Raw genomic sequence first — 57,671 nt, 5'->3', positions numbered from 1 at the left:
GGTTTTCTCGCTGCCGGACATGTCTGCACCATCATGGGAATTGAAGAATACCTGCCGATCGCAGCCAGGTACCACGTCCCAATCGTGGTGACCGGATTTGAGCCCGTAGATATTCTTCAGGGGATCTACATGACCGTCAAGCAACTTGAGGAAGGACGAGCGGAGGTTGAAAACCAGTATGCCCGGGCTGTGAGGCGGGAAGGGAATGTCCCCGCAAGAAAGCTCCTTTCGGAAGTGTTTTCCACGATTGACCGCAAGTGGAGAGGAATTGGCACGATCCCACAGAGTGGGTATGGGCTGAGCGATGCATTCGCTGACTTCGATGCGGAAAAAGTGTTTAGGGTTGAGGAAGTGACTGCGGCTGAATCGCCGCTTTGTATAGCTGGGCAAGTACTGCAAGGGTTGAAAAAACCACATGAGTGCAGCGCGTTCGGGAGGGAATGCACACCTGAACGACCTCTTGGGGCTCCGATGGTTTCTCCGGAGGGAGCGTGCGCTGCGTACTATCATTTCGGAAGGTCTTTGGTGCGGGAAGCCCAGCCCCGCAAGTCCTGATCATCGGGCAAATGCTTCATCAACCATCATAGGGAGGTGGATAATGAAGGCGTTACGTTGTTTCAGCTATGTTTCTGTCCTGCTCTTCTTCGCGAGCGGGCTCCTTCTGTCGCAAACCATCACGCTGCGTGGCTCGTCAGCGATCGAGTTGGACTTCGGTTTCTGGAATAATGTGAATGCTGGCCAGAAACTTAGCCTCACTGGTGTCAAGCAGGAAGCGAAGGCAAGCGGTTTTGTTGGCGGACTGACGTACTGCTACTGGATGCGGGAGAACTTGTCAATCACAGCCGCAGGATCACTTCTTTCCTCAGAGGCTTCCTCCGCGGTTTCCGCCAATCCGATCACGGTCAGTCAAAACACAAATGCCCTCTTCTCGTTCCTCGTCGGTATGAGATACTTCATCCCCGTACCTGAACCCGAGGACATGATCCGTCCGTATGTAGCGATCGGTGCTGGTTCCTTCATCGGGTTCGAGGCGAGCAACTCGCTCCTTGCGCAATCTGCCCGGTCAGAATCAGCATTTGGTGGGAGAGTCGGCGTCGGTTTGGACGCTCACCTTGGCAAGAGTGTCAAGCTGGGGGCCAATGCCGGGTATAACGCCATGTCCGATTTCCGCTCAGCGGTCGGGGCGCGAAACAATTTCAATGGATTTGACTTTTCAGTCGGAATAGCGCTTCTATTCGGAGGCGATCGCTAGTGCGACCAGTACTGAAGCTTATGAAGAATAGGTTCTCCCATCCAGCAGACTATGAGCACGCCACGTAAGAGGGTCCGGGAGGCGATGGATCTCGGGATCCCGGATCGCGTCCCGTTAATGTGCCAGTTGAGCATCGGGCATATGCTCTTGCAGCTTCAGACTTCTCCTGCGGAGTTCTGGCACGATGAGGATGTCTTCGTCAGCGGGCTTGTCAAGCTCCGTGAAGTCTATGACTTCGACGGGATACTTGTAAGTCTCCATGGACACGACAGAGGCTGGAAAGTGGAGATCCAAGCGCGCCGTCAACTCCCGGAGGGTGAAGAGATTGTGTGGAAGGATGGCCGCCGGGTTCTGTATCTCCCGTACGATTTGCCCCAGCCGATGCATGATGAGGAACCAAAACCGGGGCTGTCTGATTTCTCCATCGATGCTCTTCCTGCTATTCTTGACTATATCCCTGTTTCACAGGGATTGAAGTTCAAGATCGACACCGAACATCCATTTGATGTGTTTAGAAACGTGCGTGCGCAAGCAGGCCCGGAATACTCGATTCATGGCGAAATCACGTCTCCATTCGATTACTTTCTGGATTTGTTTGGTCATCAGGATGGATTGCTCGGGCTTTTGAATGAGCCAGAAAAGGCTAAGGAAATCCTCGCACACTTCACACGATTGATCAAGAAACTGGCCCTTGAAATGTGCCGGGAAGATATCGATGCCATCAAAGTTTCGTCTCCCTTCGCAGGCGCAGGATTCATTTCGCCGAACTTCTACAAGGAGTTCGTACTCCCATACGAAGGAGAAATTGCCCGTGCGGTCCGTGAGAAGGGCGTCCACATCTACACGCATACATGCGGTGCTGTTTCTGACCGTCTTGAACTGATTTTCGACGCCGGCGTCAGCGGCATCGAATGTCTCGATCCGCCGCCGCTGGGCAACGTGGAGTTGGAGGATGCAATAAAGAGAACGAAAGGGCGCGGGTTTATCAAAGGGAACGTCGATTCCGTCAACACGCTGCTCAACGGCTCTAGCGATGAGATATTGAACGATGCCAGAAAGCGAATTGCTGTGGGCAAAGAAAATGGCGGGTTCATTCTGAGCACAGCGTGCTCAGTGGCGCCGCGGGTGGAACGTGACAAGCTTCTGCTTCTTCGCGAGGCCGTAGAAAAGTGGGGATGAATGCTGACGAGCACGCCGTCGTGTCGAGTCAGAAGGCCGGATCCCCACTCGTGGCATGCATGATCGCCGACTGCTTGAACTGAGTCGAACCGGATCCTCCAATGTCCACAAAGCTCTGTCCGAAGATCATACTCGAGGGGACACGTCTGACGCTCAAAACGGAGATCGCGTTTGCGCTCAACGAACACCCGAGAATTGTCGGTCCCCGCAAATATCGCTACCACTCGCCGTTGATTTCGTCGGAGTGGTGCGCCTTCACAAATTTCCCGTGGGGGAGAGGACTCATCAATTTTGAGCCCCGGGAAGAGGAACTGGCGATGGAGGCATACCGGACATGGCTGCGTCTGTTCGAGCTCTTGCGGTACTATTCATGGATCGTCGACCGATTTCACCTTTCCACGCAAGTGTATCAGTTGGCAGCGAACGGTCGCAGGTACGATTTTCGATGGCTCGAGGAGAGACTGTTACCGCTTGGGTTCCGGCATGTGTTCTGCTTTCGTCAGCCAGAGTCTTTTGCCGCTGCGCGGGAGGAACGGATGGAGGTTTCCGGCAATCCATCCGAGTACGACAACCTTGATGTTTTCATCCGTGAGCAGGAGAGGATGAGGGACCTCGTCGAGCGATCAATGCTTCCGCACCTCGTTCTGGACGTGTCGGATAACGACGTGACGGGAGCGACTGCTCGAATAGCAGATTGGATGACGACGAGCGGTGGATTGTACATGACAGAATCGTAAACGGTTGAATGTGAGCATTGACAGACATGGATAGACACTCGTTTGTTGCTTTTGATATCGGGGCGGAATCAGGCAGGACGATTCTCGGCACACTGGAGGAGAACCGGCTCGCCATTCAGCAGATTACCAGATTTCCCAATGAGATGAAGCCGATCGGAGGGCATCTTCATTGGGACATTGATGGTCTGTTCGGCAACCTGAAGGAAGGATTACGCGCTTGTTCCGGCCTTGGGGCCAAACCAAAAAGTATCGGCGTCGACACATGGGGTGTTGATTATGGCCTGCTTGGACAAGATGGTGCGTTTCTCGAACTCCCGTATACCTATAGGGATCATCGGACGAACGGGATGATGGAGAAGTTCTTCGAACGGGTGCCCCGCCGACGAATCTATGAATTGACCGGCATTCAATTCATGCAACTCAACACGTTGTTCCAGCTGTTCGCCGCTGCGCAGCAGAGCCCTCATATTGTCGAGAAAGCAGCCAGACTTCTCTTCATGCCGGACATTCTCAACTATCTCCTCACAGGAGAGACAAGAACCGAATTCACCTTCGCCACGACTTCCCAATTGCTTAATCCCCGGACCGGGAACTGGGAGCCCGAACTCTTCTCTGCTTTGCAGGTCCCAATATCTATCATGCAGGAAATCCTACAACCAGGTACAAATCTCGGTCAGTTGCGTGCACCGGTCGCGGAGGACGTGTGGCTCGGGGAGATTCCGGTCACTGCTGTTGCTTCACATGACACCGGGTCCGCCATCGCAGCGATCCCGGCGGAGGGAACAGAATGGGCGTACATCAGTTCGGGGACCTGGTCGTTGATGGGGGTTGAGATTCCTCGCCCGGTTATCACAGACGAAGCTCACGCTTCGAATTTTACGAACGAAGGGGGTGTCGGCGGGACATTCCGGTTCCTGAAGAACATCATGGGACTCTGGCTTCTCCAGCAATGCCGGAAGGAATGGTCGTCAGAGGTGCAGTATGACTACGAAGAAATGGTGAAACTAGCAATGCAGGCGGCTCCCTTCCGATCCCTGGTGGATCCGGATTACCCGGAATTCTTCAACCCTGTGAGTATGCCCGGCGCAATCCGGCAGTTCTGCCAGAAGACCAGCCAGCCGCTCCCCGCCACGCATGCCGATTATGCGCGCAGTATTCTGGAGAGTCTCGCCTTGAAATATCGAGCCACGCTTGACCAGATTCAGAGACTGACAGGGCAGAGAATCAAGCGGATCCATATCATCGGCGGGGGAGCGAAGAACAGCCTTCTGTGTCAATACGCCGCGAATGCGACCGGTGCTACCATTATTGCAGGACCCGTCGAGGCCACAGCAATCGGGAATATCATGGTTCAGGCGCTCGCGGCTGGTTGCGTCGGATCCCTGAAAGAGATACGAAGCATCGTGCGGCATTCATTTGAACCGGTCGCATACGAGCCGAAAGAAACCGGGATTTGGCAACAGGCGTACGAGCGGTACAAGGATCTTTCATCCACGAGTCACTAAGACCATGTCGAGGGACAATAAGAATGTCGAACGAAAGTAGCATCCGCAAGTCATATGACCTGGCCCGGGAGCGTTATGCGGCGCTGGGCGTCGATACCGAAGAAGTCATGAAAACCCTTTCGAAGATCTCGCTGTCGCTCCATTGCTGGCAGGGGGATGATGTCGGCGGATTTGAAAAGCCCTCCGCTTCTCTCTCGGGAGGGGGAATCCAGGTCACGGGCAATTATCCTGGCAAGGCTCGCTCAGTCGAGGAATTGCGGGCTGACCTCAAGGAGGCGTACAGCCTTATACCTGGCAGGCATCGTCTGAACCTTCACGCGATCTACGGGGAGTTTCAGGGAAAGCTCGTCGACAGAGACCAGATCGCGCCAGCGCATTTTGCAGGATGGATTGACTGGGCAAAACAGCAGGGGATCAAGCTAGATTTCAACGCCACATGTTTTTCACACCCGAAGTCGGATGACGGTTTCACTTTGAGTCACCCGAATAAGGGAATCCGCGATTTCTGGATCGAACATGCGAAGCGGTGTCGTGAAATCAGCGCAGTGATGGGGCGTGCTCTCCAGAGCCCGTGCATCCATAATCTCTGGATTCCTGACGGGAGCAAGGACCATCCGGTTGATCGCTTTGCATACCGGGCGTTTCTCTTGGATTCGCTCGACAAAGTCTTCGCCACATCGTATCCATCAAGTGAAATGAAGGATGCGGTCGAAAGCAAGCTGTTTGGCATCGGGAGTGAAGCGTTTGTCGTCGGGTCACACGAGTTCTACATGGGATACGCACTAACGCGGAAGAAGATGGTGTGCATCGACATGGGGCATTTCCATCCGACGGAATCTGTCGCAGACAAGATCTCATCGATGCTTCAGTTCTTTGACGAGCTGCTTCTCCACGTGAGCCGAGGTGTTCGATGGGACAGCGACCACGTCGTTATTTTGAACGACGATGTCCGCAGTCTCGCCGAGGAGATCGTCCGGTCAAATGCCCTGAACAGGGTGAACATCGCGCTCGATTTCTTCGATGGCAGCCTGAACAGAATCGGAGCCTGGGTCATCGGAACCCGGTCGACTCTCAAAGCGATTCTCGCTGCTTTGCTGGAACCCCGGGAGAAACTCCGTGCATTTGAACAGAAGGGGGATAACTTTGGTCGATTAGCACTGCTCGAAGAGACGCGCGTCCTGCCTCTCGGAGCGGTGTGGGACTATTACTGTTTGAACGCGGGCGTTCTGACAGGGGAGGAGTGGATCGCTGAAGTCCACCGTTACGAGCACACCGTTCTCAGCAAACGGGCCTGAGGGAGCAACCATGACACCACGTGAACGATGGCTGGCGATCTTCGCCGGCGAGAAACCCGATCGTGTGCCGACCGACTACTGGGCAACCGACGAGGTGACGGAACGACTCAAGAGGGAACTGCGGTGCAGCGATCTCGAGGGAGTCTACAACAAATTGAATATCGACGGCGTGACGCGCGTCGAGCCGCCCCGCACTTCGTTGCATCATCCCGACGACCGGGAAGCGGATATCTGGGGGCTTCGCAGGCGAACGATGGACTACGGGGCGGGTTCATACGAAGAGTTCGATACTCATCCGCTCGCCGGTGTCACGACAGTGGAGGAGATCCACGCGTACAAGTGGCCACGCGCAGCTGACCACGATTTCGATATGTTCAGCCAGATGATCCGCAGCGTCCCACGGCATCGTTTTGTGCGGTGTGGCGAGTATGAGCCGTTTCTTCTCTATTGTGCCATGAGGGGGCTGGAGCAAGGGCTGATGGACTTCCTGGAATACCCGGAAGTTCTCGAAGCGGCGCTCGATCACATCTTCCAGTATTATTATGAGCTGAACCAGAGGGCGTTTGAGATCGGTAAAGGGATCATCGATATCGCTTACCTGGCCGAAGATCTCGGCGGGCAGCGTGGTCTTCTCATGAGTCTCGACGACATCCGGAAATACATTCTCCCGAACCAGAAGAAAATGGCCGACTTGGCCCGCAGCTATGGAATCCGTGTCTTCTACCATACCGACGGTGATGTGAAGTCCGTTATCCCCGATCTCATCAGCGTCACTGGCATCGAGCTCCTCAATCCGATCCAGTGGCGGTGCCCGACAATGGAAAGGGAAGGATTGGTCCGTGACTTCGGAGACAAGATAATATTCCATGGAGCGATGGATAACCAGCAGACGCTTCCGTTTGGCACTGTCGGGGAAGTTCGTGCAGAGGTACTGGAGAATCTCCGGATCTTTGCCGGGGCGCGGTGGATATGTGCCCCCTGCCACAACTTGCAGCCCATCACGCCGACTGAGAATATCGTTGCGATGTATGAGACCATTCACGAGCACGAACGGCTCTAGAATGAAGAGCTCGCGACGCTGCTCGAAGCGATGTCCAGATGTGCCCCGCAGAGTCATCGCCGTCTGTTCTCATTGGAACCTGTAGCGTGAGAATCCCGCCCCCGACAAATCTTCGCTGTGAGTATCTGCACAACCCGCTGGGCGTCGATGTTGAACGCCCGCGGTTGTCCTGGGTCCTCGAGCATCCTGAACGTTCTCAGGCCCCTGCGTTCTTCAGGATCATCGTCTCTTCGTCAGGCGAGTTGGCCGCACGATGTGCAGGCGATCTGTGGGATAGCGGAAAGACGCCTTCTCCCGGCCCACCCTCGACCGATTATCGTGGAATCACATTGCGGTCTTTTCAACCCGTTTGGTGGCGCGTCCAATGGTGGGACAAGCTGGGGAACGAAAGCGAGTGGAGCAGGCTGGCCAGTTTCGAGACAGGGATTCTGGGTGGGGCAGATTGGAAGGCGCGTTGGATCAGCCGGAAGGATTTCAGGGAATTTCGTTCAAAGGGGAGCGTGCTGCTTGGAGAACCGCTGGGCGATTACGTCAATGCGTTTACCCTGTACCTGCGTCGTGAGTTCAAGCTCGCCAAATCAATAGTCCGGGCCACAGCGTTTGTGTGCGGACTCGGATACTACGAACTGAGAGTCAATGGCCGCAAGGTGGGGGATCACGTCCTCGACCCTGCGCAAACGGACTACAACAAAGCATCGCTCTACGCAACCTATGACCTCATCGATCTTCTTGCTGGCTCAGGTGTAACCCGCGAGTCGGGAAGCTTCGCTGTCGGCATTATGCTTGGCAATGGACGGCATATCAAAAACTATGGATACGGCCATCCCAAAGCGTTGATGCAGGTTTCAATCGTCTGGGAAGATGGGTCGAGAGAGGATCTCTGCACCGATTCAGCATGGAAGACCTCCTACGGACCATTGCAGGAAAACGGACTGTACTACGGGGAACGATACGACGCGAGGCTGGAAATGAGGGGGTGGGATGAAGTCGGCTACGATGACTCTTCGTGGGAGACCGCGGTGGAGGTTGATGCCCCATACCCTTCGTCACAATTGCTTCCTCCAATCCGTGTCGTGGAGCGCCTCGAACCGAAGCGCCACTATGTAGTTTCCGAAGGCATTCACGTTTATGATTTCGGTCAGAACTTCGCGGGCTGGGTCCGATTGTCGGTGCAAGGAACGCAGGGGACCGAGATCACCCTTCATCACGCCGAACTCCTGAACGAAGACGGGAGACTCAACATGTCGCCGAACCAGAACGCCGAGGCGACAGATGTCTATGTGCTAAGTGGAACGGGTGTTGAAACCTATGAACCGCGCTTTACTTATCACGGGTTTCGATACGTCAGTGTGTCCGGTTTTCCCGCGATGCCTTTGATCCTGCAGATCGAAGGCTGTGTGGTCCATTCAGATGTGGAACCCGTCGGAGAGTTCGCCTGCTCGAACAACCTGGTGAACCGGATCCATGAGAATATTGTCCGGGGCCAGAGTGCGAACCTGATGAGCATACCGACAGACTGCACGCAACGCGATGAACGGCAGGGTTGGTTGGGAGATGCGCACCTGGTTGCAGAAGAATCGATGTTCAATTTCGATATGGCCGCATTCTATGCCAAGTTTCTGAAAGACATCGAATGTGCTCAAAGGCAGGATGGGAGTCTTCCGGATGTCGTGCCCCCCTACTATCTCGGCCGCCTCTATCCGGCAGATCCTGCATGGGGTTCGGCTTACATCACAATTGCATGGTTCATGTATCAGTTCTATGGTGACACAGGCGTGCTTGCACGACATTTCGATTCCATGAAAAGATACATCGAATTCCTGCGGGCGAACTGCGACAATCACATCATCAAGAAATTGGGGAAATATGGCGATTGGTGCCCGCCAGGAAGCATCGCTCCGAAGAGGACTCCTGTTGAGCTGACCGCAACATGGTATTATTATCACGACACCCTGATGCTTTCAAGGATGGCCGCGGTGCTGCGCCGTGAAAACGATCTTCGGGAATTGGAGGAATTGTCGCTTCAAATCAAGGATGCCTTCAATGATCATTTCCTGAAGGATGGAGAGTACGAGGTCAACAGATTTGCCCCTGTGGATCGGAGTCCGGGACAAACATCGAACACGCTTCCTCTTTACCTTGATATGGTTCCTCGGGAGGACCGATCCCGGGTTCTCGAGCGGCTCCTGCACAGTGTCGTTTCAGACCAGGATTATCATCTCGATACGGGGATCCTGGGGACGCGATATGTGCTCGACGTGCTGACGGACAACGGATATGGTGATGTCGCATACAAAGTCGCGACTCAGAGGACATATCCCGGATGGGGATATATGGTCGAAGAAGGGGCGACGACGTTGTGGGAACGATGGGAGATGATCACGGGCGGAGGCATGAACTCTCATAACCATATCATGTTCGGAAGCGTGGACGCCTGGTTCTACCGGGTCATCGCGGGCCTTTCATGCCTTGGGGCGGGATGGAATCGAATCCGTTTCATGCCCCGCGTTTTCGAAGGGTTGGATCACGCCCATGCTTCGGTAAGAACCGTCCTCGGAAATGCGGCAATCTCGTGGCAGAGGACTGAGTCGAGTTTCTTACTGGACGTCAAGGTCCCGGTTGGTTCGATCGGAGAACTTCATGTTCCCTTGATGTGGGAGATGCAGCAAATTGCGGAAGATTCGAAAGTCCTGTGGCAGGCAGGAAGGCCGACCCTGACACGCGATGACAATATTCGTTTCCTCGAAACGAGAGAGAAGCACATTGTGTTTGAGGTGGGAAGTGGAGAGTTCCACGTGCGAGTGGAGTGGGTATCATCACCTCAATGAGTAAGAACTGCCGCGGTTGTGCACCCCCCGCGCGGTATTGGCGTATCATTTCGAACTACGGAGTCATCCCGATGAGTATCAAAGCGAAGCTCTCGACATTTGACGCCACGATGATTGTTGTCAGCCTGGTGATCGGGATTGGGATTTTCCGTACGCCGGCGATGGTCGCTTCTTCCTCCGGCACGACCTTCATTTTCTTCACTGCCTGGATACTGGGCGGCTTCATTAGCTTGCTCGGTGCCCTGACGTTTGCCGAGATCGGCTCAAGGTTTCCAAAGCCGGGGGCTTTCTACAAGGTGGTCGCTGAGAGCTACCACCCGTCTGTTGCATTCATGCTCAATTGGTCGAACGTCACAATCGTCAATGGTGCAGGAGGGGCAGGCGTCGCTCTCATCGGAGCTGAATACCTCATTCCGATTATCTTTCCCGAGAGCTGGCGTACTCCTGTTGTGACGCAATGGACGGCGGCCGGACTGGTGCTTTTCCTGCTCCTCATCAACTACATCGGCATCAAGACGGGTGCATGGGCGCAGAACATACTGACCGTGGTCAAGATCGGCATGATTCTTATGCTCGGATTCGTCGCCTTCTCGTTCGCCGGAACGAAGCCCCCTGAGCCTGTCCAAACCCTGACGCACGAACCGTTTTGGATGGCACTGGGGATCGGATTGATTTCTGTCTTTTACACCTACGGTGGGTATCAGTGTACGTTGAACTTTGGCGGGGATATCAAGCAGCCCGAACGGAACATGCCGCGGGCCATTTTTTTCGGTATCGCGATCATCATCGGATTATACCTTCTGATCAATCTGGCGTATGTCAGTGTCCTTGGAATACAGGGAGTTGCGGGAGCGAAGCTTGTTGCCGCAGAGGTGGCCAGGGTCTGCTTCGGCCAGTCGGCGTATCTTCTGGTCTCCATTGCGATCTTCCTGTCGGCACTCGGGTTTGTCAATGTGACCTTGATGCAGATTCCACGATCCTACTACGCAATGGCGCAGGATGGCGCCCTTCCTCCGATTTTTATGAAGGTGAATCCGAGGACCCAGACCCAGGAATTTACGCTCCTGTTTTTCGGCGGGACGATTCTTGTCTCCATCGTGTTTCTGGGAACCTTCGAGCGGCTGGTGAACTACGTGATGATTTTCGATACGTTGAACAATGCCCTGGTCGCTTCAACGATCTTCGTGCTCCGGCGCCGCGGCATCACGTCTCCAAATGGCGCAGCATATAAGGTCCCATTCTATCCCTTCCTGCCGGGGTTCTTTGTCCTCTTCCTGCTTTTTATCACAGGTAACATCATCGCAACGCAGCCGGAATCGCTCCTGATTGGTGGATGCATTCTCCTCGCCGGCTATCCCGTCTTTCTTCTTCTGCGGAAGCTCTCACACAGGCCGGGAAAGACTGTTTCTGCTTCCTCGGTCGATGATAAGCGGGAGTAGCCTCAAACTCAGGCCGCAGGAGGAGCCTCAGCACAGTGCTTGCGGCTTCGCCGATGTCTCACTTGTGCCTCCGAATTTCATTATTAGTCAATAATGATTACTTTTGTGAGGCAATCATTCACAATCTCCAGTCCAAGGCCCAATGCCTGACAATGTTCGCATAACCCTGCTGCCGCTCGGTCACGAAATCACAGTCCAGAAAGGCACTCCGCTGCGAGATGTTCTGTTCCCGTATGGTGTCGAATTTCCATGCGGAGGCAATGCCATCTGTGAGGGGTGCAAGGTCAAAGTCGTTTCCGGTAACCTTCCTCTCACACAAGAGCAGGAGAACATGCTCTCCGTGAAGGAGGCGAAGGAAGGATGGCGCCTCGCCTGCAGATGCAAAGCCGATGAAGACATGACTCTCGAACTTGCCCAGTGGGAAGCGAGAATCCTGGCTGACGAAAGCCGTTTCGATTTCAAGCCGCGGGATGGTTTCGGCATTGCAGTTGACTTGGGAACGACAACACTGGCAGCTCAGCTGCTCGACCTGAAGAGCGGGAATGTCATCGGTGTCGAAACAGGGCTCAACGATCAGGGGCGGTATGGGGCGGATGTGATGACCAGAGTATTCTTCGCCGTGACCGAAAAAGGTCAGCCCGATCTTGAACTGGCTATCCGGAAGCAGCTTGGAGGAATGATCGAAAAGCTCGTCGCGTCTTCCAAGGTTGACCCGGGCCGGGTTCTGGACGTGGCGATCGTCGGGAACACAGTGATGCATCACCTCTTCAGCGGCCTCGACGTGGGACCTCTTTCCCAATACCCATTTGAATCCCCGACGATCGGATTTCAAGTTTTCGAATCGTCTCAGCTTGGCTGGAATGTCATCCCGAACGCGACCGTAAGATTTCTTCCCTGCCTTGGCAGCTTCGTGGGAAGTGACATCCTCGCGGGAATTCTGGCGACAAACCTGCACAAAAGCGATTCGCTCGTCGGACTGATCGATTTGGGCACGAACGGCGAAATCGTCATCGGAAACCGCGATAAGTTTCTCTTCTGTTCGACGGCCGCCGGTCCGGCGTTTGAAGGCTCGTGCATTTCAATGGGGATGCGCGCAACCACGGGGGCGATCGTGCAGGTGTTCGGGTCGGACGGGAAACCCCATTGTCGTGTACTCGGCAATGTGGAACCACGAGGGATTTGCGGGAGCGGCCTGGTGGATGCGGTCGCGGTCGGACTTTCGACGCAGCGCATACGTGAAGACGGTAAAGTGCTCGAAGAATCCGGGGTGTATTCTCTTTGTCCTCCTGTCAATCTCACTCAGGGGGACATCCGGGAGCTGCAGGTCGCAAAAGCGGCAATAGCGGCAGGGATTCAGATTCTCGCAAAAGATCTGGGGGCAACTGTAGCGGATATTTCGAAAGTCTATCTTGCGGGGGCTTTCGGCAATTACATTGATCGGTCGAACGCATACCGCATAGGCTTGCTTCCTGTCCAGCCTGAGAAAATCCAGCCGGCAGGAAATACGGCATTGCTTGGGGCGAAGCTGGCACTCTTCCATTCCGATCCCAATATCTATGCGACAATCAAGAATCTCGGGCAGCATGTCGCGTTGAATCTGGACGAACAGTTCCAGGATATTTTCATCAATGAGATGGGCTTTCCGGAGGTTCCGCCCGTATCGTCGGTTGTCCGCAATGATTGAGGATCACGAAGGATGAATCAAACCATCGCACCAGATGCCCCTCATCGTCGCTCCCCATTTCACTTCCTCTCCCGATTTCTTGAGCGTGCGGGAAGCCTGACAGTATTCTCCGCCCGGTTCTTTCCTGCCGTCGTCCTCCCTCCGTATGAACTGGGCGAAGTTGGTCGTCACCTCGATGAGCTAGGCTCGCGTTCGCTCCCGCTCGCCGGAATCACCGGATTCATCGTCGGTCTCATCATCGCCATGCAGACGCGTCCGACACTGTTCAGGTTTGGGGCAGATTCTTTCCTGCCTGCGATGGTCGCCATTTCGTTCGTGCGCGAGCTCGGGCCGGTCATCACGGCGCTGATAGTTGCCGGGCGGGTGAGCTCCGGAATCGGGGCTGAGCTTGGCTCTATGCGCGTTACCGAACAGATCGACGCGATGGAGGTTTCGGGAATTGACCCGTACAAGTATCTTGTGGTCACGCGCGTGCTCGCCTGCATCATCCTGCAACCCCTGTTGACGGCGATAGTGAATTCGGTCGGGCTCTTTGGCGCATACGTCGCTGTCGCCATCGAGTCCAGCATGTCGTGGCGTCTCTACTGGGACAGCGTCATACAGTCTCTTTCCTTCGCAGACGTGATTCCCGGATTGGCCAAGACCGCGATATTCGGGTTCATCATTGGAATCGTGGGTTGTCATCAGGGATATCATGCAGAGGGGGGGACGGTGGGCGTCGGGAAGGCAGCGACGACCGCGGTCGTGCTATCGTCGATGTTGATTATCTTCGTCGACATGATCCTCGTCAAACTCACGGTGATGCTGTGGCCCTGATTGAAATCCGTGATCTTTCGAAATCATTTGAAGAGAACCGGGTCCTCCGCGCCATGAACCTCGACGTCGAGAAAGGCTCGACAGTCGTGATACTCGGTAAGAGTGGTACGGGAAAGAGCGTCCTCTTGAAGATCCTAGTGGGACTGATTACTCCGGATTCTGGCAGCGTGCACATCGACGGTAGAGAAGTGGTTGGGATGAAACGCAAGGAACTGATCGGTTTGCGCAAATCCATGGGGTACCTGTTCCAGAGTGCAGCGTTGTATGATTCGATGAGCGTTCGGGACAATCTCGCATTTCCTCTGGTACGGCAGGAAGATCTCGATGGCGAGGAACTCGAGGCGAGGATCGTCAGTCAGCTTCGGCTGGTGGGCCTGGTCGACGCCATCCACAAGATGCCCGCGGAGCTTTCCGGAGGCATGAAGAAACGCATTGGTCTGGCCCGCGCCCTCATCACCAATCCGGTGATCATGTTGTATGACGAGCCAACGACGGGGCTGGATCCGATCACATCTCGGGAGATTAGTTACTTGATGAAGAGCCTCCAGGAACGTTACCAGCCGACGTCGATAGCTGTGACTCATGACATGCAATGCGCCAGAATTATTGCCGACGCAGCTGCCATTCTCCACGATGGGACACTGGACCAACGAGGGACCTTGGCCTCCCTCGAACGATCGGAGAACCCAACGGTAAAAAGCTTCTTTGCTACGGAATAGGGGGTGCGTATGAGTAAAAGGAGTTCGTTGATTCGAGTAGGGATATTTGTTCTGCTTGGCGGAGCCGCTGTCGTGGTGGCGATTTTCCTGGTAGGCAAAGAGGAGGGGCTGTTTCGCGAGAGCTTCCGTGTGAGCTCCTACTTCAACACGATTGAAGGCCTCCGTACCGGCGCTTCCGTCCGGTTGTCTGGTGTGGATATTGGAATCGTTGACAAGATCATCATTGCCCCTCAGAACAACAAGGTTCGGATCGATCTCAAGCTTCGCACAAACTCGAAGAGTTTCATCAAGAAGGACTCATACGCGACGATCGAACAGGAAGGGCTTGTGGGGAGCAAGTATGTCTCGCTCACTGTGGGAAGCTCGTCCTCTGAAGCGGTGAGCGACGGGGACATTCTGCTGAGCAAGGAACCGTTCCGTCTTTCGGTCATCATCGAAGACATGCAGGGAATGATCGCGAATACCCGTGCTGCCACGGCCGAGTTCACGAAGATCCTGGCCGCCGTCAATGCCGGGCATGGAACAATGGGCAAGCTCATTACAGATGAAGATGTCTATCAGGCGTTGAAGCGTGCAACCGCCCAGGCAGACACAAGCCTTCGGAAGACGGCAGAAGAATTCGCGAATATTCCGAAGTTCATCAGCGGGGTGAGTGAGAACTTGTATGGAGTGACGAAAAATGTGGAGAAGCTTCTCTTCGATGTTGACTCGACGGTGGTCAATGTGAGGGATATCGTCGGAAAGATCAACCGGGGTCAGGGAACGCTGGGAGCACTTGTCGTCGAGCGGGACATCTACGACAGTCTCATGGTCATCGTCCGGAAAGGAATTGCGATGGCGGAAGCGGCGAGGGATGGTGCGGACAGATTTGACGAGAACATGGAAGCGTTGCGCCATAACTGGTTCTTCAAGGGGTACTTTGAGGACAGAGGCTATTGGGACAAGGCAGAATACGAGAAGGAACTCGATGTGAAAATCGGAAATTTACGAAAGATCGAAGAACAACTCAGCAAACAATCGGAAGAATTGAAGGCTCGGGAAGAACGGCTCCGGAAACGAGAAGAGGCGCTCCCGAAGAAGCAATAGGGATCATCGTGAATCGTCTTAACAGAATCTTTTAGCGAGGAACAATGGCAGAGAGCGACAAGAGTGGTGTTGGTGTAGATATCATGGCGGGGCTTTCGTGTCCGATTCCGATATCGGATTACCCTCAGGTGTTGCTTGCCCACGGGGGTGGGGGCAAACTTAGCCAGCAGATCATACAGAAGATGATTTTGCCTCAGTTCAGGAATGAACTCCTTGAACCGCTTCATGATGGGGCAGTATTTTCGCTGAACGGAGCACGTGTCGCGTTTTCCACGGATTCATATGTCATCAATCCGATCTTCTTTCCCGGAGGAGATATCGGGGAACTTGCCGTGAACGGAACCGTCAACGACCTCGCTATGTGCGGTGCCCGGCCGATGTATTTGTCAGCGGCGTTCATCATCGAGGAGGGATTTCCGATGGATGACCTCTGGAAGATCATTCTCTCGATGCAGGCCGCTGCTGCCAGAGCAGGAGTTCAGCTCGTGACTGGTGATACCAAGGTTGTCGATCGGGGGAAGGGGGACAAGATTTTCATCAACACGTCGGGAGTGGGAATCGTCGATCCGGGCATTCAGGTCGGATCCAGGAATGCGAAAGTCGGAGATGTCATCATCGTCAGCGGTCCGATTGCTGTTCACGGCATCGCCATCATGTCGGTGCGAGAAGGCTTGGAGTTTGGAACGAACTTGCAGAGCGATACTGCTGCCTTGAATCACCTTGTCAAGGCGATGTTGGAATGCAGCAGAGAAATACATGTACTTCGGGATCCTACGCGGGGCGGCGTCGCAAGTTCGTTGAACGAGATTGCAGAGTCGTCCAATGTTGGCATCAAAATAGATGAAGAAAAGATCCCGATCTCGGAACAAGTTCGCGGAGCGTGCGAAATCCTCGGTCTGGATCCTCTCTATGTGGCCAATGAAGGAAAGCTTCTTGCGTTCGTTTCCCGGGAGGCTGCCGAATCGGTGCTCTCAGCAATGAGAAACCACCCGCTCGGGAAGGATTCAGCCATCATTGGTGAAGTGGTGAATGAACACAATGGAACCGTGATCATGAAAACGACCATCGGAGGCTCTCGTGTGGTCGACATGTTATCCGGAGAGCAACTTCCGAGGATTTGCTGACATCAAGAAGCGTTGAGTAGTTCAGCATGCAATGTTGAATAATTCATCCACACATTAGCACTTTGCCTGACAACAACTTAGCCAACTCCGCGCATTTGCGTGTGTCATTCTGTTGCAATAGTCATCATACCTGCCTGTTCAATCTTCACCACTCTCAGAATACCTTCCTAACGCATTGTCGTTCCATCGGTTGCGCTTGTCGCCTCTGGGAATCTTTGTCTGTCAGTGGCACGGAATTTCCATACTCATTCTGTTAAGTGTTCCCACGCGGCTCCTGACCATTCCCAATAACCTTTGCCGCCAAAGAACTTTCACGACGTTAACAGATCAAGAGAAAAGGGACCTTTCCTTGAAATCAGACGACAACAAGAGCTTGCACCCAAGGCGGACATTTCTAAAGACCGCTCTGCTCACCACGGCAGCAGCCGCCGCGCCGGAAATTGCTCACGGTGGCCCTTCCAGGATTCCCCCGGCAGACAGGATGGGAGTGCTGGTCGACCTTACAGCATGTGTGGGTTGCCGAAGCTGTGAGTCCGCCTGCAAAAAAGCGCATGGCCTCCTGAAGGAATCGGACAGCCTTGTTCCGTCCGGTATTCAGAGTTCAGAACGACGTCGGCCAAGTGCACAGGCGCTGACTGTCGTCAATGAATACAGGAGCTCAAAGGAATCTTCACCGACGACATTTGTAAAAGTCCAGTGTATGCACTGCGACTATCCTTCTTGCGAGTCGGCCTGCATCGTTGGCGCAATTACGAAGAAGGAGGGGGGAGAAGTGCTCTGGGATGGTGACAAGTGCATTGGTTGCCGCTATTGCATGGTGGCTTGCCCATTTCAGATCCCAGCCTTCCAGTTTGACGCTGCACTGAAACCTGATATCGTAAAGTGTGACTTCTGTTTCCAGCGCAGGAAAGAGGGAGGAGTACCGGCATGTGTCGAAATATGCCCGATGGAAGTACTCACGTATGGACGACGATCGACGCTGCTCGAAATTGCCAGGAAGAAAATAGAGAATTACCCAGAGCGATACATAAACCACATCTACGGTGAGCTTGAAGCCGGCGGCACCTCCTGGATGTACATCGCGAAAGCTGATTTCAAAGAGCTGCAATTCCCGGATCTTAACAAGGACCCGATGCCCGGGACAAGCGAATCCATTCAGCATGGTATCTTCGCGTATTTCGTGCCTCCAATTTCACTGTATGCACTTCTGGGAGGACTCATGTGGATTACGAAAAACCGCAGCACATCCGAAGAGGAAAAGGGCGAATGAATGCACATACTGCATCACAACCGTTAAAAAAGAATTTCCTTACACCCGGAGTTATGGTCCTGATCGTTCTGGCCCTGAATGGACTTGCATTCGTATTCGCGAGGCTTGTGTTTGGCCTTGGATCGGTGACGAACCTCAATGATCAGTATCCATGGGGCTTGTGGATTGGCGTGGATGTGGCCGCCGGTGTAGCGTTGGCTGCGGGAGGATTCACCTCGGCCGCGCTGGGGCATGTCATGCACAAGGAGGATTATCACTCCATCGTGCGCCCGGCGCTGTTGACCGCAATGCTCGGATATACGTTTGTGGCATTCGGCGTCGTGATTGACATCGGCCGCTGGTACTACATCTGGCATCCGATGATCATGTGGAACGGGAATTCACCGCTCTTCGAGGTTGGCATGTGCGTGATGATCTACGTGACGGTCCTCTACGTCGAGTTCCTTCCACTGGTCACCGAACGCTTTATGGGGCGCGTGCACCTCAAGGGAATTCTCTCGTTTCTGAATCGCCCGTTGGAGCGTATACTCAGCTTTTTGGATCGCGCACTTGGAAAGACCATGTTCCTGTTTATCATCGCTGGAATTGTGCTCTCCACGCTTCATCAATCTTCGCTCGGCACATTGATGATTATTGCCGGCCCGAAGATGCATCCGCTCTGGCAAACTCCCGTTCTGCCTCTCCTGTTCCTTCTCTCGGCGGTCGCTGTGGGCTTTCCAATGGTGATTTTTGAATCGCTGCTCGCATCGAGGTCATTTGGGCTGAAACCCGAGATGGATGTTCTGTCGAAGCTGGGCAGAATGATCGCCCCGTTACTTGGGATTTATTTGGCGTTCAAGATCGGCGACATGGTTATCCGTGAGACGTTTGTGTACTTGGTGAAACCGACGACCGCCAGCATCATGTTCCTTATCGAAGTTATCGTCGGTGTCGTCATCCCGCTCCGGATGTTTCTTTCCCGCACCGTGCTCAAGTCACCGTTGTGGCTCTTTGTTGCCTCATCCCTGGTGATTCTTGGTGTGGTCTTGAATCGGATCAATACCTTCATCGTAGCATATACGCCGCCGTATGCGGTCGGATCTTATTTCCCCTCGATTGGCGAGATTTCTGTGACAATCGGATTCGCGTCGTTGCTCGTTCTTGTCTATCGGGCGGCGGTTCTTATCTTCCCGGTTGTCAGCGTGCATAAAGAGGCTGCCACTCCTATCAGCAAATACTCTATCCGCGGGAGCGTGAAATGAAACGGGTTATTCAATGTGCGGCAAGTCTGGTTATCGTTCTCATCGTGATTCACCACTCGCTCAATGCGCAGTCGGCAGCTTCGCGCGGCACAGGCTGCAAGGAATGTCACGAGTGTGAGATCCCAACGAAGCTCAATCCTTGCCTCAAGGTATGTCCGCGCGGTCATATGATCACGGTGCACAATTCTGCTGATGCTGGACCGGTTGATATCACCCTGAATCGCGTTGAGGGGGGTCCCGATGTCTATGAGCCTGTCAAATTCGCTCACCGCGCCCACGCAAAAATGGCGGATATGTCGGGCGGATGCGCTCAGTGCCATCATTACAACCTAACGGGTGCCGTGCTTGCATGCAGGACGTGCCATGCGGTGGGCGCACAGTCGAAAAACGCAGATCTCTCAAAACCCGGGCTCAAGGGGGCCTATCACCGGCAGTGCGTCAATTGCCATCGCGAAAGCGGAGTGGACACGAAATGTGATGGATTGTGTCACCATGCGAAATCTTCCACCCGTCTCAATCGCCCCGCTATCACCGAAGCAAAAGAAAATGTCAAGGTGGTGAGACCCGACCGGCTCGTCTACGAAACCAGCAACGTCAATGCCAAAACCGTGACGTTCTTCCACAACGACCACGCGGACAGGTTTGGCCTGGCATGTTCGTCTTGCCATGCAAACGAACCATGCTCGAAGTGCCACAAACCCGGGGGAGCGGCGGCGAAACCAATTGAGCACCTTCGGGGGGGGCACGATCGATGTTCGGCATGTCATTCGGTGACCGAGAATTGCGGCACATGTCACGACAAACAGCCGATCGCGCGATTCGACCATGCCCGGAAGACCCGGTTCGACCTCGGTCGTTTTCACTCGGCCCTCGCGTGCACGCGTTGCCACAAAGAACAGGGCAAGTACAAGAATCTTTCCGTCACGTGCACGGCTTGTCACGCGGGATGGAAGCCCGGATCGTTCGACCACGCATTCACAGGAATTAAACTGAGTGAGGCTCACGCTTCGCTTGATTGTGAAACCTGCCATCTCGAGTCGAACTTTGCGCAGAAACCGGCATGCAACGCATGTCATGACGACAAGAGCTATCCGGCAGCACTTCCCGGGGTTCGTGCCCAACGTGTCAAAGCAGTCAAGAAATAGGAGAGACGCCGTAGAGGTTAATGCATATGCTCAGTCAGCTCGCACGAAAGATCGGCTTTAAGCTCATTGTGGTCGTCGGTGTGACGACGTTTGTCACGATGGGGATTTATGCGTACATCACGATCCGCACGCAACGGGCAGATCTCCTCGCGGAAGTGGAACGACACGCGATGCAGCTGAGCGAGACCGTCAGAAACAGCACGCGGTACGACATGCTTCTCAACCAGCGCGAACGTATCCACATCATCATCAATGACATAGGCACTGACCCGGCCATTAACGAAGTCCGCGTGCTTAACAAGGAAGGAAAAATCATCTATTCATCCAGGCAGGAGAGCATCGGCAGGATGGTTGACAAACAGGCAGAGAGCTGCTACGCGTGCCATGCCGCTGACCGACCGCTTGAACGGCTCTCCAGTTCGCAGCGGACCAGGGTGTTTCGGATTCACCCCGATTCAGCGAGGGCGCTCGGAATCATCAGCCCGATTTACACCGAACGATCGTGCTGGGACGCGGATTGTCACGCGCATTCAAAACAGCAGCAGGTGCTTGGGGTACTGGATGTGACTCTCTCATTGGCCGACGCTGACGACCGGATTCGGGCGAGCGCATTTCAGGTGGGGATGTTTGCCATCAGCGCAATTCTGGCCGCAAGCCTTATCATTGGATATTTCGTGAACAAGTGGGTCGGCCTGCCCGTGGGAGCGTTGCTGAATGCCACGAAACAGGTCGGCGGCGGGAATCTCAATTACACCGTGCCGGATCTCGGCAAAGATGACATCGGCATGCTGGCACAATCGTTCAACACAATGACGATGAAGCTCTCTGAAGCCAGGCTGCAGCTGTTCCAATCGGACAAGATGGCTTCACTTGGCCGTTTAGCGGCAGGTGTCGCGCATGAAATCAACAACCCGTTGACCGGCGTTCTCACATACGGGAGCTTCCTGTTGAAGAGGACTCAGAATCACCCGGAATTCCAGGAAGACCTCAAAGTCGTAGTGCGCGAAACCATCCGGTGCAGGGAGATTGTGAAGAGCCTCCTTGATTTCGCCCGGCAATCGATTCCGAAAAAGACTGCCAGCGACCTGAGTGAAATCATCGACCGCGCCATCGCGGTTGTCGAACATCAGGTCAGCACCAGGGGAGTGAAGATCATCAGATCTCTCGAGCCGCACCTGCCGAAAATGACGGTTGATCCGAATCAGATGCAGCAGGTGTTTGTGAATCTCATCGTGAATGCTGCCGATGCAATCGAGGGAGAGGGGGGGACTGTGACTGTTTCCACAAAACTGTTGCAGCTTGCTCCGCAGGGAGTTGCACAGATTAAGTCGGCGTGTTGCCCGAAAGGTCACAATCTGATCACGAATGAGTTCAAGATCGAAGGGTTGCCGGCCATTCGAGTAAAAGTGAGAAACAACGGAGATGAGGGTTTCATCATGCTCGATCCGGTCTATGGCCGGAATCGGAACCATTTCGATCTGGACGTAAAGGGATCGACTGCGGTGGAGATTGTCTGTCCCGACTGCGGGATCTCTCTTCTGGAAGAACAAGGCGCGTGCGAGTCATGCGGAAGCCGCTTATTGTCATTCGTCGTACCTTCGCATGGTATATTTGAGGCATGCGTTAGCAAGGACTGCGGCTGGCAGCGATGGACCGCGGTGGACCTGGGAGGGAAGCGGGAATATGTTGAGTTGATTGTCTCGGATACCGGAGTAGGCATCTCGAAGGAGAATATTGCGAAGATCTTCGAGCCATTCTTTACTACCAAAGGTCAGAAGGGGACCGGGCTCGGGCTTGCAGTGATCTGGGGTATTATCGACAACCACGACGGCACAATATCAGTCGAGAGCCAGCTTGGAAAAGGGACAACATTTACAATCAGGCTTCCGTTGCAACGCCAACCTGCTCAAGGATAGCGGACCAAAGATCATGAATTGTCAAAACAAAGGATTGATACCGTGAGCAAAGCAGTTGACATCCTGGTTATCGATGATGAACAGGTGGTGAGGGAGGGAGTGTGTCGCGTGTGCGAGGCTTCGGGACTGAGCGTTGATTCAGCGGGCGATGCCGCCTCGGGGTTGGAACGACTGCAAAAGAGTTTGTTTCGCCTGGTCTTGTGTGATATCATGCTGCCCGAACTCGACGGCTTTCATATCATGCGCGCGATGAAAAAGGCCGGTATCCAGACTCCGCTGATCATGATAACCGGATGCTCAACGCTTCAGAACGCTGTCACTGCACTCAAAGAAGGGGCCGTCGACTTCATATCAAAGCCCTTTACTGTGGATGAATTGGAAAGCGGAATTCAGCGCGGTTTGCGGTTTCAGAAATTGCTCTCCGCAACATCGCCCTCGGTCTCCTATGAAAAGAGAGGGTTTGCTCTTAGCCGTCCATGTCCCGCCGAGTTCCATCGCCTGGGCAATCTGAGTTGGGTGTATATCGAAAAGGACGGAACCGGGCGAATGGGTGTAACCGATATGTTCCTGAAGACCGTCTCAACGGTGAAGGCGCTGGCTCTTTTTGAGATGAATCACGAGTTGGCTCAGGCCGCGCCGTGCGCGACTCTCACATCCACGGATGGTCTATTGCACGACGTTCTATGTCCGTTGAGCGGAGGAATCGTCAGGCGAAACGAGCAGCTTCTCTCTCATCCCGAATTGCTTGAGCAGGATCCATATGTGTCCGGGTGGCTATATCAAATTGTCCCATCAAATCTCGCATTCGAATTGAATCATCTGATACCGTGTAGTCAAGACTATGTAATCTGAAATCAACCGTAGGAATAATTTCCCGGCCGGGCAATCCTAGCCCGATCGCAGTGATAGAAGGAGGACGTTCATGGCACTGTTCATTGTGGCTGTTATCGTTTTTGTGCTGGCAGATCTTGCCATCCGTGCAATAGTCAAGAAGCGAAACGAGACGAAGCTCAGGGAAGACAGGGAGGTGGCCCTCGCTGAGAGTCTGAGGCTCGATTTCAGCCGTGAAGCAAAAACGCTGAAGCGCGCTGAAGTCCAAAATCCGAAAGCCCGGATTCTCTGTGTGGACGACGAGCAGGTCATTCTCGACAGTTTTCGAAAGATCCTTGTTCTGGACGGTTATTCGGTGGACACCGTCGAAGAGGGCGTGGAAGCTCTCGGTCTCATTCAGCAGCATCACTACGACTTCCTGTTCACGGACCTGAAAATGCCATCGATGAGCGGCGAAGACGTTGCGAAGTCGGCCAAGCACTACCGGCCGGACATTGACGTCATCGTCATCACCGGGTATGCAACGGTCGAATCTGCCGTGGAGTGCATGAAACACGGGGTCATGGATTACATCCAGAAGCCGTTCACAGACACTGAACTAACCGAGATGGTCAGGAAATTCCTGTATCGGCGTCAGGAGAGGATTGAGAAGGAGCTCAAGCCCAGGGTGCACATCAGTCACTTCTCGGAACTCAGCCATTTCCCGGCTGCCGAGTTCGTGATCCCTGGCGGGGCGTTCATTTCCGAGGGTCACTGCTGGGTGACGTTGGAAGCTGAAGGGACTGTGAAGGTTGGCATGGACGATTTTGCGAAGAAATTACTCGGCAAGATCGACGACATCGAATATCCGAATCTTGGCATGAAGGTGAAAGCAGGCCAATCCCTGTTCTCCATACGGCTTGGGAAAAGGACCACGGCATTTGAATCGCCCGTCAGCGGGCAGGTCACGAAGATCAACAAGTACCTGGTGGAGAATCTGGGATCTCTGGACGCCACACCATACGGCCAGAATTGGATCTGCACCATTGATGCAGATGACTTCGACGGTGAGCTCAAGAATCTCAAGATCGGCAAGTCCGCAGTGAGCTTCTACCAAACGGAGATCGATCGTTTCCTGGTGTCCGTCAAGGAATTTCAGCCTGCAGGCGCGAATGCGGAAGAACCGGCTCGCGAATCGCTGCACGTGGGACAAATGGAGACTCTCGGAGACGGTGAATGGAACCAGGTAGCGAAGAAGTTTTTCAGACGCCAGATGTCCGCGTGATTGCGGCTGTGGCCCAATCGCGTAGCGTGCGACCCTAGGACCGGGGGCATCACCGGGATGCTCTGTGCCGCTGGTGTTCATCCGGCATCGAGGGCTGCCAAACAGGCGCGAACAATTTTGTTCTCCAATGAGCGTCAGTAGGAGGATTCAAGATGGAATCAGAAGAACAGAAATTGTTTCATGTAATTCCTCCAGAGGAATCAAAGTGCGTGTGGATGACTGCAGGGATTCTCTCGTATCAACTCTGCGACAGGAAGTTTGAGTGCGAAGAATGCCCGCTCGATATCGCTCTTCGCCAGCGGTTCACACAGCACCAGCCTGCGGTCAAACGGGAAAGGCCGGCGACACCTGCGCGAACGGCTGATGAGTCGCGCGTAGGCGTGCTCTTCGGTCGGAAGCATCTGTGGATGAAGCGAAAAGGGGACAACAGCATGCGCTTGGGGATAGAGCCAGGAATGGCTTCAGTGCTGGTTTCTCCGATGGCAATCGTGCTCCCTGCCCTCGGTGCACAGATTGCGCGCAACAAGGCCTGCTCGTGGATTGTGCTCGGAGGTGGCACGCTGCCGATGATGTCACCGATTACCGGACACGTAACCGCGACAAACAGCATGCTCGCAGAACACCCTCACGCTGTATGTGCGTCACCGCTTGACGAAGGCTGGTTGTTTGAACTCTCCGTAAATGCGGCTGATGTCGATGATGCTGATGTGCTTGCCACGGCCGACGTGGCACGCATCTACTCTGAGGATGAACGACCTCTCAAACACTATCTCTCGACCGACCCCGGGAAGGCGGAGTCGGGGAACTATCAGAGTCAGACAGAGCATGGTCGGGCGATCGAGCGCCTTTCAGAAAAGCTTGGACCGACTGAGTATCTCAAGCTCCTCCGAGATATTTACACGTAACATCCCCCGATGCCAGCGCTGCGGGGGCACAATGGCCTTGGAGTCATTTCTTATGCGTGGCAAGGTAACTCTCCTCTGCTTCCCAAGTTTGCATTCCTGAAATTGGCATTTGGGTAATTGTTGTGTTTTTAAGCACTCTTCTTTGGCATAGTTTCTGCCGTCTTTACAGTGGTGAAATGAAGCTATGCGCTGGTTTGACACACTCAAAGGCCGCCTACTGCTAGGATCCTTCCTCCTCCTGATTCTTTTTGGGATCTACTCCTATTTCTCTGTTCGTTTCTACACCGATCAAATGATGTCCCAGGTGCTCACGAGCGCAAACCGCATCAGCGATGCGATCAAAAGCTCCACGCACTTCAGCATGCTTCTGAACCGCAAGGGGGACGTGTACGAGATCATCAACGCTTTGGGGAAGCAACCCGGTATCAACGGGATCAGGATATACAACAAACGTGGAGCCATTACTTTCTCAACTCAAAAAGCGGAACAGGGAGAGGTCGTCGATCTCAAAGCGGAGGCTTGTTACGGTTGTCACGATGCCAAACGGCCCCTCGAGGCCGTCCCGGCCAGGAGCCGAACAAGAATCTATGTCGGTCAGGACGGAAAAAGAGTGCTGGGCCTCATTAATCCGATACACAATGAGGAACAATGCTCGAACGCCGGCTGTCACTCCCACCCAACTGAGCAGACCATCCTTGGAGTACTTGATGTCAGAATGTCGTTAGGATCGGTGGACGAAGCTATCGCCAGCTCACAGCTTCAAATCATCATTGTGGCAGTGTTCCTTCTTCTCGTGGTGGGGAGCGCGTCTGTGTATGTTGTATCAACGACGATTCTCAGTCCGGTCGCGAATCTGGTGGCTGCGACGAAGGAAGTATCATCAGGTAACCTCAACTATGAAATTGCGATACGCAGAAACGATGAGATTGCGGAACTTGCGCGGTCGTTCAATTCGATGACACGATCGCTTCAACGGTCTGAACATGAAAACCACGAGTGGTCCGCGACACTCGAACAGCGCGTCCGCGAAAAGACCGCGGAGTTGCAAAAGGTGCATCAGCAGATCCTGCAGATCGAAAAGATGACTTCCCTCGGTAAGCTCGCGGCAACCGTCGCTCACGAGTTGAACAATCCTCTGGAAGGCATACTCACGTATTCCAAATTGATCGGACGCCGCCTGAAGAAGGCCGGGAATCAGTCTCCCGAGGTTGAGCAGACAATTGAGGACATCGACCTGATCCAGCGCGAGACAGAGCGTTGCGGCAACATCGTGAAGAACCTGCTTGTCTTTTCGAAAAAACAGGTGACGGAGTATGCCCTGATACCGGTCGGGCAAATTGTTGAAAAGGCTGAACAAATTCTGCGTCATCATTTCGAGATATCGAAGGTCCGATTCGTGGCGAGCGTGCCGCCCGCCCAGCCGTCGCTATTCTGTAACGAGAACCAGATCCAACAAGCTCTTGTCGCCCTCTTTGTCAATGCAGTCGAGGCAATGCCGGGGGGCGGCACACTCACAGTGCAGGTCGTCCAGGATCCACGCAGCGGTGAGCTCAATATTCTCGTGAAGGACTCGGGTGTGGGGATTTCTCCGGAGGACCTTCCGCGCCTTTTTGAGCCTTTTTTCACGACGAAGAAAAATGGTCAGGGAGTGGGACTTGGTTTGTCGGTAGTCTACGGAATTGTGGAGCGGCATGGCGGAACCATCGCCGTCGAGTCCGTTGTCGGCAACGGGACAACGTTCCGCATGAAGTTTCCCAAGACCGGAACCGGAGGGGAGCGAAGTAATTTCTCTGCGGGACCAAGTAAGGCAGGGCAATCATCAGAAATTTGAACAAGACGGAATGAGGAATAGAATGAACGCAAATCCATCGATACTTATTATTGATGATGAGCAAGCCGTCCGAGACTCGTTATCGAAATGGTTCAGAGAAGACGGATTCACCGTGGGAACTGCCGGAGGGGCGCCGGAAGCCCTGAATCAACTGCAGGTACAAAAATGGGATGTTCTGCTTGTCGACATCAAGATGCCGGGAATGGATGGCATAGAACTGCAGCAACGGATCAAGGAGATCGACTCAGGTGCTACCATCATCTTCATCACCGCGCACGGCTCAGTGGAGACTGCCGTCAAAGCGCTCAAAGAAGGGGCCTTCGACTATGTGACGAAGCCGGTTGACCCGGACTACCTCTCGCACCTCGTGGCGAATGCTCTGAAGGCGCGCAGCCTTGCAAAAGAAAACCTCAAGCTCAAAGAACAAATCTCCGAGTTCAGCCGTGCCGATGACATCGTTGGTGATTCTGCACAGATTCAGAAAGTGTATGACCTCATCCAAACTGTCGCGAAGACTGACACGACAGTCATGGTTCGAGGTGAGAGCGGCACCGGAAAAGAGTTGATCGCAAGGGCGATCCACAGCAACAGCTCGCGACGGTATTTCCCGATTGTCGCCGTCAACTGCGGTGCCATGGCGGAAGGAGTCCTCGAAAGCGAACTGTTTGGCCACGAACGTGGCGCATTCACGGGCGCGCAATACCGGAGAAAAGGAAAACTCGAGCTCGCAGACGGCGGAACGCTGTTCCTGGATGAAGTGGGCAATATCGACATGAAGACCCAGATGGATCTGTTGAGAGTAATCGAGACGAAGCAGTTCACTCGGGTCGGTGGAAATGAGCTCATCAAGGTGGATTTCCGGGTGATCAGTGCGACGAACAAGGATCTCGAGAAGGCTGTCGCAGACGGGTCCTTTCGTGAAGATCTGTACTATCGGCTGAATGTCTTCGCCGTCTTTATCCCGCCGCTGCGTGAGCGAAAAGGAGACATCCCCACGCTCGTGAACTATTTTGTGCAGAAGTACGCCAGGGCCATGGGCAAGCCGATTGCCTCAATATCACCCGAAGCGATGGACACCATCGTGCGCTACAATTGGCCGGGCAACGTACGGGAGCTGGAAAATGCAATTGAGCGGGCCATGGTCGTTGGCAAGCCGCCTGCAATTCGCGCTGAAGACCTGCCGTATCAGTTAACAGAGCGTAATCATGTCCTTCCCGCAGGATCGATCGCAGCGGTTGAAAAGGCGCACATCGCTTCCGTTCTGGATCAGAACCGCTGGAACATATCTCGCTCAGCCGAAATCCTGCAAATCGACAGGGTCACACTCTACAACAAGATCGAGAAATACGGGCTCAAAAGACCCAGCGCGAACTGAGGCCTACAAGCAAGCGGCGATTCACTCATCCCATTTGTCAAGGCAGTTGCTTGGTCCTTACTTGGCTTGTATCGAGCGGCCTCTTTGGCTGCATTTGAACCAAAGGACGCAGAGTGTCGGCGATGACTGAAGATGTGCCCGGGGCGTTGAAATCCTCAGCAGATCTTAGCGGAATCGGGAAAGGGTCCTTGCGCCGTTCTCATTCCTGATAACCGTAGCTGTTGGGGATTAGGAGATTCATATCTGGCAGTGAGTTACAAACCACCAATAAATTGGCACATATCTTGTCAAGTATTGCACAAAGTCAGTGGCTTAATTGCCCGTATTCACAGGTTCCCGAACGCAGAGCATGAAAGGGGCAAGTCCCTATGATCCGAGGTAAGATTACAGTAGCCGAAGAGATCTGTAAAGGCTGCGAGTTGTGTGTTGCAGCCTGTCCCCAGGATAGTCTCGCTCTTTCAGACAAGCTCAATCTGAAAGGATATCGATTCGCAGTCCTGGTGCAGGACAACTGCACGGGTTGCGTCAATTGCGCACTCGTCTGTCCGGATGCAGCTATTACCGTCTATCGTCAGAAGAAACCAGCCAAAGGCGTCAGCTCAGAAGTTCGGGTTGCAGTCTGACCCCCGACGCAATTCAATCCCACACCAAGCCAAAAAAAGTGCTATGCCTACGCTCGAAGAGAAAACTGAAATTCGACTGATGAAAGGAAACGAGGCGCTTGCCGAAGCTGCTTTCCGGGCTGGAATGCAGGCGTATTTCGGATATCCCATAACACCGCAGTCGGAAGTGATCGAGTACCTGATGGCAGAACAGCCAAAACATGATTGTGTGGTCCTGCAAGCTGAGAGCGAAGTCGCTGCGATCAACATGGTGTTCGGTGCGTCTGGTGCAGGAGCCAGGGTGATGACCTCGTCGTCGGGGCCCGGGATCAGCCTGATGCAGGAAGGTATTTCGTATATGGCGTCTGCGCAACTGCCTTGCTTGCTTGTGAATGTACAGCGGGGCGGACCGGGTCTTGGAACTATTCAACCTTCACAGGGAGATTATTTCCAGGCAGTGAAGGGGGGCGGTCATGGTGACTATCGTTTGATCGTTCTTGCTCCTGCGTCAGTCCAGGAAATGGCAAATTTTGTGTTCGAAGGTTTTCGGCTCGCGGAGAAGTACAGAAATCCGGCGATGATCCTTACGGACGGTGCACTTGGTCAAATGATGGAGAAGCTCGAGATGCCGGTGAAAGGCTCCTTGCCGTATCCCGCCGCAACGTGGGCGACGAAAGGGAAGCAAAAGGACAAAGAGCGAAATATCATCACGTCTCTCCACATGCAGCCCGAGCAGATGGAGCAGGTGAATCTCCATCTCCAGGAAAAATACCGCCTGATAGAGGAGAACGAGGTCCGATACGAGGAGTTCGGGGTTGACGACGCCGACGTCCTGCTGGTGGCATTTGGACTTGTTGCACGGATCTGTCAGAAGGCGATGCAACTGGCGCGTGCGAAGGGCCTGAAGGTCGGTCTTCTTCGTCCCATCACGCTCTTTCCTTATCCCTCGAAGAGGCTGGCCGAACTCTCTTCAAAAATCGGGGCGGTGTTGACTGTCGAGATGAACGCTGGCCAGATGCTGGAGGATGTTCGCCTGGCGGTCGAAGGACGCTGTCCCGTACACTTCAAGGGGCGGATGGGCGGCATGATCCCGTCTCCGGAAGAAGTGCTCGAGGCCATCGAAACGATTACTGAGAAACACGACGTCGAACTGCAAAGGTGATTCCAATGGATCTACCTCCAATTACAAATGGATTTGAGCTTGTGTACAGGAAGCCTCAGACACTGACCGAAACGCCGATGCACTACTGCCCGGGATGCGGGCACGGGGTGGTCCACAGGGTGCTCATGGAAGTCATCGAGGAGATGGGCATTCAGGATAAGACAATTGGTGTTGTGCCGGTTGGCTGTTCGGTGCTGGCCTATGAGTACATGAATATCGATGTGCAGGAAGCGGCACACGGTAGAGCTTCCGCCGTGGCGACCGGTGTTAAGCGCGTGCTTCCAGACCATTTTGTGTTTTCATATCAGGGGGATGGTGATCTGGCCGCAATCGGAACAGCGGAAACGATTCACACGATCAACCGCGGTGAGAATATTCTGATGGTCTTTATCAACAATGCCATCTATGGGATGACCGGCGGCCAGATGGCGCCGACCTCGCTGCTGGGGATGAAAACTACGACGTCTCCACTTGGACGGGACTCCAGGTTTGCAGGGCACCCCTTGAAAATCACCAACATGATATCTCAGCTTCCAGGAGCATTCTACGTGACGCGGCATTCAGTCCATTCCCCGGCGGCTGTCCGCAAGCTGAAGAAGGCGGTGCAGTCATCATTCGACTATCAGAAGCTGAACAAAGGGACTTGCTTTATCGAGGTTCTTTCGAACTGCCCCTCTGGGTGGAAAATGACTCCGGCAGAGTCGAATAAATGGCTCGAAGAAAACATGTTCCCGGTTTATCCGCTGGGCGACCTGAAGACGCCCTCACAAAATATGAACTAGGCAGGCATACTCCTATGGTGAAGAATCAGGAAGTCATTTTCGCTGGATTTGGCGGCCAGGGTGTTCTTTCGATGGGCCAGCTGCTTGTGTACGCGGCAATGTTGGAGGGGAAGGAAGTCAGTTGGATGCCCTCGTACGGGCCCGAAATGCGGGGCGGCACAGCCAACTGCATCGTCATCGTTTCAGAAGAACGTATCAGTTCCCCGATCGTGTCAAGATTTGACTCGGCGATTGTCCTCAATCAACCATCGCTTGATAAATTTGAACATAAGGTTCAGCCAGGTGGACTTCTGATCTACGAGCGATCGACGATTATCAGCCCGCCGACGAGAACTGATATCGAAGTGCTCAACATCCCCGCTATTGATGAAGCGCACAGATTGACGAGTAAGCAGGTCGCCAATGTCGTCCTGCTTGGGGCATACCTAGAACGCCGGCCAATCGTGAAACCGGAGAATGTGATCCTCGCTCTCCGGAAGGTCCTGCCGAAGCATCGACAGCACCTGCTTCCGGTCAACGAACAAGCCCTGGCAAGGGGCAAAGAACTCGCCATCGAAGCGCTTGCCGAACCTGTTGTGCGGTAACGGAGTACATTGTTGGAGAAGGAAGGGACGACATGAACGAACTGAATGTCACATGTGCACACGCGTGCCGCGGCACGTGCGCGATGCTGACCGAAGCTCTCCGGGAAGAAAGCGCAATGGCCCGCTTCTACGAGAGGCTTGGTGCGGAGTGCAACTATCCTGACGTCCACGCCATGCTCCAGGAGCTGATCGAATCGCGCAGCAAGTCCGTTCTGATGATCAATCAGAAACTGAACGAACTTCGCGCCCGTTCCGAGGTCATCGACGGGGTTATTTCGAGCTTCGATTCCACAGGGGGGTAATTCTTCCTCAACGCAGGTTCTTCACACGCAGAAGGATTGGGTGTGTCGACAGGGACGACAAACTGGCCATCGACTCCTCCACTTGCGGCATCTCACGGCATCACTTCCCAGAAAATCACACCCTGCAATGAGTGTATTGTTCAGCCGGCAATGTGAGTACGCGCTTCAGGCTGTCACATATCTTGCGTTGAAGCCCGACGGCGAGAAAACGTCGATCAGGGAACTGACCAGGAACATCGGAACGCCATATCACTTTCTCGCCAAGATCCTCCAGAATCTGACCTACAAAAGATTGCTCGTGTCACAAAAGGGTCCCACGGGGGGCTTTGCGCTGGCTAAATCGGCAAACGACATCTCACTCTTTGACATTGTAGAGGCCATCGACGGTGTGAGTTTCACAACGAATTGTGTCATGGGCTTCCCTGAGTGTTCCGGCAAAAACCCATGTGCCGTTCATGTTGTCTGGGGAGAGCTTCGGGAAAACCTTCGCACGACACTGGGAGACAAGACTATCGCTCAAATGGCGAAAGACATGAAGAAACCGGAGTACAGATCCGTGCGCTGATGACCTCCGGGAAAGGCAAGAGGGAGGCTGTAACGCAAAACCCCCGCTGACATCCAGCAGGGGTTTTGTGTTTTAAACCGATAGGTATGTGTGAATCAGGACGCCTTTCCTTCCATCAGGCGCTTGCGCGTATACGCAATCAATCCGCCTGCGTCGATGATGGCTTGACGCGCTTTCGGAAGAGGCACTGTCGGGTATCGTTTCCCCGTTGTCGCATTCACCACTTCTGAGTCAGTTATTTGTATTTCGTCTCCTTCAGAGGCTTGAATGCCCGGGCAGACGATTGTCCGCAATCCCAGATTGATTCCGTTCTGGAGGAAGATCCTGGCAAACCCCGGAGCGATGATGACGAGGTCGTGACCTTTCAAAGTCGAGACGGCTTGCTCACGCGAAGAACCGCATCCGAAATTGTTGCCGCCGATGATGACGCTCCCCGGAGGGATCTGCTTCGATTTCAGCTTGGCATTGAACTCCGTCAGGTCGGCGAATGCAAACTGGGGAGTTTCGGTTGGAAGGACGGTTGCCATGAAGCGTCCCGGATAGATAACATCGGTCGAGATATCATCCTCAAGTTTAATGACGACGGTGGCCATTTCAGTTCGCTCCTTTCCGGGGGCTGGTGATGAACCCTTTCAGTGCAGATGCTGCCGCGACGGCAGGCGAACACAGAAAGACCTGGGAATTGGGATTTCCCATCCTTCCTTTGAAGTTTCGATTTGTTGTCGACAGCGCTGTTTCGCCGTCTCCGAGCGCTCCCTCGTGAATTCCGAGACACGGACCGCAGCCCGGGTTCATGACGACGGCGCCCGCTTTCATGAATATCCCGATATATCCTTTGGCAAGTGCTTGCGTGTAGATGCGTCCGGAGGCAGGGAAGACAAGCATCCTCGTGTTCTCCGCCACTTTCTTTCCTTTCATGATGGACGCAGCGATCGCCAGGTCGTCCAGCCGTCCGTTCGTGCATGATCCGATCACGACCTGATTGACCTTCGTCCCCTTCACCGCCGCAATCGGTTTCACGTTGTCTACAGTGTGCGGACACGCTATCTGTGATTCGAGCTTCGAGACATCGATGTCGATACTATGCTCGTACACTGCATCACGGTCAGGCAGGACAAGTTCGATCTTTCCTTTCACCCCCGCCTCTTCCCTGAGATAGCGAACCGTTTCCTTGTCTGGAGGGACGATTCCCGCTGTCGCTCCTGCCTCGACGGACATATTGCAGATTACTAATCGGCCCGAGGTGCTCATCGAGCGAATGGTCGGTCCGTGAAACTCGATTGCTTTGAAATTGGCCCCCTGAGCACTCATCGTCCCGATGAGGTGGAGGATGAGATCCTTCGGTCCGACAAACTTCTTAAACTTCCCGCGGACGTTTACCTTCACGGTGGCGGGTACTTCAACGTTGAGAGCGATGCCGAGCGCCCACACACTTGCCATTTCGGTTGCTCCGATGCCGAATGCGAAGGCACCGAGGGCTCCATGGCTGGTAGTATGCGAATCGGTGCCTACCACAATGGTCCCGGGCCTCACATATCCGTTTTCAGGAAGGATCTGGTGACAGATACCTCCAACATCTCCGCGGATATCATGAAACTTACCTATTCCCTGTGCTGCGACGAACTCGCGAACCTTCTTCTGATTTGAAGCTGTCTTTGACGATTCGGCAGGGACGCGATGATCGAAAATGACTGAAACCCTGGAAGGATCCCAGATCTTCGGTTGGAGTTTCGTCCCTTGGTACACTTCAAGAAATTGGTTGAGGACGAGGGCCGCATTCTCGTGCGACATCGCGAGGTCAACCTTTGGTTCCACGACATCTCCTGCCTTTACCGATGCCAGCCCTGATGCGCGGGCCAGAATCTTTTCGGCAACTGTCATTCCCATAGAAGCTTCTCCTTTGTTAGATGATCTTTGCAGCTTTGAACGCTGCAATCTCTTCGTCGGAGTATCCGATTGCTTTCAGAACGTCGCCGGTGTGCTGACCCAGTGTCGGTGGAGGTGCTTCGACTTGTCCGGGGGTCTTCGAGAACTTGGCGGTCAGGTTGAAGAGCTTCAAATCTCCTATATTCTCGACGTGAACCGATCCAAACGTATTGCGGTGTTCCACCTGCGGCTGTGAAAGTGCTGCCTGAAGGCTTAGGATAGTGCCGGAGGGAACATCGTTTTTGTTCAATGCTACCACCCAGTAGTCCGTATCCTGCTCAATCAGTTTGGCCTCCAACAACGGCGTGAGCTGCTTCCGGTTCTTCTTCCGTGTGTCGCGTTCCTGAAATCGTGGGTCGGTCTTGAGCTCGGGGAGACCTAGGACGTCGGCAACCGATTCCCACTGCTCCTGCTTGTTGGCGGCGATGTTCACGTAACCGTCTCTGGTTCTGAACGTGCCGGAAGGCGCGGCTGTGAAGTTGTCGTTTCCCATCATCACGGGCTGCTGGCCGCCGATCATGAGGTTGGCGGCGACCCACCCCATCAGGGGCATGATGGAATCCAGCAGAGAAACGTCGATGAATTGTCCTTCGCCGGTCCGTTCGCGGTAAAAGAGCGCACCCATGATCGCAAAAGCCGCGTTCAAACCGCCGACGGTATCACAAACGGGGAATCCTGCGCGCAGTGGATTGAGGCGTTCGTCACCGTTGATGGCCATCTCACCGCTAAGGCCTTGTATGATCTGGTCGTACGCCGGTTTCAAAGCGTCGGGTCCTGTCTGACCGAAGCCCGAAATAGCGCAATAGACCAGGCGCGGGTTATCTTTGCTCAAAGCCTCGTACGAGAGGCCGAGACGATTCATAACGTCGGGTCTGAAATTCTCGACCACTACGTCGGCTGTCTTGGCGAGCCGCCTGAATATCTCTTTTCCTTCCGGCGCTTTCAGGTTCAGCGTAAGCGACTTCTTGTTTGCGTTTTGAGCCAGGAAACTCGTCCCCATGAGCATTTGATTGAATTTCGGGACTGATCCGAGCTTCCGCGCCAGGTCGCCATCGGTCGGGTTTTCGACCTTGATGACTTCTGCCCCTGCCAGCGACAAATGAAGTGTGGCGAATGGACCTGAAAGGACATTTGTGAGATCGAGTACTCTTATTCCATCAAGCAGTTTCATGTTCTTCAGTGGTTTGTCTTTGTCGTTACGATTTCAATTACTCCGGATGTTGGACAGGATTGGCCCTGACTTGTAGACGTGGCCCGGCATCTCGCGTCCAAAGAACACAGCGACTTCCTTGGAGAGTGAAAGAAGACTGTCGATGCTGACGTCCATCCTCATCCCGGCGCGCTGGAGAAAATGGACAAAATCCTCTGTGCACACGTTGCCTGCTGCGACCTTTGTGAAGGGGCATCCTCCGAGTCCAGCGAAAGAGGATTCGAAATATCGGATCCCCAGTGTCATCGCAGCATACGTGTTGGCCATACCCATGCCATACGTATTGTGAAAATGACAGCTGCATTCGACGGATGGATCGAGAGCGAGGACCTGCTCAAAAAGCTCATGAACCTGGAACGGTTGCCCGTGTCCGGCTGTATCAGCAAGGCTGATGTTTTTGAGCCCGGCTTCGAGATAGCTCCGCACAATTGTCAGCACGCGCCGGGCAGGAATCGTTCCCTCGAAGCCGCAACCGAATGCAGACTGGACAGACACCTGCACTTTCTTGTGCTGCAGAAGGGCCTGTTTCCCCATCGCGATAATGCGTCCTGTGGCTTCCTCGGTCGACATGCCTGTGTTTTTCCTGCTATGAGTATCGCTTGCCGACACTCCCATACAGTACATGTCAACGCCGCATCGTTCCCCGCGCTCGAGCCCCTTTTCATTGAGGACAAGTCCTGAGAGGACAACATTCGATGATCTTTGTTGCCGAGTCTTGAAATACTCAAACAATGCGTCCGTGTCAGCCATCTGAGGTACTTTATCCGGATGGACGAATGATCCGAGTTGAATGACATCGACGCCGGACGCTATGAGCGCTTCCGCCCACCGGATTTTCTGCGCCAGTGGGACCACCAGTTTCTCCATCTGCAAGCCGTCGCGTAGACCAACCTCGTGAATGACGATTTCCTTCATTGCGTTTCCTCAGGGTTTTCGTTGCCCGATCAAACGGATGCCGCGCGTCAAAGCTTCGCAGCGATCGCTTCCGCCATCTGCGTGGTCGAGTTCGGCCCGTTCATATCGTATGTGCGGACCTTTCCTTCCTTGATGACTGCAGCGACGGCGTTTTCAATATCGCTCCCTTTGCTTGTCTCGCCGAGCCAATCCAGCATCATCTTGGCCGCGAGGATAGTCGCGATGGGATTGACCTTGTCCTGGCCGGCATATTTTGGCGCTGAGCCGTGCGTTGGTTCAAAGACCGCGAGCTTCGTGCCGATGTTTCCGGAGCAGCCAAACCCGAGCCCGCCGACCATCTGAGCGCATAAGTCGGAAATGATGTCTCCATAGAGATTGGGAGCGACGAGCACGTCGTAGTTGAAAGGGTTCTTCAGCAGCCACATCGTCATCGCATCAATGTTCGCGTCATCCATCTGTATTTCCGGATACTGCTTGGCGACTTCTTTCGCGGCATCGAGGAATAGTCCGTCCGTCGCCCGAACGACGTTTGCTTTGTGGACTACGGTGACTTTCTTCCGCTTGAACTTCCGAGCGAAGTCGAATGCTGCCCGCACGATCCTCTCAGAACCGGCCTTGGTGTTGATCTTGCACGAAATCGCGTATTGATCGGGGGGGAGTTTGCTGAACGCTGAAAACGGTTTGGACAGATTGTTCAGTGCTTCCGCAAGCTCGGGAGGTACCGGAGAGAATTCAACACCGGCATAAAGATCTTCAGTGTTTTCACGAAATACCACGAGATCGATCCCCTCCTTGAAGTTCAACGGATTCCCTGGATATCCTTTGCACGGACGGAGGCAAATGTAGAGGTCGAAGAGCTGGCGCATCCGGACGATGGGGGACCTGTATGTCAAACCCTTGCTCTGCAGGTCGGGTACGAGCTCGGTCTGTGCTGCTTTCACGGGTTTGGAGGTAATTGCCCCGAAGAGTGCTGCATCAACGTTCTTGAGCAGGTCAATCGTTCGTGCGGGGAAGGCATCACCTTCCTGGCACCAGAAGTCCCAGCCGATGTCACCGTGAATATACTCAGCGTCCAGTCCGACCTTGTCGAGGACGATTCTGGTCGCCTTCAGAACCTCTATGCCTATGCCGTCTCCAGGAAGCCACGCAATCTTGAATTTTGCCATATCTACTCCGGATGATTTGCTGGGTCTGAATTGGTTCGAATTTACTCAAATCACATTAGGAACTCTCAACGCTCGTGCCAGAATATTTCGAGGATCTCTCTGAGCGCCCGCCGAAATCACTTAGAGATTTCCTGCGATTCATCGATTTCACAAGGCGGGATGTTGCCGATATTCGCAATCCTGGCAATCCCAATCAAAAGGCTTATGTTTTTCTACCTTTGTAGAAGTCCCTTGTCACTAGTGAGAATCACTTTCTTCTTGACAAATGGGTTTCGAAGACTTAATTTAAGACTAAATAGTCCGAGATTTGACCTATGAGCCTTATCTTCAGCCGAGAATGTGAGTATGCAATCCAGGCGGTGACGTATCTGGCAAGACGTCCCGAAGAGTCCAGAACTTCGATCAGACAGCTCGCACGAATTCTCAAGATCCCTCATCACTTCTTAGCCAAGATTTTGCAGCGGCTCACACAAAAAGGGCTGCTTGTGTCCACGAAAGGGCCCAAGGGTGGATTCGCGCTCGCATTGCCTGCCAAAGGCATCACGCTTTTTCACATCGTCGACGCAGTGGACGGCGTAGGATTCGCGAACCAGTGCGTTCTTGGATTCCCGGAGTGCTCCGGAAAACACCCGTGCGCTGTCCACGAACAATGGGGAAGCATTCGCGAATCGATCTATCGTCTCCTGGTGAGCCAGGATCTCTCAGAGGTTGGCGCGGGAATGAAGAAGCCTGAGTACGAGGCAGCAAAACGTTAGCAGTTACGACTTCGCGAGTATTATCCGAACATAGCCATGCCACAAAACCTTATTGCTGGACATACACAGATTGTTGTCGGGACCGCTCCACAACGACCCGCCCTGAAGATCAGGAAGATTTCCCCCGAACTTCGGCGACGCATGCCCGTCGCCCCGCCAGGTCTGACCTGGTACCGGCGCACACTCTGGAACATGAAGAACGATTCGCAGTTTCTCCGCAGCACTGTTCAACTGGCCTTCGTTTTGCTCTGCGTTTGGATCGGAATCGAGTTTCATCTCTTCATGCGCTGGGGTCTGTCGGGAGGAACGACATCCTTCGTGGCCCGCCCCCCGGGGGCTGAGGGATTTCTTCCCATTGGTGCCCTGATGAGCTTCAAGTACTGGTTCGATTCGGGCATCGTGAATCAGATTCATCCTTCGGGACTGTACATTTTCGTAGCGATTGTGGTCATTAGTCTCATGTTGAAAAAGGCCTTCTGCAGCTGGCTTTGTCCTATTGGCACATTGAGTGAATCGCTCTGGATGCTTGGAGAGAAGGTTTTTGGTCGGAATGTCATCATCACGAAATGGCTCGACATTCCTTTGCGCTCGCTCAAGTACTTTCTGCTCCTGTTCTTTGTCGCTGCCATTTGGGGAATGGATGTCCCGTCCATGAAGGCGTTCATCGAGAGCCCCTACAACCGTATGGCTGACGTGAAAATGTATCTCTTCTTCGCTCGCATCACATCGACAGCGCTCTGGACAGTTCTCATTTTGATGATGCTGTCGGTCGTCGTAAAGAACTTCTGGTGCCGTTATCTCTGCCCCTACGGAGCTTTTCTCGGATTCCTCAGCCTCCTCAGCCCGGTCAAGATCACACGGCAGAAGTCGACCTGTGTCGATTGTGAATTGTGTACGAAGGCGTGTCCTTCGGACATCATCGTTCACCTGGCAGGCAGGGTCCGTAGCGACGAGTGCACCGCGTGCCTGAAATGCGTTGAGGTTTGTCCCGTGAAGAATACACTGAGTTTACGAACACCGAAGAGCAGCACGGATATTCCTGCCTGGGTTTTCGGCGGTCTGGTGGCAGGTGTATTCGCAGCGATCACAGGCCTGGCGATAATGACAGGCTCATGGCAGAACAATATCTCGAAGGAAGAGTATAGGGTGCAGTTTCAGCAGCTCGAATCGTCCGCGTATTCGCATCCTTTCGGCGGTTCGGGGAGCGACGTCCCGAATGGAGAATAGCGTGACCGATGAACCCAAAGGTATCGCGGATTTTTATGACCTCCTTGCTCCCGATTATGATGCTATGACCGGGTTCGAAAAACGCTTCGTCAAGGAACGTCCTTTTTTCAGACTTCTTGTCGAGCGTCACAAGATCAAGGCCGCTCTGGACGCAGGATGCGGGTCAGGATTTCATGCGTTGCTTCTCGCTGAGCTTGGAGTACGTGTGACCGCTGTTGACGCGTCGGAGCAAATGGTGCGCCTGACGAGAAATCATGCAAAACAGCGCGGAGCAGGAATCGAGACATTCGTGGGTACATTCGAAGGCCTGGGCGGTCTCGTCAACAAGCGGTTTGATGCGGTGTTTGTCATGGGAAATTCCCTGCCTCATCTTGTGAAAGTGGAGAATCTGAAGTTGGCACTTGCCAACTTTTTTGACCTCCTGCAGGCAGGGGGAGTCCTGTTCTGTCAGACTCTCAACTACGACAGAATTCTGGCGGGTCATGATCGGATACAGAACGAGAAAGAAGTCGGGGAGAAGACCTTTGTACGTTACTACGAGTACGATGAAGGCGGAATTCTTTTCAACATCCTCACCCGTTCGAAGTCCGGGGATGAGGTGAAAGAAAAGTCGCAGAGGGTCAGACTGAGACCAATACTCCATGTTGAGTTCTCCCAACAGTTGGAGGAGGCAGGTTTTGTGGATGTGAAGAAGTTCGGCGGGGTGTCCATGGACGTATTCAATGCGGAAATCTCGAAAGACCTTGTAGTGTTGGCAAGAAAACCGATGTAGTCCCATGTGAAGTGTCAGTCGACTCTTTGTCCCTCAATTTCCTTTCCGGACAGGAGAATCCGCAATACGCCCCCCACGTCTCGCAACAGTGCTTCCCTTGTAATTCAAGCTGGCGTCTCAAGAGGAACACTTCCCACATTGGACGGCTTCGTTCTCATTTATGAGAGCGCTCGTGCGAACGGAGCTGTTCGACGAAGGCGTTCGACCTATTCGTTTGAATTGACGAGAAACGCATCGATTTTCATTCAATTTCGCCACTGACCATCTAAATAGGAGTATATCATCCGAAAGGGGTGGCACGGAGATTGTCCGAATGGTCTTTAGTCTGAACGCAAGGAGAGGAAATCATGACGGAAACGGATCGACGGTCTGCACTCCCCACATGGCCCATGTACGGCTACAGCTTTCTCTCGGCAGGAACGCTTGTCGGCAGCGTCGTGTGTGTACAGCTGGTTTCGAGCGTTTGGTGGGTGATTGTTCCGGCCTTGATGCTGCTGGCAGTATGCGGCATCGCGCTCGTTCGTTACGGGCAACAAAACGCCAAGCAGCTCCCAAACCATGCAGCCGGAAAAGCGCAGAATTCAGAATCTTTTTTGGACACCTATGATTCGCTCACGGGGAGTTCGAACGATATCATCTTGCTCGTTGAAGAGGACGGGACTATCGTGAAGGCGAATGATAGGGCTGCAGCCGCGTATGGCTATGACCGAATTGAACTGGAGGGGCTGAATATCCGTGCGATTCGCTCTCCGAGGGCACTCCACGAGCTTGCGCACCATGTTGAAATGATCAAAGGCAAGGGAGGATTGATATTTGAAACCGAACATCGCCGAAAAGGGGGAGAGATTTTTCCCGTAGAGACGAGTTCCAGGGTTCTCGAGGTCGCAGGTAAGCGATACTTCCATTCCATCATACGTGATACCACAGAACGGAAGAAGGCAGAACACCGGCTGGCAAGACTCAACGATTGTTTCCTGGGGTTCGGGGTGGACCCTTTCCAAAACATCAATAGTCTCGTTGCTCTCTGCGGTGAATTGTTGGGGGCTGCGACGTCCCTCTACAACAGGCTTGAGGGGGAACTACTCTGTTCTATCGGCCAATGGAACACTCCCGCAGGATACGAGGCAACAGACAAGGCGGAAGGACATCTCTGCTATGATCTGATACGAAGCAGGAATGAGTCTCTCATGGTAGTCCGGGATTTGCCAGCGACAGGCTATTTCGCGAGTGATCCGAATGTCAGAAAGTACGGCCTCAAGACATACGTTGGGAAGGGAGTGCAGTTCAGTCGGGAAAACGTCGGCGCTCTGTGCGTCGTTTTCAAGCACGACTTCGTGCCACATCCTGACGACGAACGGCTCATGAATATCATTGCTGCTGCAATCGGTGTGGAGGAAAACCGAAGACACAAGGAGGATGCGCTGCGGGAAAGTGAAGAACGGTACAAGCGCCTGGTCGATCTTTCCCCGGATGCAATCGCTGTCCACGTGGGGGGGCGATTCGTGTTCGTCAATGAGTCCGGTATCCGTCTGATCGGGGCACGTGAAATGAGCGACCTCGTTGGGATGCCTATTCTTGACATCGTCCATCCGGACTACAAGGAATTGGTGAAAGCCCGTGCGCTCGCGCAGCAGGGCAAATCCATGAGGCAGCCCTTTGTCGAGGAGAAGTTTGTGCGATTCGATGGTTCCCCCGTCGATGTGGAGGTTGCCACGGTTCCAATCATGTTCAGCGGCAAACCGGCCACGCTCGTTGTCGCGCGTGACCTCGAAGACAGGAAACGCTCTGAGGAGGAATTGCTCAGGTTGCGAAAGGCTGTTCAGTCATCCGGCGAGATCATCTTCACAACGAATGCCGAAGGCATGATCACCTATGTCAATCCGGAGTTCACGCAGATATACGGGTTCACTGCAGAGGAGGTTGTTGGCAAGGCGACGCCGAGAATCCTCAAGAGCGGAACGCTGGACCCGTCAAGCTACGCGATGTTCTGGGGTGAACTCCTGCGTAAGCGGGTGTTCAAGGGGGAACTGACGAACAGAACAAAAGATGGCCGGATCATTACCGTTGAGGGATCTGCGAGTCCCATTCTTGGAGACAAAGGTACAATCCTTGGATACCTTGCCATCCAGAGGGATGTGACCGAACGAAAGAAGGTCGAAGAAGCGCTCAAGAAATCCGAGGCGAGCTACCGAGAGTTGTTCAACAGCGTCATTGACGCGATCTACATTCAGGACAACGAGGGCCGATTCCTTGACGTGAACCAGGGCGCGGTTGAGATGTACGGCTATCCCCGCGAGTACTTCATCGGTCGGACTCCGGGCGATCTTTCGGCGCCCGGCTTGAATGACCTTGAACAGACACTCGAAGCTGTCCGAAAGACGTTCGCAGGCGAGCCCCAGCAGTTTGAGTGGTGGGGGAAGAGGAAAAACGGGGAGGTGTTTCCGAAAGAGGTGCGCTTGAATCGTAGTACATATCTTGGTCAGCAGGTCGTCGTCGCTCTCGGTCAGGATATAACGAAGCGGAAGCGCGCAGAAGAAGCGGTAAGGCGATCGGAGACCCGGTTCCGGCGGGTCTGGGAAAGTTCAATGGATGGGATGCGCATTCTCGATGAACATGGTTCGGTGGTGATGGTCAACGAGGCATTTTGCCGCATGATGGGCAAGTCGGCGGCCGAGATGGTTGGTAAACCATTCAGGGTGGTCTACGAATCGATATCGCCCGAACAGGACCTGTCAAGCATGAAAATATATCGGGATCGCTTTATCAGTCGAACGTTCGAAAGACATCAGGAGGTGGATCTCCTTCTCGAGGGAGGCAGGACAATTCTCGTCGAAATGTCCAACTCTCTGCTGGAAATGCCAAGCGAGCCGCCGCTCCTTCTCAGCATCTTTCGCGACGTCACCGAACGGCGGGAATCCGTACGGAAACTCCGCGAGAGCGAGGAGAAATTCAGATCGGTTTCGGAACAATCTCCTAACATGATCTATATCAACAAAAAGGGAAAGGTGGTCTACGTCAATCAACGCTGTGTTGATATGATGGGATATACGAGGGAGGAATTCTACGCACCGGAATTCAGTTTCTTGAGTTTGATAGTTCCCGAGTATGCATCAGTGGTCATGGATAACTTCTCAAAGCACTCCTCCGGCGCCGAGATACCGACGTACGAATATGTACTTCTCACAAAAGATCGAAAGCGAATCGTTGGGCTTCATACGACTCGCCTTATGAACTACGAGGGGGAGCCGGCGATTCTCGGGATTGTCACAGATGTCACTGAACGCCGTCTCGTTGAAGAAGAACTACGAAAACTGCACCGTGCCGTCGAACAGAGTCCGACGTCGGTTGTCATCACCGATTGTCAGGGGACAATCGAATACGTCAATCCGAAATTCACGGAGGTGACAGGTTACGCATTCGATGAGGTGAAGGGAAAGACGCCGCGCGTCCTCAAGTCAGGGTATACCACCGCCCAGGAGTACGCGGCACTGTGGGACACGATCCTCTCCGGAAAAGAATGGCGGGGAGAATTCCTTAACAAGAAGAAAAACGGGGAACAATTCTGGGAGCTGGCTTCCATCTCTCCGGTCAAGGATCCGTCAGGAGTCGTCACGCACTTCCTGGCTGTCAAAGAGGACATTACGCAGCGCAAAATGTTGGAGCAGCAACTGTTCCAGGCCAGAAAGATGGAGAGCCTGGGCACACTGGCGAGCGGGATCGCACACGATTTCAACAACATCCTCGGGATCATTCTCGGATATGCAACGATGCTTCGGGAAAAATCCGTCGGGAGGGAGAGGTCCGTGGTATACCTCGAGGCGATCGTGAAAGCAGCGGATCGGGGCGCGGGGTTGGTCCGTCAGATCCTCACGTTTGCGCGCAAGAGCGAGTTCAAGCTGGAATTGGTTGATGTGAACTCGATTATCGGAGAAATCACCACGATGCTCGGGGAGACATTCCCGAAAACGATCTCACTGTCCCTGCAATTTGAGAAAGCGCTTCCCCCGTTGTCCGTCGACAGGACGCAGATTCATCAGGCGTTGTTGAACCTCTGTCTCAATGCCAGGGACGCGATGACCGATCATGGGGCGATCAGCATCGCAACCAGACTTGTTCATGGAAAATCGCTTTCGGCGCACTTCCCTTCGGCCCTTGATGAGAACTACGTTGAGATTAGTGTCTCGGATACCGGGAGCGGCATCGATGAAACCACGAAGTCGAGGATCTTTGAACCGTTTTTTACGACCAAAGAAATCGGCAAAGGAACAGGACTGGGGCTTTCAGTGGTGTTTGGCGTTGTCGAGGCGCACAAGGGCTTCGTCGAGGTCGATTCCGAAGTTGGGCGTGGATCGACATTCCATGTCTATCTGCCGCTTCCCCTGGGCTCCGTGGTAGCGGGTGAGGAGGGAGAGGCTGAGAGCGAGGAGCCGAATGGAGGTTCGGAGACCATCCTGGTTGTCGAGGACGAAGAGCTGATGCTCGGGTTTGTGTGCACCGTTCTCGAGGAGAAAGGCTACAATGTACTTGTCGCGCGCGATGGCGAAGAAGCGGTAAACCTGTATTCGAAGGAAAGGGATTCCATCCAATTGGTGCTCTCTGATTTCGGCCTGCCGAAACTCGACGGCTGGGAGGCGTGTCTCCGCATGAGGGAACTGAATCGAAGGGTCAGGATTGTACTTGCAAGCGGGTATCTTGACCCGAACCTGAAAGTGGAAATATCGAAAGCAGGCATTGGAGGGTTTATCGGCAAGCCGTACAGTGCCAAAGAGGTATTGAAGGCCATCAGGAGGGCCCTCGATTCCTGACCGTCGGATGCGTAAGCTTATGACATACAAGAGGTTACCGGTGAATATTTTTTTCTTTTTTGCGGAACAATATTCGGCACTCTTGTGTTAAGAAATACGAACCCGCTCTTCGTTCCTACCTTGGGCGGGTTCATAACAACCTCCCTGACCCCGACGCTCACGGTGCGCGTCGGGGTTTTTTATTTTTCTCGCCTCAACCCCAATACGTCAACGAACCCTGGTGACAGTTTCGTCCCGCAAGAGAATCATGGTCAAGTCCAATTGGCAAGCTGAATGTGTTTGGGGGAGAGTTGCTGAATCGGCTACGAAGTCGGAGATTGCCGCGCGAACGAGAGCAATGATGACACTTCTGTTGCGGTAAGGAGTCTGTGTTCGCCCGGTTGAAGTCCCGAGAGAGTCAATGGGCCGATCCTGGTTCTGACAAGCCGGAGAGTTGGGTGGCCAACCGCCGCGGTCATCTTGCGGACCTGGCGGTTACGCCCTTCGGTGAGCGAGATCGTGAGCCATGCAGTGGGAATGTTCTTTCTGTCTCGAATCGGCACTTCCCGCTCGGGCAGGCCGGGATCATCGGCAAGAAGTTCAACGACAGCCGGTTTCGTTATTCGCCCCTCAATGACAACTCCCGATCTCAAAGTTCTCAATGCGTCCTCAGACGGAAGGCGCTCCACTTGAACGAGATATGTCCGGCTATGTCCGAATCGTGGTTCGAGGAGAAGGTGTTTCGTGAGGCCGTCATTCGTGAGCAAGAGGAGACCTTCGCTGTCGGTATCCAATCGTCCCACCGGGTACATGTCTTTCGGAAAAGGGCCCAGATCGCTGAGAGTCCTGCGCCCGGATTCATCGGTGAACTGGCAAAGAACTCCATACGGCTTGTAGACGAGAAGGAAAACGCCGTGCCCATGTATACGTGTTTTTGACTTGATCATTCTCCCGACCTCAAAAAAAATCCCCCGGAAGACCGAGGGATTTCATGAGTTTGCATCGTCAGCATCGGTTAGGAGGCGTCTGCAACCTCTTCGTCCTGCTCCTTCAGCTCATCGCCCCCTTTGTCCTTGCTCGAATCCATGAACCTCAGCTCTTCACTCTTCTTGTTGAACCTGACCTTGATCGTACTGCCGTTGGCGAATGATCCTTTCAGGATCTCTTCAGCGAGCGGATCTTCCACATACTTCTGAATTGCCCTCCGCAGCGGACGAGCACCGAAAGCAGGATCGAATCCCTTATCAGAAAGAAACTCCTTCGCTTGTTTCGTCAGCTCAATGCCGATTCCCATGCCTGCCATGCGTTTGATGAGATCCTGCGAGGCGATATCGATGATTTTGAGAATATGCTGACGCTCGAGGCTGTGGAATACGATTGTGTCATCGACCCTGTTCAGGAACTCGGGGTTGAACACCCGCTTCAGTGCATCCTCGATGTGCCCCTTCATGGCGCTGTATTTGTCCGCCTCGGTTTTTGTCCCGAAGCCCATAGCGCCGGTCGATTTGATATCCCGCGTCCCGATGTTTGAAGTCATGATGAGAATGGTGTTCTTGAAATCGACCCTGCGACCCAGGCTGTCGGTGAGAATGCCATCGTCGAGAACCTGAAGCAGAATGTTGAAGACATCCGGATGTGCCTTCTCGATCTCATCCAGCAGCACCACGGAATAGGGTTTCCGGCGGACTTTTTCCGTCAACTGGCCGCCTTCTTCGTACCCGACATATCCCGGAGGCGCTCCGACCAGGCGAGACACGGAGAACTTTTCCATGTATTCGCTCATATCGATACGGATCAGCGACTCTTCTGAATCAAAGAGGTAGCGTGCGAGAGCCTTGGCCATCTCGGTTTTCCCGACGCCGGTTGGACCCAGGAAGATGAACGATCCGATGGGACGCTTTGGATCTTTGAGGCCGGCGCGCGTGCGGCGGATTGCCTTCGTCAATTTCGTGATCGCTTCGTCCTGGCCAACGATGACACCACGGAGCGCATCTTCCATCTTGAGCAGCTTTTCTGATTCGCTTTGCGCCACCCGGTTGACCGGGATGCTCGTCATCATCGATACGACTTCGGCGCAGGTTTCATCGCTCACATCGTACACAACATCCTGTGCCTTGAGTTCCCACTCCCGCTTCGCGATCTCAAGGTCGCTGAACAACTTCTTCTCCAGATCACGAAGGCGTGCAGCTTCTTCGAAGTTCTGATTCTTCACCACCTGGTTCTTTGCAAGCTTGATCTTTTCAATCTCTTCCTCGAGCTGCAGGATCTCTTTCGGGACCACGATATTGGCAAGGTGGACCCGTGATCCGGCTTCATCCATGACGTCGATCGCCTTATCCGGCAGGTAGCGGTCCGTAATATAACGGTCGCTCAGGCGAACTGCGGCGTCGATCGCTTGATCAGAATAGCGGACCCCGTGGTGCTGCTCATATTTCTGCTTGATATTCATCAGGATCTGTATGGTTTCATCGACACTTGTCGGGTCGACCATGATCTTCTGGAACCGGCGGTCAAGCGCACCGTCTTTTTCGATGTACTGCCGGTATTCATCCAGCGTCGTTGCTCCGATGCACTGGAGTTCGCCGCGTGCGAGGGCAGGTTTGAACATGTTGGAGGCATCCAGCGAGCCGCTGGCTCCCCCGGCACCGACAATCGTATGGAGTTCATCGATGAAGAGAATAACGTCCTTAGCTTTCTCCAACTCGTTCATCACTGCCTTCATCCGCTCCTCGAACTGTCCCCGATACTTGGTACCGGCAACGAGCGCAGCGAGGTCGAGCGTCACGACTCGCTTGTCGTGCAGGACTCTGGAGACCTTCTTCTGTGTAATGCGGAGGGCGAGCCCTTCGGCTATCGCCGACTTTCCCACACCTGGTTCCCCTATGAGAACCGGATTGTTCTTCTTGCGGCGGCTCAGGACCTGTGCCACCCGCTCAATTTCCTTTTCCCGCCCTACTATGGGATCCAGCTTGTCCTCAATCGCGAGCTTCGTCAGATCGCGGCCAAAATTGTCGAGAACAGGGGTCTTTGACTTATCCTGCTTCTTCTCAGCTGCATGCGGGGTAGGGGGTGATGAAGGCTTGCCCGAGATGATGTTGTCGAGCTCGTTTCGGACGACGTCGTAATGGACATTGAACTGGTGAAGGATCTGCGCCGCTATGTTATCATCGTCCCTCAGCAGAGAAAGCAAGAGGTGCTCTGTACCGATGACATCCGACTTATAGAGTTTCGCTTCCAGATACGTAATCTTCAGGACCTTTTCGGCCTGCTTTGTCAGTGGAATGTTGCCAATTGTCAACGTCCCGCCCGATGTCCGTACGGTATCTTCGATTGCCTTCTTCAGTTTATAGAGATCCACACCGAGATTTCGCAGTATCTTGACAGCGATCCCTTCGCCTTCCCTGATGATGCCGAGAAGCAAATGCTCCGTCCCGATGTAATCGTGACCTAAACGCAGCGCTTCCTCACGGCTCAGCCGGATTACATCCTGTACACGGTTGGAGAAATTACCTTCCATCGAAACTCTCACCTCAAATGGGTTGATCGGTTATGCCACTTCATACGTCTAACAACGCAAAAGACTCTCAATGAGTTTCCTTGGTAAATATAACCATTTTTGAAAGTGCAGTCAAGGCAGCCAATTTGAGCCAAACACTTCGATTCTTCTTTAAGTCATATCTGCAATTCTTTGGGAGATGGGGCAAACTTTTCTTTGACTTTACAAGCGAAAAAGCTTAAATTTTTCGTTACGTCATAATAAGGTTTGATAAAGAGGACTGGTTGGCGCTCGAAAAGGCAACAGGAAACGATAAAAAGCTGCAGGATCAGCTCCGCGGGTCCGGGGACATTCCCCGGCACATCGCAATCATAATGGACGGAAATGGTCGTTGGGCCAAGAAACAGGGCTTTCCGCGAATTGCCGGCCATCATGAAGGGGTGAATTCTGTCAGGGATATCGTGGAAGCGTGCGGTCAGCTTGGGGTTAGGTATCTTACCCTTTATGCTTTTTCAACGGAAAACTGGAAAAGGCCGAAAGAAGAGATTTCCTTCCTTATGCGGCTGCTCCTGAAAGCCCTGAAAGACGAAAAAGACCGCCTGCACAAGAACGAGGTGAAACTGAAGGCGATCGGAGACATCGCATCCCTGCCGCAGGATGTTCAGGATGAGCTGCTCGACGGCATCGAGAAAATGAAAGAGAACAAGGGGCTGACACTTATCCTGGCGCTCAGCTACAGCGGAAGGTGGGATATCACGAACGCTGTGCAGCGGATGGTCGATGATGTCCGGTCGGGCCACCTCAAGAAGGATCAGATCACCCAGGAACTTATTACAAGCTACCTTTCGACCAAAGACTTTCCCGACCCGGATCTGCTGGTTCGCACCAGCGGTGAGTACCGGATCAGTAACTTTCTGATATGGCAGATTGCCTATAGTGAGCTCTTTATTTCTCAGGAGTATTGGCCGGGGTTTCGGCGGAAGCAGTTGTATGAAGCAGTGGCTGATTATCAACGCCGTGAACGACGGTTTGGGATGGTGAGTGAGCAGCTTCAAAAAGACGAATCCAGCAGCGTAGCCACGCCGCGTGGGATGGAAAGGTTCCTGAAAAGTGCTTCGAAGCCTTAAACTAGTTCTATTCGCCTCCATGGCATTGCTATGGTGCGCGTCCTTGCATGCGCAGAAGCGTCCGGAAGTTCTGAAGGTGCTCGGCATTTCTGTCGAAGGCCAGCGTTCATCCGACCCTGCCGCGATCATCGCTAATACGGGTCTGAAAGTAGGAGATGAAATCACCCTTCCGGGTGAGCAAACCCGGACCGCGATCGAACGGCTGTACGGGCTCCGCCTTTTTGACGATGTTCAGATCCTGGTCGAGAATCGCACGCCTGAAGGCATCTATCTTCTTATCCGCGTAAAGGAAAATCCCCGGCTCGAGAAAACCGAAATCGTCGGCAATGATGAGCTCAACGAAGACGAAGTGATGAAGCGCGTGAACCTCGTCAAAGGGCAAATTGTCACGGCGCAGGATCTGTCTCTGATCGTGCGAATGCTGCGGTTGAAATACTCCGAAGATGGCTATCTGAATGCGGAGATCAAGCCTGCACTGATCAAAGATTCGACCGGCAACCGTGTCACACTTCGGCTCACTATCGTCGAAGGTCCAAAAGTCAAGATCGACCGGATCCGCTTTCATGGGAACAAGCGCTACGATGATGAGGACCTCAAAGGAGCCATGAAGGAAACGGCGGAGAGAGCCTGGTGGAAATTCTGGGCAAGCAACAAGTTCGACAAGAAGAAATACGTTGAGGACAAGCGCCTCATCCTGAATTTCTATCAGAAGAACGGCTACCGTGACGCCGAAATCCTGGCAGATTCCATCTCGTACGACACCAACAAGCAATACATGACGATCGACTTGTTCCTACATGAGGGTCCCCAGTACCGTGTCAGGAATATTATTTGGGACGGAAACACCGTCTATCCGGCTGAAGTTCTTACGCAGCGGTTGGGGTTCCTGAGGGGAGACATCTACGACAAGGAGAAGTTCGAGAAGAACCTGTACAGGAGCGAGGAAGAAACAGACGTGTCTTCGCTCTATATGGACAATGGGTATCTGATGTTCCAGGCCGAACCCGAGGAAACCCCGGTGTCGGGAGACAGCCTCGACGTGACGATCCATATGCGGGAACGGAATCAATTCCGGATCGGCAGGGTAAGCATCACGGGCAACACGAAAACGTATGAGAAGGTCGTCCGCCGGGAACTCTTCACGCTTCCCGGAGATTTCTTCAGCCGCCAGGGAGTGATCAGAAGCGCGCGGCAGCTCTCTCAGCTGAACTACTTCAATCCCGAGAAAATCAAGCCCGACACGCGCAACCTCGATACCGAGAAAGGGACTGTCGATCTCGAGTACGCCGTCGAGGAGAAGTCGAGCGACACGTTCAACATGTCGGTCGGCTACAGCGGTTACTTCGGGTTCAATGGCGCTCTTGGACTCACGTTCAACAATTTCTCCCTGAAGGAGCCGCTGCGCGGTGGCGCAGGGCAGCAACTGAGTTTCGATTGGCAGTTTGGTGAGGGGAGCCGGTACAGAACGTTTTCCATAGGGTTTACAGAGCCGTGGATGTTCGATACACCGACTCTGCTCGGTGTCAATCTTTTCGATCAACGGCAGGTTTTCTACTATGATCTGAGGTTGACCGGAGCGTCGGTTCGCGTGGGTCGCCGGTTCAAATGGCCCGACTATCTCTTCCGTGGTGACTGGACGCTGAAGTTCCAGAGAAACGATGTGATCTCCGGCGGCTCGTATTACCTGGAAGGAATCACCACGCAAGTTGGCATTTCGCAGGTAATTTCCCGCAACAGTACGGACAGTCCAATCTTCCCGACGCGGGGCTCAAGTTTCTCTCTGCTCACAGAACTTTCCGGCGGGTTTCTACCCGGCAATGTGAATTTCTCAAAGCACATCTTCAACGCGGACTGGTATATCCCGATCCTGGGGGGGAATCGCATCGCCCTTGCGGTTTCGAGCACACTTGGCTTTGTCTTTGGTATTGGCGACAATCCCCGGATTCAACCCACGGACGTCTTTTTCATGGGGGGGACCGGCCTCGGGTACTTCAACACTACTCCGTTGCGCGGTTACGAAGACCGCGGAGTGGGACCGGCGAGCGGAGGATTGTCGATGCTCAAGCACTCGGCGGAGCTGAGATTCGCGCTGTCGATCAACCCGATCCCAATCTACGCTCTCATGTTTGCAGAAGCTGGAAATGTCTGGAAGGAGCCAAAGGTAACCGACCCGATGGACCTTCGCCGGTCAGCCGGTGTCGGTGTGCGCCTTCTCATCAACCCGATTGGGATGGTTGGTTTTGACTACGGCTATGGTTTTGATGCCCCGGCACCAAGCGGTGCCCCGCCCGGATGGCGTTTCCACTTCCAATTCGGAAAAGGATTCTAATTCTCCAGCATTTTGTTAACCACTCTAATCGATCACTTCATTTTGAGGATACCGTGAAGAACCTTCTCATCTTTATCGCACTCGTTGCAGCGCTCCTTCTTTCCGTCAGTGTTGCGACAGCACAGGCAACGAAGGCTGCGTTTGTAGATTCCGAAAAAATTCTTGGAGAATTGCCCGAAGCTCAGAAGGCGTCCGCAGAATTGAATGCCCTGGTCAAAGGGTGGCAGGATTCCGTGGCAGCCATGCAGGCTGATCTCGCAAAACAGGTCGAGGAATATCAGAAACAATCATCCGTGATGGCTCAGATCAAGAAAGATGCGGAAGAGAAGCGCCTCGGTGAGCTGAATCAAAGACTGCGCGAATTCGCCACGGCGAAACTTGATACTCGTACCGGCGAAGCGGCACAGGAACGTGAGAAACGCCTTACGCCGATCCGCGAAAAAGTTCTCCGTTCAATCGAAGCAGTCGCGAAGGAAGACGGATTCACGTTCGTGTTCGACCGCGCCAACGTGTTGTATGCCGATGCAAAAGTCGATCTTACGTACAAGGTCATCGATCGGCTGAAGAGGGGCGCAGCGGGAAAGACGAAGTAAGATCTTCGGGCCATTGTGCCATGGGGAGTCTTGAGATTCTTTGAACGCGCAGAAAGGTGCGGTGTGATGATGAAACGTATGGTGTGGATCTCGATCTGCCTGGCATGTGCCATGTCGTCACTGGTGATGAGCCAGGTCAAAGTCGCCTACGTGACGACCGATGCAATCATGAAACAGTTGCCCGACGCGCAGGATGCGCAGAAGCAGCTGGATCAGTTTGTGGTCGACTGGCAGGGGGAATTGAACAAATTACAGCAGGATTGGCAGAAGAAGTTCGACGACTATGAAAAGCGCAAGCTGATCATGACGGAGCAACGCCGCGTCGACGCCGAAAAAGAACTGCGCGACATCGATGCGAAGATCGCGGAATACAGAAACAAAAAGTTCGGCCAGAACGGCGACATGTTCGTGAAGCAGAATGAGCTGATGAAGCCTGTCCAGGACAGAGTCTTCAAGGCGATTCAGGACGTCGCGCTCGAAGAGGGGTACGACTACGTTTTCGACAAGAGCGGCGAGATCCTGATGATGTATGCCAACCCAAAATATGACCTGACGCAGAAAGTGCTGGCGAAGCTCACCGTGGTTCCGAGCGGAGGGAAATAGCCCCCGGCCCCCCATGACAACCCGAGAAATCGCGACTATAGTACGTGGTGAAATCAGCGGGGATGAAGGAGCAGAAATTCTCCGGGTCGCCAAGATCGAAGAATCCGGTCCTGGCGACCTTACGTTTTTGGCAAATCCGAAATACCTGAAGCACGTCGCCGGCACGAAAGCATCCGCAATACTTGTCTCCGCGTCGTTCGACACAACGCAGGCTGACGTACCCAAAAGTCTCACCGTTATCAAAGTCCCGGATCCGTACGTTGCATTCCTGCAGGTTCTGAAGCTGATTACGCCGATTCCCGATCCGTTCTCGAAGGGGGTGCATGCGACCGCTTCTGTTGCGGCCTCTGCGGCAATCGGAACTAATGTTTCGCTTGGAGCTCACGCATCTATCGGCGAACACGCCTCCATCGGTTCAGGGACGAAGATCGCACCCTGCTGCGTCATTGGCAACGGCGTGACGATCGGAGAGAATTGCCTGATCTATCCTCATGTCACGCTCTATCACGGTTGTCGGGTCGGTAAGAATGTCATCATCCAGGCGGGGACAGTGATTGGTAGCGATGGGTTTGGGTTTGCTCCAAAGCCCGATGGTACGTATGAAAAGATCCCTCAGTTGGGAATTGTTGTACTGGAGGACGATGTCGAGGTCGGAGCGAACTGCACGATAGACCGGGCGACGCTCGGCCAGACTGTCCTGAAGAGGGGCGTGAAACTCGACAACATGGTCCATATCGCCCACAATGTTGTTGTCGGCGAAGACACCGTCATCGCCGCACAAACCGGAATCAGTGGAAGCACGAAGGTGGGGAAGAACGTCATCATCGCGGGCCAGGTGGGGATCGTCGGGCATATTGAAATTGCAGACCGGACAGTGCTGATGGCGAAAACGGGTGTCTCCAAATCTACAGAACCCGGTGTGACGTACTGGAGCACTCCGGCGAAGGAGCACAAGAGAGCTCTGAAAATCGAAGCGGTCCTGCGGTCACTTCCGGAATTGGCAAAAGACGTGGAAGACGTGAAGAAAGCAATTGAGAAGCTGCAGGACATACTCGCGAAAGCGAAATCATAAACAACTCCTTCTGGATAAACCATGCTCGTTCAGCAGCACACAATAAAAAAGCCCGTCACAATGACCGGTGTCGGTCTGCACACTGGCGTGCAAACCACCATGACATTCAAGCCGGCTCCCGAGAACTACGGAATCCGGTTCAAACGCGTCGATGTCGGAGGCGCGCCTGAGATTCCGGCGGATGTCGATCATGTGATCGAGGTTGAGCGCGGAACGGTGATCGGGATCGGGGATGTCCGGATCCACACCGTGGAACACGTGCTCGCGGCGATTGTCGGTCTTCAGGTGGACAATGTCATCATCGAGCTCGACAACATCGAGCCACCGATTGCAGATGGCAGCTCGAAACCTTTTGTCGACATGATCCTCGAGTCGGGTGTGCAGGAACAGGAAGCTCCCAAGGACTACCTGATCATCGATCAGACGATCCGCTACCAGAATGAGGAAACGGGGGCCGATATTGTAGCACTGCCGACGGATGATTTTCGTGTGACAGTGCTGATCGACTATCACAATCCCGCCCTGGGGAGCCAGCATACGGGACTGTTCAATCTCGAAAAGGAGTTTATTACAGAATTTGCGCCTTCCCGGACATTTTGCTTTCTCCATGAAGTTGAAATGTTGCGGGACAAGGGACTTATTCGCGGCGGCAATCTCGACAATGCAATTGTGATTGTGGACCGGGATCTGTCGGATGATGAGCTGAAAAAACTCGCCCAAAAACTTGGGATTGACCAGGCTTTGATCCTCGGGACGACAGGCGTGCTGAACGAAAAGACCCTTCACTTCAGGAATGAACCGGCGAGGCACAAGCTCGTCGATTTGATCGGCGATCTTGCCCTGATCGGAGTCCCGCTCAAAGCGCAGATCCTTGCGGCGCGACCGGGGCATGCGGCCAACGTTGAGTTTGCGCGAAAGGTGCGCAAGCTCTATCAGCAGAAGAAACTTGTCAAGAAGTACATGCATGTCAGGAAGGAAGGCGTCGTGTTCGACGTCAATGCCATCCAACGCATTCTCCCACATCGCTATCCGTTTCTGCTGGTCGACAAGATTATTGATTTCCAGCTCGATGAGCGTGTCGTGGGAGTGAAAAATGTGACGCTTAACGAGCCGTATTTCCAGGGACATTTTCCGGACCAACCAGTGATGCCTGGCGTGCTCATCGTGGAAGCGATGGCGCAGGCAGGCGGCATCCTGATGCTGAACGGGCTTGAGAATCCTGGGAACAAACTCGTGTACTTCATGTCGATCAACAATGTGAAATTCCGGCGTCCGGTTGTTCCAGGCGACCAACTTGTTCTTGACGTGCAAATGGTCAGCAGAAGATCGAAGTTCATTCAAATCCGAGGTCAGGCGTTTGTTGACGGCAATCTTGTCGCAGAGGGGGATTTCTCCGCCGCAATTGTCGACAGGGAGGGCGTGCAGCCGAAAACCGGAAACCACACAGACTCCTACCAACTTTCAACCACCAGTCAGAACCCGACTTCAAAATAATGGCTCATCACATAGATACTCATGCAGTCGTGAGCTCGAAAGCCGCGATTGGCGATGGAGTGCAGATTGGACCGTATGCGGTGATCGAGGATGATGTCACGATCGGTGAGGGAACGAGCATCGGGGCACACGCTGTCATTCACAGCGGCAGCCGCATAGGCAAAGAATGCAGAATCCATCCGATGGCCGCTATTGGTGGCTTGCCGCAGGATCTCAAGTTCAAGGGAGAGCCCACCACGCTGGAGCTCGGCGACAAGTGCGTCGTCCGGGAATTTGTGACGCTGAACCGCGCAACAGCTGAAACAGGCAGGACAGTCATCGGCAACAATTGCCTCTTCATGGCCTACGCGCATGTCGGTCATGATTGCGTGGTTGGTGACAACGTCATACTCGCGAATTGCTGTGCACTCGGAGGGCATGTCCACCTCGGCAATTGGGTCATCCTCGGCGGCTTGACCCCGGTTCACCAGTTTTGTCATGTTGGCGAACACGCGATGATCGGAGGCGGGTTCCGTGCCGTGAAGGACGTCCCGCCGTACATCCTTGCAGGGAGCGAACCGCTGATCTTTGAAAGGCTCAATATCGTTGGCCTTCGCCGGAGAGGGTTTTCCGAAAAGGCGATCGAGATGCTCGACAAAACGTATCGTCTTATTTACCGATCCAGTCTCAATGTCTCGCAAGCCGTGGCTCGTGTGAAGGAAGAAGTGGAATTGATTCCCGAAGTGGAAACGGTCCTTTCCTTCATTTCGAAGAGCAAGCGCGGTATCATTTCGGGTTACGTGCATCACTAGATGGTCTGGCAGTTTCGGAATACTGGGTTTCGGACCGGCTCATCGAACATGGATTACGACGAAAGGCTTGCGCAGTCGCTCGTATCCTCCGATGGTCCCTGTGTCGTCCGTTTCTACGGGTGGAAGCCGCCTGCCATCTCTCTTGGCTGGCATCAGGAAGCCGGAGAGATCGATCTGGCGAAGTGCCACGATGCCGGCATCGATGTGGTCCGCCGTCCCACCGGCGGACGAGCCATTCTTCATTCCGACGAAGTGACCTACAGCGTTGTCATGACCGCTTCCCAGAAGAGTGTGTTGTCGGTGTATCAACGCATCAGTGAAGCGCTCGTCAAGGGGCTTCGCTCACTCGGAGCCGATGTCGCACTGGAAAAATCCCAACCTCATTTCCCTTCGCTCTACCGTTCATCATCGTCTGTTGCTTGCTTCGCCAGCGCCGCCCGCTACGAGATCCATGTCGCCGGACGCAAGCTTGTTGGCAGCGCACAACGAAGGTTTGCCCGCCCGAATGGCGAGGAAGTTGTCCTGCAGCATGGCTCGATTCTGCTTGGTCCGGACCATCTTAGAATCGTCGACTTTCTCACATCGCTCTGTGATGACGATCGTGTGCGCCTGAAAAGCGAACTGAGCGCAAAAACCACCGATCTCGCGTCTACCCTTGAGAGAAGAGTGGAGTATGACGATGTTGTGGCGGTCTTGAAGAAGGGGTTCGAGGAGATGTGGCAAATCACGTTCGAGTCGTTGGTTCCAGAGGAGGCGGAGGAGTTCGGCTCTCTCTGATATCTGGGCGATGTGAGAGGAACTAAGTTCGGAATGGGGGCGTAGAGGGTTTCTGTTCCGGTGGCATTGTGTGATTGGGTTTTTTTCTATACTTTGAGGCATCGTGAAAGAGAAAACAAAGAAGAAGCTGAACAT

49 protein-coding genes (2 of these 49 cut by a window edge) are annotated in these 57,671 nt (G+C 53.8%); 42 read left to right on the top strand and 7 right to left on the bottom strand.

The features are described from left to right. The 29 genes from hypD to NTU47_08480 form a co-directional block, all read left to right on the top strand. A protein-coding gene (gene hypD, locus NTU47_08620; protein MCX6133862.1) for a hydrogenase formation protein HypD crosses the window boundary here: on the top strand, positions 1-555 show its 3' end. Its footprint begins 561 nt before the window's first position; 555 of the gene's 1,116 nt are visible here — the last part of the coding sequence; its start codon lies beyond the left edge, outside the window; the stop codon is at positions 553-555. Between the two features lie 43 nt (positions 556-598). After that, on the top strand, positions 599-1,252 hold the full coding sequence (locus NTU47_08615; GenBank protein ID MCX6133861.1) for an outer membrane beta-barrel protein: 654 nt from the start codon (positions 599-601) through the stop codon (positions 1,250-1,252). Positions 1,253-1,303: 51 nt separating this feature from the next. After that, on the top strand, positions 1,304-2,431 hold the full coding sequence (locus NTU47_08610) for a hypothetical protein (protein MCX6133860.1): 1,128 nt from the start codon (positions 1,304-1,306) through the stop codon (positions 2,429-2,431). A gap of 101 nt (positions 2,432-2,532) precedes the next feature. Then, complete coding sequence (locus NTU47_08605; protein MCX6133859.1) at positions 2,533-3,168, top strand: hypothetical protein; 636 nt, start codon at positions 2,533-2,535, stop codon at positions 3,166-3,168. 26 nt (positions 3,169-3,194) lie between these two features. After that, positions 3,195-4,673, top strand: coding sequence for a rhamnulokinase (locus tag NTU47_08600; protein MCX6133858.1), 1,479 nt, complete (start codon positions 3,195-3,197; stop codon positions 4,671-4,673). Between the two features lie 23 nt (positions 4,674-4,696). Then, positions 4,697-5,968, top strand: coding sequence for an L-rhamnose isomerase (locus tag NTU47_08595; GenBank protein MCX6133857.1), 1,272 nt, complete (start codon positions 4,697-4,699; stop codon positions 5,966-5,968). A 10-nt stretch (positions 5,969-5,978) separates the two neighbouring features. Beyond that, the gene (locus NTU47_08590) at positions 5,979-7,028 is read left to right on the top strand and encodes a hypothetical protein (protein ID MCX6133856.1); all 1,050 of its coding nucleotides are present in this window, start codon (positions 5,979-5,981) and stop codon (positions 7,026-7,028) included. An 86-nt stretch (positions 7,029-7,114) separates the two neighbouring features. Then, entirely contained in the window at positions 7,115-9,856 is a 2,742-nt protein-coding gene (locus NTU47_08585) for a family 78 glycoside hydrolase catalytic domain (protein MCX6133855.1), read from the top strand. Positions 9,857-9,927: 71 nt separating this feature from the next. Next, complete coding sequence (locus tag NTU47_08580) at positions 9,928-11,295, top strand: amino acid permease (GenBank protein MCX6133854.1); 1,368 nt, start codon at positions 9,928-9,930, stop codon at positions 11,293-11,295. Between the two features lie 142 nt (positions 11,296-11,437). Continuing rightward, positions 11,438-12,979 carry an ASKHA domain-containing protein gene (locus NTU47_08575; protein MCX6133853.1) on the top strand — a complete coding sequence of 514 codons (1,542 nt, stop codon included), beginning with the start codon at positions 11,438-11,440 and terminating at the stop codon, positions 12,977-12,979. A gap of 12 nt (positions 12,980-12,991) precedes the next feature. After that, positions 12,992-13,795: an ABC transporter permease gene (locus tag NTU47_08570; GenBank protein ID MCX6133852.1), complete on the top strand. Its 804-nt coding sequence runs from the start codon at positions 12,992-12,994 to the stop codon at positions 13,793-13,795. Further along, positions 13,786-14,514, top strand: coding sequence for an ATP-binding cassette domain-containing protein (locus NTU47_08565; protein ID MCX6133851.1), 729 nt, complete (start codon positions 13,786-13,788; stop codon positions 14,512-14,514). Before NTU47_08570 ends, NTU47_08565 begins: the two co-directional genes overlap by 10 nt. Before the next feature lie 9 nt (positions 14,515-14,523). After that, positions 14,524-15,600: an MlaD family protein gene (locus tag NTU47_08560; protein MCX6133850.1), complete on the top strand. Its 1,077-nt coding sequence runs from the start codon at positions 14,524-14,526 to the stop codon at positions 15,598-15,600. Positions 15,601-15,644: 44 nt separating this feature from the next. Then, a complete protein-coding gene (gene hypE, locus NTU47_08555; GenBank protein MCX6133849.1) occupies positions 15,645-16,724 on the top strand; it encodes a hydrogenase expression/formation protein HypE in 1,080 nt (359 codons plus the stop codon). Between the two features lie 349 nt (positions 16,725-17,073). Then, complete coding sequence (locus NTU47_08550; GenBank protein MCX6133848.1) at positions 17,074-17,994, top strand: 4Fe-4S dicluster domain-containing protein; 921 nt, start codon at positions 17,074-17,076, stop codon at positions 17,992-17,994. Beyond that, on the top strand, positions 17,991-19,235 hold the full coding sequence (gene hybB, locus NTU47_08545; protein MCX6133847.1) for a Ni/Fe-hydrogenase cytochrome b subunit: 1,245 nt from the start codon (positions 17,991-17,993) through the stop codon (positions 19,233-19,235). The genes NTU47_08550 and hybB overlap by 4 nt, the downstream gene beginning before the upstream one ends. Further along, positions 19,232-20,380, top strand: coding sequence for a cytochrome c3 family protein (locus NTU47_08540; GenBank protein ID MCX6133846.1), 1,149 nt, complete (start codon positions 19,232-19,234; stop codon positions 20,378-20,380). Before hybB ends, NTU47_08540 begins: the two co-directional genes overlap by 4 nt. Positions 20,381-20,406: 26 nt before the next feature. Then, positions 20,407-22,296: an ATP-binding protein gene (locus NTU47_08535; protein ID MCX6133845.1), complete on the top strand. Its 1,890-nt coding sequence runs from the start codon at positions 20,407-20,409 to the stop codon at positions 22,294-22,296. Positions 22,297-22,338: 42 nt separating this feature from the next. Beyond that, the gene (locus NTU47_08530) at positions 22,339-23,148 is read left to right on the top strand and encodes a response regulator (protein ID MCX6133844.1); all 810 of its coding nucleotides are present in this window, start codon (positions 22,339-22,341) and stop codon (positions 23,146-23,148) included. A gap of 70 nt (positions 23,149-23,218) precedes the next feature. Then, on the top strand, positions 23,219-24,391 hold the full coding sequence (locus NTU47_08525) for a response regulator (GenBank protein ID MCX6133843.1): 1,173 nt from the start codon (positions 23,219-23,221) through the stop codon (positions 24,389-24,391). Positions 24,392-24,543: 152 nt separating this feature from the next. Next, a complete protein-coding gene (locus tag NTU47_08520) occupies positions 24,544-25,296 on the top strand; it encodes a hypothetical protein (GenBank protein MCX6133842.1) in 753 nt (250 codons plus the stop codon). A gap of 184 nt (positions 25,297-25,480) precedes the next feature. After that, a complete protein-coding gene (locus NTU47_08515) occupies positions 25,481-27,127 on the top strand; it encodes a HAMP domain-containing sensor histidine kinase (GenBank protein ID MCX6133841.1) in 1,647 nt (548 codons plus the stop codon). A gap of 22 nt (positions 27,128-27,149) precedes the next feature. Next, positions 27,150-28,502, top strand: coding sequence for a sigma-54 dependent transcriptional regulator (locus tag NTU47_08510; GenBank protein MCX6133840.1), 1,353 nt, complete (start codon positions 27,150-27,152; stop codon positions 28,500-28,502). Between the two features lie 368 nt (positions 28,503-28,870). Continuing rightward, on the top strand, positions 28,871-29,125 hold the full coding sequence (locus NTU47_08505; GenBank protein ID MCX6133839.1) for a 4Fe-4S dicluster domain-containing protein: 255 nt from the start codon (positions 28,871-28,873) through the stop codon (positions 29,123-29,125). 43 nt (positions 29,126-29,168) lie between these two features. After that, the gene (locus NTU47_08500; GenBank protein ID MCX6133838.1) at positions 29,169-30,266 is read left to right on the top strand and encodes a 3-methyl-2-oxobutanoate dehydrogenase subunit VorB; all 1,098 of its coding nucleotides are present in this window, start codon (positions 29,169-29,171) and stop codon (positions 30,264-30,266) included. A gap of 5 nt (positions 30,267-30,271) precedes the next feature. Next, positions 30,272-31,048 (top strand): thiamine pyrophosphate-dependent enzyme, encoded by a 777-nt coding sequence (locus NTU47_08495; GenBank protein ID MCX6133837.1) that lies wholly within the window; start codon positions 30,272-30,274, stop codon positions 31,046-31,048. A 14-nt stretch (positions 31,049-31,062) separates the two neighbouring features. Beyond that, positions 31,063-31,632, top strand: coding sequence for a 2-oxoacid:acceptor oxidoreductase family protein (locus tag NTU47_08490; protein ID MCX6133836.1), 570 nt, complete (start codon positions 31,063-31,065; stop codon positions 31,630-31,632). A 32-nt stretch (positions 31,633-31,664) separates the two neighbouring features. Further along, a complete protein-coding gene (locus NTU47_08485; GenBank protein ID MCX6133835.1) occupies positions 31,665-31,934 on the top strand; it encodes a hypothetical protein in 270 nt (89 codons plus the stop codon). Between the two features lie 127 nt (positions 31,935-32,061). Next, a complete protein-coding gene (locus NTU47_08480; GenBank protein ID MCX6133834.1) occupies positions 32,062-32,499 on the top strand; it encodes an Rrf2 family transcriptional regulator in 438 nt (145 codons plus the stop codon). A 95-nt stretch (positions 32,500-32,594) separates the two neighbouring features. Here NTU47_08480 and NTU47_08475 read toward each other — a convergent pair whose 3' ends face one another. From NTU47_08475 to NTU47_08455, 5 genes are read right to left on the bottom strand one after another with little or no spacing between them, the layout of a single operon-like run. Beyond that, the gene (locus NTU47_08475) at positions 32,595-33,092 is read right to left on the bottom strand and encodes a 3-isopropylmalate dehydratase (GenBank protein ID MCX6133833.1); all 498 of its coding nucleotides are present in this window, start codon (positions 33,090-33,092) and stop codon (positions 32,595-32,597) included. A 1-nt stretch (position 33,093) separates the two neighbouring features. Next, complete coding sequence (locus NTU47_08470) at positions 33,094-34,386, bottom strand: 3-isopropylmalate dehydratase large subunit (protein MCX6133832.1); 1,293 nt, start codon at positions 34,384-34,386, stop codon at positions 33,094-33,096. A gap of 16 nt (positions 34,387-34,402) precedes the next feature. Then, the gene (locus NTU47_08465; GenBank protein MCX6133831.1) at positions 34,403-35,596 is read right to left on the bottom strand and encodes a CaiB/BaiF CoA-transferase family protein; all 1,194 of its coding nucleotides are present in this window, start codon (positions 35,594-35,596) and stop codon (positions 34,403-34,405) included. Positions 35,597-35,629: 33 nt separating this feature from the next. Beyond that, positions 35,630-36,550 (bottom strand): hydroxymethylglutaryl-CoA lyase, encoded by a 921-nt coding sequence (locus NTU47_08460; GenBank protein MCX6133830.1) that lies wholly within the window; start codon positions 36,548-36,550, stop codon positions 35,630-35,632. A 47-nt stretch (positions 36,551-36,597) separates the two neighbouring features. Further along, positions 36,598-37,716: an isocitrate/isopropylmalate dehydrogenase family protein gene (locus NTU47_08455; GenBank protein MCX6133829.1), complete on the bottom strand. Its 1,119-nt coding sequence runs from the start codon at positions 37,714-37,716 to the stop codon at positions 36,598-36,600. A gap of 314 nt (positions 37,717-38,030) precedes the next feature. Between NTU47_08455 and NTU47_08450 the strand changes: the two genes are divergently transcribed. The 4 genes from NTU47_08450 to NTU47_08435 all read left to right on the top strand — a co-directional run bounded on the left by NTU47_08450 (position 38,031) and on the right by NTU47_08435 (position 45,275). Then, entirely contained in the window at positions 38,031-38,471 is a 441-nt protein-coding gene (locus NTU47_08450; protein MCX6133828.1) for an Rrf2 family transcriptional regulator, read from the top strand. A 36-nt stretch (positions 38,472-38,507) separates the two neighbouring features. Further along, the gene (locus NTU47_08445; protein ID MCX6133827.1) at positions 38,508-39,698 is read left to right on the top strand and encodes a 4Fe-4S binding protein; all 1,191 of its coding nucleotides are present in this window, start codon (positions 38,508-38,510) and stop codon (positions 39,696-39,698) included. Position 39,699: 1 nt separating this feature from the next. Beyond that, positions 39,700-40,470 carry a class I SAM-dependent methyltransferase gene (locus NTU47_08440; GenBank protein MCX6133826.1) on the top strand — a complete coding sequence of 257 codons (771 nt, stop codon included), beginning with the start codon at positions 39,700-39,702 and terminating at the stop codon, positions 40,468-40,470. A gap of 347 nt (positions 40,471-40,817) precedes the next feature. Further along, on the top strand, positions 40,818-45,275 hold the full coding sequence (locus NTU47_08435; protein MCX6133825.1) for a PAS domain S-box protein: 4,458 nt from the start codon (positions 40,818-40,820) through the stop codon (positions 45,273-45,275). A gap of 302 nt (positions 45,276-45,577) precedes the next feature. On the opposite strand, the gene NTU47_08430 is transcribed toward NTU47_08435, so the two are convergent. Both NTU47_08430 and NTU47_08425 read right to left on the bottom strand, forming a co-directional pair. Continuing rightward, positions 45,578-46,201, bottom strand: a complete 624-nt coding sequence (locus NTU47_08430) for a pseudouridine synthase (GenBank protein MCX6133824.1) — start codon at positions 46,199-46,201, stop codon at positions 45,578-45,580. A gap of 68 nt (positions 46,202-46,269) precedes the next feature. Then, complete coding sequence (locus tag NTU47_08425; protein ID MCX6133823.1) at positions 46,270-48,771, bottom strand: ATP-dependent Clp protease ATP-binding subunit; 2,502 nt, start codon at positions 48,769-48,771, stop codon at positions 46,270-46,272. A gap of 263 nt (positions 48,772-49,034) precedes the next feature. Here NTU47_08425 and NTU47_08420 point away from each other — a divergent pair, with 263 nt between their 5' ends. The 9 genes from NTU47_08420 to surE all read left to right on the top strand — a co-directional run. Next, the gene (locus NTU47_08420) at positions 49,035-49,877 is read left to right on the top strand and encodes an isoprenyl transferase (GenBank protein MCX6133822.1); all 843 of its coding nucleotides are present in this window, start codon (positions 49,035-49,037) and stop codon (positions 49,875-49,877) included. Continuing rightward, entirely contained in the window at positions 49,861-52,206 is a 2,346-nt protein-coding gene (bamA, locus tag NTU47_08415; GenBank protein MCX6133821.1) for an outer membrane protein assembly factor BamA, read from the top strand. The genes NTU47_08420 and bamA overlap by 17 nt, the downstream gene beginning before the upstream one ends. Positions 52,207-52,259: 53 nt before the next feature. Next, positions 52,260-52,799 (top strand): OmpH family outer membrane protein, encoded by a 540-nt coding sequence (locus tag NTU47_08410; protein ID MCX6133820.1) that lies wholly within the window; start codon positions 52,260-52,262, stop codon positions 52,797-52,799. A gap of 66 nt (positions 52,800-52,865) precedes the next feature. After that, entirely contained in the window at positions 52,866-53,402 is a 537-nt protein-coding gene (locus NTU47_08405) for an OmpH family outer membrane protein (protein MCX6133819.1), read from the top strand. A gap of 13 nt (positions 53,403-53,415) precedes the next feature. Beyond that, positions 53,416-54,474, top strand: a complete 1,059-nt coding sequence (gene lpxD / locus NTU47_08400) for a UDP-3-O-(3-hydroxymyristoyl)glucosamine N-acyltransferase (GenBank protein ID MCX6133818.1) — start codon at positions 53,416-53,418, stop codon at positions 54,472-54,474. A gap of 21 nt (positions 54,475-54,495) precedes the next feature. Continuing rightward, entirely contained in the window at positions 54,496-55,968 is a 1,473-nt protein-coding gene (locus NTU47_08395) for a bifunctional UDP-3-O-[3-hydroxymyristoyl] N-acetylglucosamine deacetylase/3-hydroxyacyl-ACP dehydratase (protein ID MCX6133817.1), read from the top strand. Continuing rightward, positions 55,968-56,759, top strand: coding sequence for an acyl-ACP--UDP-N-acetylglucosamine O-acyltransferase (gene lpxA, locus NTU47_08390; protein ID MCX6133816.1), 792 nt, complete (start codon positions 55,968-55,970; stop codon positions 56,757-56,759). Before NTU47_08395 ends, lpxA begins: the two co-directional genes overlap by 1 nt. A 48-nt stretch (positions 56,760-56,807) precedes the next feature. Further along, a complete protein-coding gene (locus NTU47_08385) occupies positions 56,808-57,536 on the top strand; it encodes a lipoate--protein ligase family protein (protein MCX6133815.1) in 729 nt (242 codons plus the stop codon). A 103-nt stretch (positions 57,537-57,639) separates the two neighbouring features. Then, positions 57,640-57,671: the start of a 5'/3'-nucleotidase SurE gene (surE, locus tag NTU47_08380; protein ID MCX6133814.1), read on the top strand. The gene runs 757 nt beyond the window's last position; 32 of the gene's 789 nt are visible here — the first part of the coding sequence; its start codon is at positions 57,640-57,642; the stop codon falls past the right edge of the window.

It is taken from the genome of Ignavibacteriales bacterium, from assembly GCA_026390595.1.
In the GTDB taxonomy this organism is placed as follows: domain Bacteria; phylum Bacteroidota; class Ignavibacteria; order UBA10030; family UBA10030; genus UBA9647.
This window is presented reverse-complemented; position numbering and strand designations above follow the sequence as displayed.

Bases quoted from the DNA above. Each gene is read 5' to 3' on its own strand.
- NTU47_08460 (MCX6133830.1), bottom strand. From the start codon at position 36,550: ATGAAGGAAATCGTCATTCACGAGGTTGGTCTACGCGACGGCTTGCAG.
- NTU47_08525 (MCX6133843.1), top strand. From the start codon at position 23,219: ATGGCACTGTTCATTGTGGCTGTTATCGTTTTTGTGCTGGCAGATCTT.
- NTU47_08425 (MCX6133823.1), bottom strand. From the start codon at position 48,771: ATGGAAGGTAATTTCTCCAACCGTGTACAGGATGTAATCCGGCTGAGC.
- NTU47_08465 (MCX6133831.1), bottom strand. From the start codon at position 35,596: ATGAAACTGCTTGATGGAATAAGAGTACTCGATCTCACAAATGTCCTT.
- NTU47_08470 (MCX6133832.1), bottom strand. From the start codon at position 34,386: ATGGGAATGACAGTTGCCGAAAAGATTCTGGCCCGCGCATCAGGGCTG.
- NTU47_08495 (MCX6133837.1), top strand. From the start codon at position 30,272: ATGGATCTACCTCCAATTACAAATGGATTTGAGCTTGTGTACAGGAAG.
- NTU47_08595 (MCX6133857.1), top strand. From the start codon at position 4,697: ATGTCGAACGAAAGTAGCATCCGCAAGTCATATGACCTGGCCCGGGAG.
- NTU47_08435 (MCX6133825.1), top strand. From the start codon at position 40,818: ATGACGGAAACGGATCGACGGTCTGCACTCCCCACATGGCCCATGTAC.
- hypE (MCX6133849.1), top strand. From the start codon at position 15,645: ATGGCAGAGAGCGACAAGAGTGGTGTTGGTGTAGATATCATGGCGGGG.
- NTU47_08615 (MCX6133861.1), top strand. From the start codon at position 599: ATGAAGGCGTTACGTTGTTTCAGCTATGTTTCTGTCCTGCTCTTCTTC.
- NTU47_08610 (MCX6133860.1), top strand. From the start codon at position 1,304: ATGAGCACGCCACGTAAGAGGGTCCGGGAGGCGATGGATCTCGGGATC.
- NTU47_08490 (MCX6133836.1), top strand. From the start codon at position 31,063: ATGGTGAAGAATCAGGAAGTCATTTTCGCTGGATTTGGCGGCCAGGGT.
- NTU47_08575 (MCX6133853.1), top strand. From the start codon at position 11,438: ATGCCTGACAATGTTCGCATAACCCTGCTGCCGCTCGGTCACGAAATC.
- NTU47_08455 (MCX6133829.1), bottom strand. From the start codon at position 37,716: ATGGCAAAATTCAAGATTGCGTGGCTTCCTGGAGACGGCATAGGCATA.
- NTU47_08570 (MCX6133852.1), top strand. From the start codon at position 12,992: ATGAATCAAACCATCGCACCAGATGCCCCTCATCGTCGCTCCCCATTT.
- hybB (MCX6133847.1), top strand. From the start codon at position 17,991: ATGAATGCACATACTGCATCACAACCGTTAAAAAAGAATTTCCTTACA.
- NTU47_08515 (MCX6133841.1), top strand. From the start codon at position 25,481: ATGCGCTGGTTTGACACACTCAAAGGCCGCCTACTGCTAGGATCCTTC.
- NTU47_08580 (MCX6133854.1), top strand. From the start codon at position 9,928: ATGAGTATCAAAGCGAAGCTCTCGACATTTGACGCCACGATGATTGTT.
- NTU47_08505 (MCX6133839.1), top strand. From the start codon at position 28,871: ATGATCCGAGGTAAGATTACAGTAGCCGAAGAGATCTGTAAAGGCTGC.
- NTU47_08385 (MCX6133815.1), top strand. From the start codon at position 56,808: ATGGATTACGACGAAAGGCTTGCGCAGTCGCTCGTATCCTCCGATGGT.
- NTU47_08405 (MCX6133819.1), top strand. From the start codon at position 52,866: ATGATGAAACGTATGGTGTGGATCTCGATCTGCCTGGCATGTGCCATG.
- NTU47_08475 (MCX6133833.1), bottom strand. From the start codon at position 33,092: ATGGCCACCGTCGTCATTAAACTTGAGGATGATATCTCGACCGATGTT.
- NTU47_08600 (MCX6133858.1), top strand. From the start codon at position 3,195: ATGGATAGACACTCGTTTGTTGCTTTTGATATCGGGGCGGAATCAGGC.
- lpxA (MCX6133816.1), top strand. From the start codon at position 55,968: ATGGCTCATCACATAGATACTCATGCAGTCGTGAGCTCGAAAGCCGCG.
- NTU47_08510 (MCX6133840.1), top strand. From the start codon at position 27,150: ATGAACGCAAATCCATCGATACTTATTATTGATGATGAGCAAGCCGTC.
- NTU47_08520 (MCX6133842.1), top strand. From the start codon at position 24,544: ATGGAATCAGAAGAACAGAAATTGTTTCATGTAATTCCTCCAGAGGAA.
- NTU47_08590 (MCX6133856.1), top strand. From the start codon at position 5,979: ATGACACCACGTGAACGATGGCTGGCGATCTTCGCCGGCGAGAAACCC.
- NTU47_08535 (MCX6133845.1), top strand. From the start codon at position 20,407: ATGCTCAGTCAGCTCGCACGAAAGATCGGCTTTAAGCTCATTGTGGTC.
- NTU47_08500 (MCX6133838.1), top strand. From the start codon at position 29,169: ATGCCTACGCTCGAAGAGAAAACTGAAATTCGACTGATGAAAGGAAAC.
- NTU47_08540 (MCX6133846.1), top strand. From the start codon at position 19,232: ATGAAACGGGTTATTCAATGTGCGGCAAGTCTGGTTATCGTTCTCATC.
- NTU47_08605 (MCX6133859.1), top strand. From the start codon at position 2,533: ATGTCCACAAAGCTCTGTCCGAAGATCATACTCGAGGGGACACGTCTG.
- NTU47_08430 (MCX6133824.1), bottom strand. From the start codon at position 46,201: ATGATCAAGTCAAAAACACGTATACATGGGCACGGCGTTTTCCTTCTC.
- lpxD (MCX6133818.1), top strand. From the start codon at position 53,416: ATGACAACCCGAGAAATCGCGACTATAGTACGTGGTGAAATCAGCGGG.
- NTU47_08395 (MCX6133817.1), top strand. From the start codon at position 54,496: ATGCTCGTTCAGCAGCACACAATAAAAAAGCCCGTCACAATGACCGGT.
- NTU47_08480 (MCX6133834.1), top strand. From the start codon at position 32,062: ATGAGTGTATTGTTCAGCCGGCAATGTGAGTACGCGCTTCAGGCTGTC.
- NTU47_08450 (MCX6133828.1), top strand. From the start codon at position 38,031: ATGAGCCTTATCTTCAGCCGAGAATGTGAGTATGCAATCCAGGCGGTG.
- NTU47_08485 (MCX6133835.1), top strand. From the start codon at position 31,665: ATGAACGAACTGAATGTCACATGTGCACACGCGTGCCGCGGCACGTGC.
- NTU47_08560 (MCX6133850.1), top strand. From the start codon at position 14,524: ATGAGTAAAAGGAGTTCGTTGATTCGAGTAGGGATATTTGTTCTGCTT.
- NTU47_08445 (MCX6133827.1), top strand. From the start codon at position 38,508: ATGCCACAAAACCTTATTGCTGGACATACACAGATTGTTGTCGGGACC.